The 57,671-nt window shown below is 61.1% G+C and carries 48 protein-coding genes and 3 pseudogenes (2 of these 51 running past the window's edge); 25 read left to right on the top strand and 26 right to left on the bottom strand.

Annotated features, from left to right (window positions below; translation table 11 throughout):
- On the top strand, positions 1–752 hold the 3' portion of the coding sequence (locus tag M1R55_RS25290; RefSeq protein WP_249396064.1) for a LamB/YcsF family protein. It extends 28 nt beyond the left edge of the window; 752 of the gene's 780 nt are visible here — the last part of the coding sequence; its start codon lies off the left edge, out of view; its stop codon occupies positions 750–752.
- Between the two features lie 28 nt (positions 753–780).
- Positions 781–2,352 carry a 5-oxoprolinase subunit PxpB gene (gene pxpB, locus M1R55_RS25295; RefSeq protein WP_249396065.1) on the top strand — a complete coding sequence of 524 codons (1,572 nt, stop codon included), beginning with the start codon at positions 781–783 and terminating at the stop codon, positions 2,350–2,352.
- A gap of 78 nt (positions 2,353–2,430) precedes the next feature.
- Here the strand turns inward: pxpB and M1R55_RS25300 are convergent, their stop codons facing one another.
- Positions 2,431–3,276 carry a hypothetical protein gene (locus tag M1R55_RS25300; RefSeq protein ID WP_249396066.1) on the bottom strand — a complete coding sequence of 282 codons (846 nt, stop codon included), beginning with the start codon at positions 3,274–3,276 and terminating at the stop codon, positions 2,431–2,433.
- 422 nt (positions 3,277–3,698) lie between these two features.
- On the opposite strand from M1R55_RS25300, the gene M1R55_RS25305 reads away from it, so the two are divergent.
- Positions 3,699–4,994 (top strand): hemolysin family protein, encoded by a 1,296-nt coding sequence (locus tag M1R55_RS25305; protein WP_249396067.1) that lies wholly within the window; start codon positions 3,699–3,701, stop codon positions 4,992–4,994.
- Positions 4,994–6,292, top strand: coding sequence for a hemolysin family protein (locus tag M1R55_RS25310; protein ID WP_249396068.1), 1,299 nt, complete (start codon positions 4,994–4,996; stop codon positions 6,290–6,292). The genes M1R55_RS25305 and M1R55_RS25310 overlap by 1 nt, the downstream gene beginning before the upstream one ends.
- Positions 6,293–6,387: 95 nt before the next feature.
- Here the strand turns inward: M1R55_RS25310 and dbpA are convergent, their stop codons facing one another.
- Positions 6,388–7,797: an ATP-dependent RNA helicase DbpA gene (gene dbpA / locus M1R55_RS25315; RefSeq protein WP_249396069.1), complete on the bottom strand. Its 1,410-nt coding sequence runs from the start codon at positions 7,795–7,797 to the stop codon at positions 6,388–6,390.
- Positions 7,798–8,801: 1,004 nt separating this feature from the next.
- Here dbpA and M1R55_RS25320 point away from each other — a divergent pair.
- Positions 8,802–9,527 carry an alpha/beta hydrolase gene (locus M1R55_RS25320; protein WP_249396070.1) on the top strand — a complete coding sequence of 242 codons (726 nt, stop codon included), beginning with the start codon at positions 8,802–8,804 and terminating at the stop codon, positions 9,525–9,527.
- Positions 9,528–9,793: 266 nt separating this feature from the next.
- The gene (locus tag M1R55_RS25325) at positions 9,794–10,375 is read left to right on the top strand and encodes a hypothetical protein (protein ID WP_249396071.1); all 582 of its coding nucleotides are present in this window, start codon (positions 9,794–9,796) and stop codon (positions 10,373–10,375) included.
- Here M1R55_RS25325 and recQ read toward each other — a convergent pair.
- The gene (gene recQ / locus M1R55_RS25330; protein ID WP_249396072.1) at positions 10,321–12,900 is read right to left on the bottom strand and encodes a DNA helicase RecQ; all 2,580 of its coding nucleotides are present in this window, start codon (positions 12,898–12,900) and stop codon (positions 10,321–10,323) included. The two genes, M1R55_RS25325 and recQ, sit on opposite strands and share 55 nt — an antisense overlap.
- Positions 12,901–13,010: 110 nt before the next feature.
- Here recQ and M1R55_RS32460 point away from each other — a divergent pair, with 110 nt between their 5' ends.
- Positions 13,011–13,832: a transposase gene (locus M1R55_RS32460; protein WP_371827321.1), complete on the top strand. Its 822-nt coding sequence runs from the start codon at positions 13,011–13,013 to the stop codon at positions 13,830–13,832.
- 221 nt (positions 13,833–14,053) lie between these two features.
- Here M1R55_RS32460 and M1R55_RS32465 read toward each other — a convergent pair whose 3' ends face one another.
- Positions 14,054–14,317, bottom strand: coding sequence for a transposase (locus tag M1R55_RS32465; RefSeq protein ID WP_371827322.1), 264 nt, complete (start codon positions 14,315–14,317; stop codon positions 14,054–14,056).
- 295 nt (positions 14,318–14,612) lie between these two features.
- Between M1R55_RS32465 and M1R55_RS25335 the strand changes: the two genes are divergently transcribed.
- Together M1R55_RS25335 and M1R55_RS25340 are read left to right on the top strand one after the other, a co-directional pair.
- Positions 14,613–15,035, top strand: a complete 423-nt coding sequence (locus M1R55_RS25335) for a transposase family protein (RefSeq protein ID WP_249396073.1) — start codon at positions 14,613–14,615, stop codon at positions 15,033–15,035.
- A gap of 206 nt (positions 15,036–15,241) precedes the next feature.
- A complete protein-coding gene (locus tag M1R55_RS25340) occupies positions 15,242–16,417 on the top strand; it encodes an HD domain-containing phosphohydrolase (RefSeq protein ID WP_249396074.1) in 1,176 nt (391 codons plus the stop codon).
- Positions 16,418–17,676: 1,259 nt separating this feature from the next.
- Here M1R55_RS25340 and M1R55_RS25350 read toward each other — a convergent pair.
- Both M1R55_RS25350 and M1R55_RS25355 read right to left on the bottom strand, forming a co-directional pair.
- Entirely contained in the window at positions 17,677–20,520 is a 2,844-nt protein-coding gene (locus M1R55_RS25350) for a PAS domain-containing protein (protein WP_249396075.1), read from the bottom strand.
- A 259-nt stretch (positions 20,521–20,779) separates the two neighbouring features.
- Positions 20,780–21,037, bottom strand: a complete 258-nt coding sequence (locus tag M1R55_RS25355) for a response regulator (protein ID WP_249396076.1) — start codon at positions 21,035–21,037, stop codon at positions 20,780–20,782.
- Here M1R55_RS25355 and M1R55_RS25360 point away from each other — a divergent pair.
- Positions 21,036–21,353: an extracellular solute-binding protein gene (locus M1R55_RS25360; protein ID WP_249396077.1), complete on the top strand. Its 318-nt coding sequence runs from the start codon at positions 21,036–21,038 to the stop codon at positions 21,351–21,353. The two genes, M1R55_RS25355 and M1R55_RS25360, sit on opposite strands and share 2 nt — an antisense overlap.
- On the opposite strand, the pseudogene M1R55_RS25365 reads toward M1R55_RS25360, so the two are convergent.
- The 4 genes and pseudogenes from M1R55_RS25365 to M1R55_RS25380 all read right to left on the bottom strand — a co-directional run.
- Positions 21,314–22,024 (bottom strand): annotated as a pseudogene (locus M1R55_RS25365) (IS6 family transposase); the annotation flags it as partial. The gene M1R55_RS25360 and the pseudogene M1R55_RS25365 overlap by 40 nt on opposite strands.
- 867 nt (positions 22,025–22,891) lie before the next feature.
- The gene (locus M1R55_RS25375; RefSeq protein WP_249396078.1) at positions 22,892–23,566 is read right to left on the bottom strand and encodes a YqhA family protein; all 675 of its coding nucleotides are present in this window, start codon (positions 23,564–23,566) and stop codon (positions 22,892–22,894) included.
- Between the two features lie 204 nt (positions 23,567–23,770).
- A pseudogene (locus M1R55_RS32470) lies at positions 23,771–24,205 on the bottom strand (recombinase family protein).
- 361 nt (positions 24,206–24,566) lie between these two features.
- Positions 24,567–25,322, bottom strand: coding sequence for an SDR family NAD(P)-dependent oxidoreductase (locus M1R55_RS25380; RefSeq protein ID WP_249396079.1), 756 nt, complete (start codon positions 25,320–25,322; stop codon positions 24,567–24,569).
- A 301-nt stretch (positions 25,323–25,623) separates the two neighbouring features.
- On the opposite strand from M1R55_RS25380, the gene M1R55_RS25385 reads away from it, so the two are divergent.
- The gene (locus M1R55_RS25385; protein WP_249396080.1) at positions 25,624–26,520 is read left to right on the top strand and encodes an AraC family transcriptional regulator; all 897 of its coding nucleotides are present in this window, start codon (positions 25,624–25,626) and stop codon (positions 26,518–26,520) included.
- A gap of 75 nt (positions 26,521–26,595) precedes the next feature.
- Here the strand turns inward: M1R55_RS25385 and M1R55_RS25390 are convergent, their stop codons facing one another.
- The gene (locus M1R55_RS25390; protein ID WP_249396081.1) at positions 26,596–27,501 is read right to left on the bottom strand and encodes a LysR family transcriptional regulator; all 906 of its coding nucleotides are present in this window, start codon (positions 27,499–27,501) and stop codon (positions 26,596–26,598) included.
- A 110-nt stretch (positions 27,502–27,611) separates the two neighbouring features.
- Between M1R55_RS25390 and M1R55_RS25395 the strand changes: the two genes are divergently transcribed.
- From M1R55_RS25395 to M1R55_RS25410, 4 genes are all read left to right on the top strand, one after another.
- Positions 27,612–28,454 carry an inositol monophosphatase family protein gene (locus tag M1R55_RS25395; RefSeq protein ID WP_249396082.1) on the top strand — a complete coding sequence of 281 codons (843 nt, stop codon included), beginning with the start codon at positions 27,612–27,614 and terminating at the stop codon, positions 28,452–28,454.
- Between the two features lie 69 nt (positions 28,455–28,523).
- Positions 28,524–29,225: an NADPH-dependent F420 reductase gene (locus M1R55_RS25400; RefSeq protein WP_249396083.1), complete on the top strand. Its 702-nt coding sequence runs from the start codon at positions 28,524–28,526 to the stop codon at positions 29,223–29,225.
- 644 nt (positions 29,226–29,869) lie between these two features.
- On the top strand, positions 29,870–30,034 hold the full coding sequence (locus M1R55_RS25405; RefSeq protein ID WP_249396084.1) for an IS1 family transposase: 165 nt from the start codon (positions 29,870–29,872) through the stop codon (positions 30,032–30,034).
- Positions 30,035–30,218: 184 nt separating this feature from the next.
- Positions 30,219–30,683 (top strand): IS1 family transposase, encoded by a 465-nt coding sequence (locus tag M1R55_RS25410; RefSeq protein ID WP_249396085.1) that lies wholly within the window; start codon positions 30,219–30,221, stop codon positions 30,681–30,683.
- 4 nt (positions 30,684–30,687) lie between these two features.
- Here the strand turns inward: M1R55_RS25410 and M1R55_RS31900 are convergent, their stop codons facing one another.
- From M1R55_RS31900 to M1R55_RS25425, 4 genes are all read right to left on the bottom strand, one after another.
- Positions 30,688–30,813 (bottom strand): hypothetical protein, encoded by a 126-nt coding sequence (locus M1R55_RS31900; RefSeq protein WP_256566071.1) that lies wholly within the window; start codon positions 30,811–30,813, stop codon positions 30,688–30,690.
- Positions 30,814–30,870: 57 nt separating this feature from the next.
- On the bottom strand, positions 30,871–31,398 hold the full coding sequence (locus tag M1R55_RS25415; RefSeq protein ID WP_249396086.1) for a hypothetical protein: 528 nt from the start codon (positions 31,396–31,398) through the stop codon (positions 30,871–30,873).
- A 469-nt stretch (positions 31,399–31,867) separates the two neighbouring features.
- Positions 31,868–32,785, bottom strand: coding sequence for a DUF2382 domain-containing protein (locus tag M1R55_RS25420; protein ID WP_249396087.1), 918 nt, complete (start codon positions 32,783–32,785; stop codon positions 31,868–31,870).
- A 640-nt stretch (positions 32,786–33,425) separates the two neighbouring features.
- The gene (locus tag M1R55_RS25425; protein ID WP_249396088.1) at positions 33,426–33,869 is read right to left on the bottom strand and encodes a hypothetical protein; all 444 of its coding nucleotides are present in this window, start codon (positions 33,867–33,869) and stop codon (positions 33,426–33,428) included.
- Positions 33,870–34,657: 788 nt separating this feature from the next.
- Here M1R55_RS25425 and M1R55_RS25430 point away from each other — a divergent pair.
- The 5 genes from M1R55_RS25430 to M1R55_RS25450 all read left to right on the top strand — a co-directional run bounded on the left by M1R55_RS25430 (position 34,658) and on the right by M1R55_RS25450 (position 36,958).
- Positions 34,658–34,849 carry a hypothetical protein gene (locus tag M1R55_RS25430; protein ID WP_249396089.1) on the top strand — a complete coding sequence of 64 codons (192 nt, stop codon included), beginning with the start codon at positions 34,658–34,660 and terminating at the stop codon, positions 34,847–34,849.
- 205 nt (positions 34,850–35,054) lie between these two features.
- A complete protein-coding gene (locus tag M1R55_RS25435; protein WP_249396090.1) occupies positions 35,055–35,315 on the top strand; it encodes a hypothetical protein in 261 nt (86 codons plus the stop codon).
- A 252-nt stretch (positions 35,316–35,567) separates the two neighbouring features.
- Positions 35,568–35,729 (top strand): hypothetical protein, encoded by a 162-nt coding sequence (locus tag M1R55_RS25440; RefSeq protein WP_249396091.1) that lies wholly within the window; start codon positions 35,568–35,570, stop codon positions 35,727–35,729.
- A 277-nt stretch (positions 35,730–36,006) separates the two neighbouring features.
- Positions 36,007–36,255 (top strand): hypothetical protein, encoded by a 249-nt coding sequence (locus M1R55_RS25445; RefSeq protein WP_249396092.1) that lies wholly within the window; start codon positions 36,007–36,009, stop codon positions 36,253–36,255.
- 268 nt (positions 36,256–36,523) lie between these two features.
- Entirely contained in the window at positions 36,524–36,958 is a 435-nt protein-coding gene (locus M1R55_RS25450) for a response regulator (protein ID WP_249396093.1), read from the top strand.
- 987 nt (positions 36,959–37,945) lie between these two features.
- Here M1R55_RS25450 and M1R55_RS25455 read toward each other — a convergent pair.
- From M1R55_RS25455 to M1R55_RS25470, 4 genes are all read right to left on the bottom strand, one after another.
- Complete coding sequence (locus tag M1R55_RS25455; RefSeq protein ID WP_249396094.1) at positions 37,946–38,104, bottom strand: hypothetical protein; 159 nt, start codon at positions 38,102–38,104, stop codon at positions 37,946–37,948.
- 452 nt (positions 38,105–38,556) lie between these two features.
- Positions 38,557–41,373, bottom strand: a complete 2,817-nt coding sequence (locus M1R55_RS25460) for an EAL domain-containing protein (protein ID WP_249396095.1) — start codon at positions 41,371–41,373, stop codon at positions 38,557–38,559.
- A gap of 566 nt (positions 41,374–41,939) precedes the next feature.
- A complete protein-coding gene (locus M1R55_RS25465) occupies positions 41,940–44,039 on the bottom strand; it encodes a bifunctional diguanylate cyclase/phosphodiesterase (RefSeq protein WP_249396096.1) in 2,100 nt (699 codons plus the stop codon).
- A gap of 535 nt (positions 44,040–44,574) precedes the next feature.
- Positions 44,575–44,727, bottom strand: coding sequence for a hypothetical protein (locus M1R55_RS25470; protein WP_249396097.1), 153 nt, complete (start codon positions 44,725–44,727; stop codon positions 44,575–44,577).
- 164 nt (positions 44,728–44,891) lie between these two features.
- Here M1R55_RS25470 and uvrA point away from each other — a divergent pair, with 164 nt between their 5' ends.
- Both uvrA and M1R55_RS25480 read left to right on the top strand, forming a co-directional pair.
- Entirely contained in the window at positions 44,892–47,435 is a 2,544-nt protein-coding gene (gene uvrA / locus M1R55_RS25475; RefSeq protein ID WP_249396098.1) for an excinuclease ABC subunit UvrA, read from the top strand.
- A 161-nt stretch (positions 47,436–47,596) separates the two neighbouring features.
- Positions 47,597–48,865, top strand: a complete 1,269-nt coding sequence (locus tag M1R55_RS25480; protein ID WP_249396099.1) for an MFS transporter — start codon at positions 47,597–47,599, stop codon at positions 48,863–48,865.
- A 172-nt stretch (positions 48,866–49,037) separates the two neighbouring features.
- Here M1R55_RS25480 and M1R55_RS25485 read toward each other — a convergent pair whose 3' ends face one another.
- Entirely contained in the window at positions 49,038–49,211 is a 174-nt protein-coding gene (locus M1R55_RS25485) for a WGxxGxxG family protein (RefSeq protein WP_249396100.1), read from the bottom strand.
- Between the two features lie 404 nt (positions 49,212–49,615).
- Here M1R55_RS25485 and M1R55_RS25490 point away from each other — a divergent pair, with 404 nt between their 5' ends.
- Both M1R55_RS25490 and M1R55_RS25495 read left to right on the top strand, forming a co-directional pair.
- Entirely contained in the window at positions 49,616–50,095 is a 480-nt protein-coding gene (locus M1R55_RS25490; protein ID WP_249396101.1) for a hypothetical protein, read from the top strand.
- Between the two features lie 72 nt (positions 50,096–50,167).
- The gene (locus tag M1R55_RS25495) at positions 50,168–50,722 is read left to right on the top strand and encodes a hypothetical protein (protein ID WP_249396102.1); all 555 of its coding nucleotides are present in this window, start codon (positions 50,168–50,170) and stop codon (positions 50,720–50,722) included.
- Between the two features lie 383 nt (positions 50,723–51,105).
- Here the strand turns inward: M1R55_RS25495 and M1R55_RS25500 are convergent, their stop codons facing one another.
- From M1R55_RS25500 to M1R55_RS25520, 5 genes are all read right to left on the bottom strand, one after another.
- Positions 51,106–51,630 (bottom strand): SRPBCC domain-containing protein, encoded by a 525-nt coding sequence (locus tag M1R55_RS25500; RefSeq protein WP_249396103.1) that lies wholly within the window; start codon positions 51,628–51,630, stop codon positions 51,106–51,108.
- 32 nt (positions 51,631–51,662) lie between these two features.
- On the bottom strand, positions 51,663–52,028 hold the full coding sequence (locus M1R55_RS25505; RefSeq protein WP_249396104.1) for a helix-turn-helix transcriptional regulator: 366 nt from the start codon (positions 52,026–52,028) through the stop codon (positions 51,663–51,665).
- Between the two features lie 385 nt (positions 52,029–52,413).
- Positions 52,414–52,602 (bottom strand): hypothetical protein, encoded by a 189-nt coding sequence (locus tag M1R55_RS25510; protein WP_249396105.1) that lies wholly within the window; start codon positions 52,600–52,602, stop codon positions 52,414–52,416.
- 361 nt (positions 52,603–52,963) lie between these two features.
- Positions 52,964–53,701 (bottom strand): DUF72 domain-containing protein, encoded by a 738-nt coding sequence (locus tag M1R55_RS25515; RefSeq protein ID WP_249396106.1) that lies wholly within the window; start codon positions 53,699–53,701, stop codon positions 52,964–52,966.
- A 313-nt stretch (positions 53,702–54,014) separates the two neighbouring features.
- Entirely contained in the window at positions 54,015–55,760 is a 1,746-nt protein-coding gene (locus M1R55_RS25520; protein ID WP_249396107.1) for an ATP-binding protein, read from the bottom strand.
- Between the two features lie 572 nt (positions 55,761–56,332).
- Here M1R55_RS25520 and M1R55_RS25525 point away from each other — a divergent pair.
- Positions 56,333–56,533 (top strand): annotated as a pseudogene (locus tag M1R55_RS25525) (IS3 family transposase); the annotation flags it as partial.
- Between the two features lie 121 nt (positions 56,534–56,654).
- Here the strand turns inward: M1R55_RS25525 and M1R55_RS25530 are convergent.
- Positions 56,655–57,671, bottom strand: the end of a protein-coding gene (locus M1R55_RS25530; protein ID WP_249396108.1) for a beta-galactosidase. It continues 1,053 nt past the right edge of the window; the window shows 1,017 of its 2,070 coding nt (coding positions 1,054–2,070); its start codon lies beyond the right edge, outside the window; the stop codon is at positions 56,655–56,657.

Below are 57,671 nucleotides of genomic sequence, written 5' to 3' on the forward strand. Positions count from 1 at the left end.
ACGCAGGCGAATCGTTTGGCGCGTGGCAACTGGGCGACGACGAGGCGCTGTTTCCCTTCCTCAGCAGCGTCAATATCGCCTGCGGCTTTCATGCCGGAGACCCGCTGACCATGCAGGCGGCGATTGCGCGGGCGGGGCGCTATGGCCTCGGCATAGGCGCACATCCGGGGTATCCCGACCTGCCGGGTTTCGGGCGGCGTGTGCTGGAGGCCACTCCAGATCAGGTGTACGCGGACGTGCTGTACCAGATTTCAGCGTTGGGCGGCATGTGCCGGGCAGCAGGCGTACCGCTCCGCCACGTCAAAGCTCACGGCGCACTCTCGACCCGCGCCTGGACACATGCCCCCACAGCAGCGGCGATTGCTCAGGCCACCCGTGACACCGACCCCACGCTGCCGCTGCTGGTGCTGCCCGCCACTCTGCTGGAAACCGAAGCCCGCGTCCTGGGCCTGCCCGTAGTACTGGAAACCTTTCCCGAACGCGCCTACCTGCAAGACGGCCGCCTCGCGCCGCGCGCTCTGCCGGGTTCCAGCATTCATGACCCGCAGGAGGCCGCCCGCCGCGCCGTGATGATGGTCAGGGAAGGCCGAATAGAGGCGCTGGACGGCGGATTTTTTGAGTTTAGGGCCGACAGCCTGTGCATTCACGGCGACAACCCGGCAGCCGTGCAGATTGCTAGAGCCGTCCGGACTGCACTGGAAGAAGAAGGCATTGCGGTGCGGGCCTTTGCCGTGCCGGAAGCGCAGGCATGAGCCGCAGTTCGCTGGGAGGCTGAGGGTGATGCAGCGGCTAGAAGGCCTGTATGTTCAATTCTGTACCGAGCTGGACAGACAGCAAAATATCCGCCTGCATGCCCTGCACCGCCGCTTGCAGGGAGATTTGCTGAACGGCGTCACCGACCTGTATCCGGGGTACGTGAACTTGTACATCGAGTTTGACGCTGCCGTACTTCACCGCGGTAGGGTGCGCGGCTGGGTCACCGAACACCTGAGGGCCGTGCCGGAGCAGGAGCTTGCTGCCGGTGCAGCAGGCCGCCGCATAGACATTCCCGTGCGCTACGACGGCGAGGATCTGGAAGACGTGGCCGCCCAAACCGGGCTGAGTCCTGCTGAAGTCGTGCGTCAGCATTCGGCTCAGGCCTATCACGTGTACGCGGTGGGGTTTACGCCCGGCTTTCCGTTTCTGGGCGAGTTGCCGCCCAGGTTGCGCCTGCCCCGCCGCAGTACGCCGCGTGCCGCCGTGCCGTTTAATGCGGTAGCCATCGCTGCTGCCCAGAGCTGCGTGTACGTGCTGCCTTCGCCGGGCGGCTGGCACCTGCTGGGCACGGCCCTGACCACCATCTATGACCCCAACCGCCCGCAGCCGTTCCTGATCTCACCAGGCGATTCGGTGCGCTTTGTGGCTGCTCCGGGCGACACTCCGCCGTTGCCCAGCGTGCGTCCGCTGTGGCCTGCCGCTCCCCAATTTCCCGCCCTGCACGTGATCAAACCCGGTTTGCTGGACATGCTGGTCGACGCGGGGCGGTTCCGGCAGGCGCACTACGGCCTGGCCCGCAGCGGCCCACTCGATCAGCACTCGGCTGACCTTGCCAACCGCTTGGCTGGAAACTCGCCTGGTACGCCGCTGCTGGAACTGACGTTGCTTGGCCCTAAACTCACCGCCCTGCAAGACGTGACACTGGCGGTGGCTGGCCTCGGCATGATCCCGCAAATCGGTGGGCAAGCGGTGGCAGCCCAGACCCCTTTTCTGTTGCGGGCGGGTCAAATGCTGGATTTTAAGCCCACCGATCAGGGCGCTCGCAGTTACCTCGCGGTGGCGGGCGGGCTAGAAACTCAGCCGTTTCTGGGCAGCAGCAGCGTAGACCGTACCGGGCGAATCGGGCGGCCCCTGCAAGCGGGCGACGTGTTGGGCTTGGGCAGCTTGGGGCGTCCCCTGACGGATCTGACCGACGCCGTGTTTGCACCACTTCCCCCCCTGCTTGCTGAAGTCACGCTGCGCTTGTTGCCTGGCCCTCAGGCCAGTTTTGAGGCGCTGGTCGCCCTCGCCAGCGCCCCCTTCCGGGTGGCGAGCGGCGACCGCATGGGCATTCGGCTGTCGGGGCCAGACGTGCCGGGTGGGCAAGTCATCAGTGAGGCGACCCCGCAAGGCGCGGTACAGGTCACACCTGCTGGACAGCCTATTTTGTTGCTGGCCGACCGGGGGCGGATCGGGGGCTACCATAAACCCGCTGTCATTCATCCGGATGACCTGCCATTGGCGGCCCAGTTGCGGCCCAACCAATTGGTACATCTGCGCCCCTATGTGTCTGGCCCTCCCGACACTTGGGCGCGGCACTGGTTCATGCCCGCCTGACTGGTTTTTTATCTGGGAATAACAAAGAGATAAACAGGAATGATGTACGACTGTCGCTCCCCTTCATTCGCTTTTTGTTTATTCCTCTGCTGCACTCAGGGCTTTCACCAAGGCGCGAGCATCGTCAAAGGCCCGGTCGTCAATAAACCCGGCTTGAATAGGCGTCAGGTGCTGCCCATTGGCATGAAGGCCGGCCAAGCGCAACGTCGCCGGTGGTACCAATTCTGTATTCGCATCCTTGCTGGCCTGCCACAAGGCCTGTCTAAACGCTTGATCGTTGGCATAGGGAAAGACTTTTCCGGCGGCGTAGAGCGGCCCACCCTGAGGCTCAGCCAAGCGGTCGAGGGCTTGCCGGACGAGCTCGGGCAGGGGAGAGGCGGTTCGGCGGCGCAGCAGTTGATTGCGGGGAAAATCGACGTGTTCCCACTGGAGTGCTATCAGTTCACCTGTGGTAAACGCCAGATGGTGAATCAACATCAGTGCTCCGTGTAGCGCAGGATCAGGCTGAGTCTGCAGGTGCAGGCGGTGCAAGGTGTCCGGATGCGGTAACCGCTTGGTCGGTACAACGGTGGGCCGTGGAAGCCCTAACAGCGGTTGTTGCTGAATTAAACCTTCTTCCTGCAGTAGGCGGTACAGCCGGGTCAGCAGCGTGGCGCGCGCATGTACTGTATTGGGCTGGGCCTGTTTCTCTGGCGTGCGGGTGCGCCTGAGTGGTTCCTGCAACCAGGTATGAAAATCGGCGGGGGGGTGCAGCAAATCAAGTTTGTCTTTCTGGGCCTGTTCAAAGACGAACTTGAGATGTGCCCGTAGCACATGCTTTGGCTGACTCGGAGAAAGATCAGGCAGAAGGGCGATCAGGTGATCCAGATCGTATTTCCGCAGCGCGAGCGTCAATTTTTGGGCATGTTCGTCGGCTGGATGCATAGGAACACTGTAACTTATGCAGGAGTAATTGTTCTAATACTCAAGAAAAGGGCAAGGGTAGCCTCAGCCCAAGCCCAAGCACCGCTTCTGCTGGTTTCGGTTGCCAGTCTCAGCTGTTGGGCTGTGTACCGGAGCAGACCTGTAGGACTGGTAAATAGAGTGCGTAGGGAAGAAAATGGGTTACGCGGTCTGGAAGTTCAGTGACGTTACGAGACGAGGGCAACTGGCGTATTTGGATTCCTCTAATGTTATTCCATGATAAATCGAACAGAGGAGATCCTCCCCAAAGAGATTGAGACAAGACCTCCGGTCAATGCCCCATACTGAGCAGCCATGACGTTGCCCGCCTGCGACAGCGCCGAACCTCCCAGTTCGTCTCCGCCCCTCTTTCTCCAGAGTTTTCGTGGTGGGGGTGAAGGCGCGTGACGGTCTTGGTTCCCCTCTTCCTTATCTTGCTGATGGTGATGGTCAACGCCCTCTACGTGGCCGCCGAATTCGCTACAGTTGGCTCCCGCCGCTCCCGCGTGCAGGAGAGTGCAGAAGGGGGCAACCGTTCGGCGGCCACCCTGCTCAAGATTTTGCAGGACCCCAAACGGCTCGATACCTATGTGGCCGCCTGCCAAGTCGGTATCACGCTCAGCAGTCTGGTGGCGGGCGCCTATGGTCAGTCCCAACTGACGCCGCTGCTGACGCCTGTATTAGGGGCTGTTGGCGGCGCAGTGGCAGCCACCATTTTTGTCCTCGTCTTCATCACCGCTTTCCAAGTTATCTTGGGCGAGTTGCTGCCCAAAACAGTGGCGCTGCGTTATCCCGAACGGCTGGCAATGGCGACCCTCGTGCCCATGCAGTTTAGTCTGGTGCTGTTTCGGCCCCTGATTTTCATCTTTAACGGCACGGCCTTTGCCTTGATGCGGGCCTGGAAGTTAAACGTCGACCACAGCCATTCGCATGTGCATTCGCCTGAAGAACTGCAGGGCCTGTACAGCGAAAGTGCAGCAGGCGGCCTGATCGATTCTGCCGAGCGCGACATGGTGGCGGGCGTGCTGAATATCGAAGACCGGGTGGTGCGCGAGATCATGACGCCCCGCACCCGCCTGATCACTGCTGCGGCCAACCTCAGTGTGCAGGACGCGCTGGTACAGCTGGCCGGAAGCGCCTATTCCCGTTTTCCAGTGACGGGCGAGCACAGTGAGGACGTGGTCGGCGTCGTTCATCTGCGCCGCTTGTTCCTGGCTGCCGAGCGAACTCCCCACCGCCCGGTGGCCGAGGTCATGACCGAACCGCTGATCATTTCGGACGCCATGCCAGTGCCCCAGTTGTGGCGGCGCCTCCGGGAAGCGGGACGGCACAGCGCCGTGGTCGTAGACGAATACGGCAACGTGGCCGGAATGGTCACCTTAGAGGACGCCCTCGAAGAAATCTTTGGAGAAGTGCAGGATGAATTCGATCAGGAAGACGAGCCGATCAGCGTGCTGGGCCGCCGCGTGACGGTGCGCGGGGACGTCCTGGTGGATATTCTCAATGCCCGCCTTGACCTCGACCTCCCCACCGACGAGGTGGATACCATGAGCGGCCTGGTCTGGCAGGAGTTGGGCCGACTGCCGCAGGTCGGAGATGAGATGCGGGTGGGCCACGGTGACCTGATCCTCCGGGTCGACGCGATGGACCGCCGCGCCGTGCGCCGAGTCAGTTTGACCCTGCCGGAAGAGGAAGGCTGATGCTCGAAGTCTTGACGCCCATGGCCGTGATCCTGGCGTTGGTCACCCTCAACGGGTTGTTCGTGGCCGCCGAGTTCTCGCTGATCGCGTCTCGTCGCAGCCGCCTGCACACCTTAGCCGAGGGCGGTAACGGCGCGGCCCGCTGGCTGCTGGGCGTGTTCGACCGGCCCACCGGCAAAGACCGCTACATCGCCATTGCCCAGCTCGGCATTACGCTGGCCAGCATTGGACTGGGCATGTACGGCGAGCCGCAAATTGCAAAGTGGTTGTACGGCCCCTTTGAAGACTGGGGTCTGTCCTACGCCGCCGCGCATACCGCCGGATTTGTGGTGGCCCTGAGCCTGATCACCTTTATGCATGTGGTCTTTGGGGAGATGATTCCCAAGGCGCTGGCCCTGCAAACCCCCGAAGCAGTCAGCCTTCAGGTCAACCCCCTGATGCGCATGTTTGGCCTGGTCTTCCGGCCCCTGATTTCAGTGCTGAACGCCGTGGCGCTGGGACTGATGCGCCTCCTGCGCATCAAAGACCCCGGCAAAGACAGTTTGCTGTACACCAGCAAAGAACTCTCGATCCTCACCGATGAAACGGCCCTGAGCGGGCAAATCGGAGAGGTGCAGCGCGACCTGATTCACAACATTTTTGCGCTGGAAGAACGCACAGCCCAGGATCTGATGACCACGCGCCCGCGCCTCGAAGCCCTGAGCGTGCAGGCCAGCACTGCAGAAGTCACGGCCCGGATCGCCGCTTCACCGCGCAGCCGGTATCCGGTGTTCGAGGACAGCCTCGATCAAATTATTGGCGTCTTACATGTCAAGGACTTTATCCGGGCACGGGCGTCCGGGCGCTCGGCCCACCTGGGGCGTTTGGTGCGTCCCTTGCCCCATGTGGCCGCGACAGCCACCGCTGAAGACCTGCTGGCCCAGTTCAAGCGCGAACGCATTCACGCGGCCCTCGTGGTCGATGAATTTGGCGGCACCCTCGGCTTCGTCACCATGGACGACCTGATCGAAGACGTGATGGAAGAGGAAGACGTGGGGGCGTCCCACGGGGTGCAGGCCAACTCTGACGGGTCGTGGACGCTGGACGGCGAAGTGACATTGAGCGAACTGAACGAACACGGCCTGACGTTGCGCAGCGAGGACGTGAATACGGTGGCGGGCCTGCTGCTGGCCGACCACGGCACTGTGCCCGCCGTCGGCACCACCGTTCATGTACAGGGCCACGACCTGACGGCAGAGGAAGTACAGGGCCTCAAAATCACGCGGGTAAGGGTCAGGAAGGTCGTGTCAGACGCCTGATTCAGTGTTCAGATGCCCGTGTTGGGAAGGCAGTATGCAGAGGCCCGTATTGATCAGCAGGCCCGACTCGGCACGGGCATCCCACGCAGGCCGTGTCAGGCCTCCACAAAGCGCATTCTGAAGCTGCGGCCCTTGATGGTGCCGACGCCCTGCCCCAGTTGTTTGCCCGCGCTCAAGCGCCCAAAGGCGTGGTCGGCCACCTGACGGTCAATCGCCACATAGGTCATGAACTCGAACACATTGATTTTGCCCACCTGCTCCTTGCTGAGGCCGCCGTCGCCCGTCAGTGCGCCCAGCACGTCGCCGGGGCGCAGTTTGTCTTTTTTGCCGCCCATGATGCACAGCGTGACCATTGGTGCAGGCGCGGCTCCGGCGTGGTCGGTGCCCAGTTCGCTCAGCGGATACCACTGCACGGGCGTTTGCTGGTAGTCCTCGATCAGGCGCACCCACTTTTTTTCGTAGGGCGTACACAGCGTCAGGGCTAATCCCGTTTCTCCAGCCCGTCCGGTGCGGCCCACCCGGTGAATATGCACTTCCGTCTCCCGCGAGACGTCGGCCACGATCACCGCCCCCAGCCCGGCGATGTCCAGCCCGCGTGCAGCCACGTCCGTTGCCACCAGCACCGAGCAACTGCGGTTAGAAAACAGCACCAGAATTTCGTCGCGCTCACGCTGCTCAAGGTCGCCGTGCAGGGCCAGCGCCGAAAAGCCTTGGGCACGCAGTTCCTCTGCCAGTGCGCGGCAATGCACCTTGGTGTTGCAAAAAGCCAGCGCCGACACGGGCCTAAAGTGCTTGAGCAGATGGCCCACGGCGGCGTCACGCTCCTCCGCCTCTACCTCATAAAACCGCTGCTTGATCTGATCCGCCGTATGCTGCACTTCTACGGTCACTTCTACCGGAGAGTTCAGGAAGGCGGCGGTGGCGCGGCGAATATCGTCCGGGTAGGTGGCCGAGAACAGCAAGGTCTGACGCGGCTGGGGGCAGGCAGCGACAATGCCCGCAATCTCCTCATAAAAGCCCATGTCGGTCATTCTGTCGGCTTCATCCAGCACCAGCGTTTGCAGCTGCGCCAGATCAAGTGTGCCGCGCTCCAGATGATCGCGGACGCGGCCCGGCGTGCCCACCACGATATGTGCGCCGTGTTCAAGTGAAATGGTCTGTGGTCGCCGCGACACGCCGCCGGTCAGCGTCAGCACTTTGATGTTGCCTTCGCCGCGTGCCAGACGCCTGATCTCGTTGGCAACCTGATCGGCCAATTCGCGGGTCGGACACAGCACCAGGCCCTGCACAGCCAGCCACGCCGGATTCAGGCGGTGCAGCAGGCCGATGCCGAACGCCGCTGTTTTGCCACTGCCCGTTTTGGCCTGCGCGATCAGGTCGCGGCCCGCCAGCACAGGCGGCAAGCTCTGGGCCTGAATCGGCGTCATGTGGTGGTACTCCAGGGTGTCAAGGTTGGCCAGCAAGCGGGGGCTGAGGGGCAGGGTGGAAAACGGGACAGGCATCATAGCCAGAAGTATGGTCTGTCGCGCAAGCGCCTTGCTCCCAATCAATCGGTTTGGGCCGCCGGCTTATTCCGTGTGTATGGTGGTGACGGATCGGTTGGGAGTCCGTTGACTTGCCTTGGTGCTTCCAAACACGTCGTTTTTCGCAGCTTAGGTCAATCGACCCCAGCGATGAACACGGCCTCTGGCTCGTTCATTAAGCTCAGTCAACGGACTCTCACCCTTGGTCGTCCGTTGAGTTGCTCCACCACCGCCAGAAACACCTTGTTTTTTGCAGCTTGAATGAGTTGACCTCAGTGATGAACCCAGTCTCCAACTCGTCTACCGGACGCCGTCAACAGCCGATCACTAGTCGGGAAAAGAAGACGAATGTCAACTCGCTCTGGGGAACAGATCGTTTCGAGTGAGGGGGCGGCGGTGGATCGACTGGGGAGTTGATCTGCCCTCCAGGATGTCAAAAGTTGCCCCGGCTGGATTTGCATCCAGCCGGGGTGCTGTTTTTCCCGGAATGCTTACTCCTTAACCGTGTTGCAATTGCAACACGGCGCTCGCTTTTGATGCAAGTGAGCCGAATGTGGTGTTATGAAGGTCTTGTCAGGTTAATTCGGGGCTATGTCAAAAACAAGTCCGGTGTGTAAAGAAGAGCCGAGGAGAGAGAAGAAATTTTGTGACTACTCAGTGGGGACTTGGACTTGGCTGAGCAGGTAGAGTAGAGGTATCTCCGAGGACACCTGCCCGAACTGCGAAAAACTGGAAGCTCAGCTGGCCAAAGTGCTCGCTGAACTTCAAGACGTCAAGGTACGTCTCGCCCTGAACAGCACGACCTCCCATCAACCTCCGAGCTAGGACAAGCCCTAGATCCCGAAGAGTGGGCGCCACCCAGGCAGGACGTTGAAGATGTTCGAGCATCAAAACTTAACTTCAAAGAAACACTTTGAACCCGGCCGCCACCGCTTCTCAAGTATCATCCAGGATGCGGTTTCAGCCTCGCCGCTCCTGGAGGGAGTATGAGCTCGCTGCTGTTCCTACTGTTCCTGTCTCTGAGTGCCTCCCAAGCTGCGCCCATCCAACTCCGCGCTTCCGACGGCCTGACCCTATACGGCGAGTACACCACCCCGGCGCAGCCCAAGGGGGCGGTGCTTCTCCTGCACGCCGCTGGCCAAAACCTGCATGAATTCGATGCCATTGCCCACCGCCTGACGCTTGAGGGGTATGCCTCACTCGCACTCGATCAGCGCTTCGGGGGGGAATATGATGGGTACCGCAACCGGACAGTTCAGCACTTGGGGAACCGGGTTCTCAGTGAGGCAGATGCCCTCACAGACTTGGACTTGGCGTTGACCTGGCTCAGGCGCCAGCACCCGAGGACGCGGCTTTTCGCGATGGGCAGCGGGAGCAGCGGGACGTTGTTATTCCCGTTTGCCCTCCGGCAACCCGATCTTGCGGGGCTTCTCGCCTTTAGTCCTGTCCAGAGCGACCTGGTCGAGATCGATATGCTGGCTGTGGCGCGGCAGGTGCGGGTGCCTGTCTTCGTTACCAGCAGCAATGACCCGTTTGAGATTCAGGCCGCTCAGGAGGTGTTCTGTGCTGTCGGCGCTTCCCGCAGAACCCTGTTTGTGCCGCCGGGTTTCGGCCTCCGTGGAGTTGTGAACCTCAACCCCGCGAAAACGACGGAGGTGGCGGTGACTGAAGCATACTGGGCCGCTGTTTTGAAGTTCTTTGAAACCCCCTAGGATGACCCTCCTGGTCGTCCGTTGAGGTGCTCCACCGCCGCCAGAAACACGTTGTTTTCTGCAGCTCGGATGAGTTGACCTCAGTGATGAACACCGTCTCCGACTTATGTGCCGGACGCAGTCAACGGACGACTAGGAGGGTCATGCGAAATGGCCCGATCAGGGATCTTGATCAACGCCTGATTCAACCGCTCCGGATCTCGTCTATGTTGAATGTTGAAGGCACGGGAAGACAGCGCTGCTTCTCTCAGACCACTGGAGAGCCCATGCTGGAGTCCAAAACCAAGTTGCACGACGCACTCTACATCCCCCTCAAATTTCCCCGACAGTCCAGGTATCGGCTGGCCAGCGCCCCAGGCGACACCATAGAGATTCCTCTGCTGATGGTGCTGGATCTGCGAGACAGCTTAATTCCAGAAGCCCAACATCGGCGGGTCTTGGAACTCTGCGACCAAGGCTGCATGGGGGTTCGCCTGCTCGTGATCAGTCCCGAACCGTGCTGCGCGGACGTCCAGATCCACCCCGAGACCTTGGACGTCGCCGTTCAGTACATCGGGGTGATGCTGCACGATCCGCACTGGCGGGCGGACCAGTGGCGAGCGTTGTTGTTACCGGGAGCAGCCGGGCGTCTGTTGGCGCTGCTGCACTGCCTGCAGCAGCTGAGCGAAGACCATCTGGCCCAAGTGTTGCAAGTGGTCCCCAAGCCCCTCTTGCCGGGCGCCGAGTGGGTCAGCGTGCTGAAGCTCAACGCCACCCTCGAACCCTTGAGTGCGCCCCAGCACCGCAACTCGACTCACTTCTCCCGCTTCAAGCGAAGCACGAGGGTCGTGACGCCGTCCTTGTCCTGAGCCTGGTACCCATCAAAGTCAGTGGCCGTGCCCTTGGGGAACACTTCGTGCCAGACCGTCTCCAGGGAGAGGGGGGCAAATTGAGCGCGGCCACTTCGGAGTTCCATCGCCACCCGTTCGAGGAGCGTCGCGACGTTCTGAAGTCCAGTTGTCTCTGGAAGTCGAGGGTCTTGGACGGCTTGTTCCCCTTCTCTTGGGGCGTGCGGTTCTGCGGCCAGTGCGCTCGCGATCGCATCCAGAATCCGATCGCCGTACGCTTCAATCCGCTTCGGCCCCAAACCGGGCAAGCCCACCAACTCCGCCATCGTCCGTGGCTGACGTGTCGCCAACGCCGTCAAGGTCGCGTTCGGGAAAATCAAGTACGCCGCATACCCAGTCTCCCGCGCTAAGGCCCGCCTGGTCTCCCCCAACGCCACGGTTACCGCCGCATCCGGCGTAAGAACAGGCTTCTCCGGCACGTCGCGCGTCACCGCTGAGCCTGAACCTGCCACGACCTCCAGTGGCCTGGGCAGTTCTGGAAGCACAGCCGTCACCGCAGAGGATGGGGCTGCCAGCATTCCTGAACCACGTACGGCAAGCGTCGGGCTGGGGTGCTCCATCCCCATCGGAGGCGTCAGCGACCTTGCGGGAGACCCCACAGACGCCCAGGGTACTTCCGGCACAAGACCCAGCTCGTGCGCCTGGACGGTGCCCCGAGGGCGGGCCTGCTCCCCGTGCACTCCCAGTCGTACCAACCGCAGTACCTCCGAACCGTACTCCGCGAGCCGCCGCTCCCCAATCCCACTCACCGTGCCCAACGTCTTCAAGCTCCCCGGCCGCACTTCAGCAATCGCCTTCAAGGTCGCGTCACTGAAAATCACGTACGGCGGCACCTTCAATTGCGCCGCTCGCTCAGCCCGCCAGGCGCGCAAGGCGAGGAACAGGGGTTTGTCATGCGCACCGATCGCCACGCGACTCGCCTGAGCCTTCTCCCGAGTGCGCTTCGCTTGCCGAGGCAACAAGGTGTCCTCCCGGAGCAGCAACGGCGTCTGACCCTTGAGAACCGTTTTCGCCTGTGGCGTGACGGTCAAGCCGTGATACGGCCCCGCCGTGAGGTACCCCAAACTCACCAGCTGCCGCAACACACTCCGCCAGACCTTGCCGTCATGCTCCTTCCCAATCCCGTAGGTCGGTAGGGTACGGTGCCGTCTGTTCTTATCATTGTCCTTGCCCAGCAAAATATCGGTCAGGTAGGCCGCACCGAACCGGTTGCCGGTGCGAATGGCTGCAGACAGAGCCATCTGCGCTTCTCGCGTCATGTCCCGGACACTCGGCGGGTTCAGGCACACGTCGCAATTTCCACAGGCGGCGGCGTACGGTTCCCCGAAATACCCCAATAACACCTGACGACGGCACGACGCCGTCTCGCAGTACGTCAGCAGGGCGTCCAGCTTGCCGGACTCAATCCGCTTGACATCTTCTGGGGCGTCGCTGTCCGCAAGCATCCGGCGCACGTTCACCACGTCGCTCAGGCCGTACACCATCCAGGCGGTACTGGGCAAACCATCGCGGCCCGCCCGCCCCGTTTCCTGATAGTAGCCCTCCAGACTTTTTGGCAGGTCGAGGTGAGCGACAAAGCGCACGTTGGGCTTGTCGATACCCATGCCGAACGCCACGGTCGCCACTACGATCACGCCCTCCTCGTTCAGAAAGCGCTCCTGCGCCCGGTTGCGCTCCTGCGGAGCCAAGCCCGCGTGGTAGGCCACCACGGGAAGGCCGTGCTCCTGAAGCCAAGCCGCCGTCTCCTCAACGCTCCGCCGCGACAGGCAGTACACGACGCCGGCATCCCCGGGGTGTTCCGTCTGAATAAACTCCAGGAGTTGGTCTCGGGGTTTTTCTTTGTTGGCGATCCGGTACTGGATATTCGGGCGGTCGAAGCTGGAGATGAATTCCGGCGCGTTGGTCAAACCCAAGACGCGGCGGATATCTGCGCGTGTGCGGTCATCGGCGGTCGCAGTCAAGGCTAGGCGGGGCACCTGGGGAAAGTGCTGTTCAAGCACGCTAAGTTGTTGGTATTCCGGGCGGAAGTCATGGCCCCATTGAGACACGCAGTGCGCTTCGTCAATCGCGAAGAGGGCAATCTGCGCCTGGTGGAGCAAGTCCAGCGTCCGGGGCAGCAGGAGGCGCTCAGGAGCGACGTAGAGCAAGTCCAGGCCGCCGGTCAGGACAGCGTGTTCAACGGCGCGAGCGGCGGAGGCCGAGAGGGTCGAATTCAGGTAAGCGGCGCGCACGCCCAACTGCCGGAGCGTATCGACCTGATCTTTCATCAACGCAATCAGGGGGGAGACGACGACGCCGACGCCGGGCCGTAACAGACTGGGCAACTGGTAGCACAGGCTTTTGCCACCACCAGTCGGCATGAGAACGAGGGCATGACCGCCCTCAGCCACCGTCTGCACGATTCGTGCCTGAACGCCCCGAAACTGGTTGTACCCCCAGATGCGCTGCAAGATCGCCAGCGCTCGAGGCAACACCTCGCCTGTCATCGCGCTCAGTCTACTGCATTCTGTTGAGGACAGAATTCGTGAGTGGAGCAACCAAGTCAAGTGACGACGACTCAACGCCATCAAGACCAGATCAGTCACCAGAACACCCTGTGGGAGGTCTCGGACGACCTCTGGAGCCGTCTCGTCCCTGTCCTGGTGATCGACAAGCCCAGGAAATAAGAGTAGGCGTCCCGCGTGGGACGCCCACTCCCATCTTCGACGGACTGATCTGGCTGGCCCGAACCGGCCGTCAGTGGAGCCAACTGCCCCGCCGATACGGCCCGAAATCGACCGTCCACGAGCGGTTGTGTGCCTGGGTGGAACACGGATGCTTCTGTGCGGCGTGGGCGATCGTGCTCGAAGAGTACGATCAGGCAGTCGGGATCAACTGGGCATGGCAAGCCGCCGACGCAAGCATGGTGAAAGCCCCCCTGGGGAAAAGGAGGGCGCTGGTGCGCCGGAAGCCACGGGCAGCAACCCCACCGACCGAGGGAAAGCCGGAGGTCAACGCACGCTGCTCACCGATGCCAAAGGCCTTCCGCTCTCGGTGGTGCGGTGTGGGGCAAATCGCTATGACAGCAAGATGCTCATGGATGTCTTGGATGCCGTCGTTGTCGCTGTTCGATCGTGGGTACGACACGCCCGCGTGTCGTCAACTGGCCGTGGATGAAGGCCTGGTCGCGCATATCCCCAAGAAAGCGACGGAAGAACAGCCCCTTCCTGCCCCTAGCGATCCGGAACGCCACCCAGCCCGGCGGTGGGTCGCCCTCGGTGGGCCACAGGTGGTTCAATTGCTTCCGCCGGATCCAGACTCGCTGGGAGAAGCGTCAAGACCTGTCTCTAGGGTGTGTCGAGTTGACTGCGTGCCTCATCATCTGGCGCAAACTTGCACCGGTCGCCCGACTCCGAGAACCTTCCGGATAGGCTTTTAGCACAGAAGGTGGCGTAAAAGAACATCTCTCAAAATGAGAATCTCGATAAATAGAGTTTCATCGGGACGACTTACCGCGAATAGATAGCGTAGTTTTTGGACGTTGTCTACAGTGGTCGCCCGTTCGCCGGATCACGCCACACGTGGTGCTACGCTGGTTTCACGTCTGTTTCGCCCAATGGCTGCCCTGATCTCACGACGACCAATCCTGTCCGCAACAATTTAGTGACCAAGCGCGATCAACGCCACCTCGGCAGGCTTTCCATGGGCTCGTAAACGACAATAGAAGTCACCCAGATGCCCTTTGTTTCGCGTGACACTCCAGGCCGCAAGACACGCCGAACGCCTCAGGTGAGCATTCCCTGTCTTTGAAATGCGCCCTCGGCCATGGACACTCGTGCCCGACTGAAACGGCGCTGGAGCAATGCCAGCGTGAGCTGCTCTTTGCTTGCCGGTCTCCAGCACGGCACACCCATCTGTTGCCACCAGTACAGACGCCGCAGTGAGCAAGCCGAACCCGGGAACGCTGGTCAGTCACTCACACGGCTCGCGCCACATGTCATCGGCCGCCCAGCCGCGCTGAGTGTGGCTGAACAACTCCTGATAACCCTGGACTTCTGGCGTGAGTCCCGAACCGTTGCACATCTGGGTGACGACTGGGGCGGCCATGAGCCTAGCGTGCAACGCGTGGAAGCGGCCTTGATCACTCGGGCGCAGTTCCAGATGCCCAGAAAACGCGTGTTTCAGAAAGCGCCACTCGTCTACAGCATCGCCCGCGTCGATGCTTCTGAAGTGCCGTGCGAACGCACCAAAAAAGCAGCGCCGCTGGTACAGCGACAAGAAAAAGCGGCATACCCTGAGGTTCCAGCTGCTGATCTACACGGTGACGCAGCGCATCCTGGGCACGGCCACGGGTGCTGGGGCGGTTCATAATCCCAAGCGTTTCCGTCCATCTGGCGTGCGGTTGCCCCACGACACGGCCCTGATCGGGGACGCGGGGGCTCAGGGCCTGTGGAGTACCCTCGGGCACGCCATCACCACGCATCCGGCGACGCGAGCGTCGCCCCTCTGTGCCGAACAGTGTCAAGAGAACCGCGTGCGGGCACACACCCGACAAGGCGGAGAACACGTCATCCGCCGGATGAAAGTCTTTCGTGTGCTCAAGGGTGTCTATCGGCGGCGGCGGTTCGCCCTCCGGGTTTAACTCATCGCGGCGCTCTGCAATCTGACCCGGACTTGCCCGTCATGACGTTCGCAAGAGGTCTATTCCATTCAACTCACTTTTAAATAGCGTCAAGTGTTCATATAGATCTCCATCAAGAGCGTGATATCCCGGTCAGAAGTGAACTGGTACGCTAGACCCATGTCCCCTCAACCAGGCTGGACGCCCTGCTGGTCCGCCAGGGCGACATGACCCCTCTTCCAATCCGGCTCCACGATCCACTCGCCAGCCAGCGCCAGAAGGAACTGCGCAATCTGACTTTTTTGGCACATTCTGAGATCGATGCCATTCGCCGGCAGCGACATCAGGAACTCGAAGCCCTGACGCAGATTGCCCTTGCGCTGCGCGACGCACCGAGTGCCCAGGCCATCACCGCCTCCCTGGCCGGGATGACTCACCGCCTCCTGAATGCCAGCGGCGTGGTCTACCTGGCGTATGACTCCGAGACCGATACCCTGTCCTCGCAGGCTGTCCTGGGCATGTCGGAAGAGCTAGGCGCGGTAGTCCTGCCGCGGGGGCAGGGCCTCTCCTGGGCGGCCATAGAGTCCCAGGACGTCCTCTACATCTCCGACGTCATGAACGACCTCAGGGTCTACCGGCCCGGTTTCCTGGACTCGGGCGCCATGCTCATCGCTCCCCTGATCGGCCGCACGCAGGTCTACGGGGTTCTGGTCACTGTGCGTGACGCCCCCTTCGACGAAGACGATGCGCACCTCGCCCGCACGTTCGCTGCCCACACGGTCACCGCGCTGGACCGGGAAGCGCACATTCAGGCCCTGGAAGAAGCACGGTCAGGAACCTTGCTCGCGCTAGGCCTGACGCTAGAAGCCCGCGACCTCGATACTCATGGGCACACTGAACGCGTGGCCGAGCTGAGCGACAATCTCGCTCAGGCACTCGGCCTGAACCCAGTGGAGCGCATCATCCTGCGCGAGGGCGCGTACCTGCACGACATCGGCAAACTCCAGATCCCGGACGCGATTCTGCTCAAGCCCGGTTCCCTGACCGCGCAGGAATGGACTCTCATGCAGGAACACGTGGTGAGAGGGGAGGCCCTGGCCCGGAAAATTCCCGGCGTCGCGCCCGGCGCACTGAGGGTCGTGCGGTCCCATCACGAGCGGTGGGACGGCTCAGGGTACCCGGACGCCCTGGTTGGCGAAGCGATCCCACTCCTGGCCCGCCTGTTCGCCATCTGTGATGTGTTTGACGCGCTCACCAACGAACGACCATACAAAACTGTCTGGACCGTGGAGGCCGCCCTGCACGAGATTCAGAACCAGTCTGGACGACACTTCGACCCAGTCATGGTGGGTGTCTTCCTCCGCATGCGCCCGAACGCTCTGCAACCCAGTCAACTGTGGTGATACCTCTCTCGCGATGACGCTGCTGGCCAGCGCCGCCCAGGAGCGCTTTGAAAGGTACTCTCAAGTGTGGGGATGCCCTGAGGGCAACTGCGCTGTAGAGCCTCTCCCGTAAGGCGACCCTCCTGTCTCGGCTCATACCATCAGCTCGCACTGAATTCGCATTGGTTGAACACTCAGAACAGCCTGGGCTGAGTGGTTATTTTCTCCATGATCGGGAGGGCACCGGACATATGGTAAGTGGGCGAATGACCGACTGAAAGACCATATGCGCGGCAGTTGAAGCTTCTTCGGTCATTCACAACAAGGTGTTGACGACTTGCGTCATCACCTCCGTACCGGTGCTCCCACCGAGACTTAAGGAATCAATCAGGAACAAGTGTTGCAGTCCCTGTCCTCGAACAGTTGAGGATCCTCGCCCAAGCCGATCAGGTGTGCCTGACGATGGGCACGATCGCACGCGGCCTGAAGGTGCATGGTTTCAGTGGCAAGGTGCCTCCCGCACTCAACTTTTATCTCGATCACCGGTTTCAACGCCACTCAGGCGGCTCCGTCTGGATCGCCATCGAAACCGGGCACCCCCTGTATGTCGATGATTACCTCGCCTCAGACGCACCGTCACCCCCCCCGAGGACGGGGATGCCAGAAGCGGCGGCCCACGTGCCGTTCGGTCGCCTTGACGGAGAGGTGGGCGTCCTCACGGCGTTCCGAACCGAGGGGGGCCGGGTGTGGTCCACGCGAGAACGCGGGCTCCTCGAATTTACGGCCCAGTCGATCGGCCACCTGATCCAGCGAAGCCAGCGGTATCTGGAGTTGAGTCGGATGGCCACCTACAAAGACGCGATCTCTCAGGTCAATCAGCTGACTGAACAATCGCTTCCACTGTACGAAACGGCTGTTCAGGCATTGAGACTGATCGCTGAGCCCAGCGACGTGGATCTCGGCGTCCTCGTTCGGGTGGAAGGGGACGTGATCGTCAATCAGGTGCAGTATCAGAGTGAGCGCGTGACGCCCGCCCTCCTGCACCTTATCGAACAGAGCCTGTCTCTCCAGCAGGATGGGGAATGGAAGGATTTGCGGCCCAACGAACCGCTGTTTACCGATATGTTCGCGGATTCAGCTGAAAAGTTTCAGCGGTTCGCGGCCGCGGGCTTCACATCCTGTACCGTAGCCGAGTCTCTACTCGAAGTCGTCCAAACATTGGGGCCAGCCCAGGGTCAACTCTGCTGCTCCCCCACGCTGCCAGTTGACCCCACATTTGCTCAGCCCCTAGGCAGCGTAAAGAAGAAAGTAGAGCCCTGGCCAGGTGTACTCTCCAACCAGAGCTGCCCCCCGTGGCGTTCCACAATTTTCTTGCACACCGCTAGCCCAATTCCCGTCCCTTGATATGTCTCCCGGCCATGCAACCGCTGAAAGATCTCAAAGATGCGCTCAAAATATTGAGACTCAATGCCGATGCCATTGTCTTGTACTGCGAAGCGCCACCCTGATCCGGCCTGCTCGGCAGACACCTGAACCTGAGGTTCGGTTCCTTCACGCCGGTACTTCAGCCCATTGGAGATGAGGTTTTGCAGCAGCTGATCCAACTGGTGTGGGTCTGCCAGAACCCGCGGCAAGGGATCCCGAGTCAGGTTCGCCTCGGGGAACTCGGTCTGAAGGCGGGAAACCACTTGGTCAAAGACCGTGTTGGCGTCCGTGGCTTGTGGTTCACGCCGCTCCGTATGAACCCGGGAGAACGCCAACAAGTCGTCGACCAGCCGCTTCATGTGTTCCCCACTCTCGATGATCTGCTGCAGGTACAGTTGGCCCCGGTCATCGAGCGCACTGCCATACTTCCGGTCAATAATGCCCGCGAAACTGGCCACAGCCCGGATCGGGGCCTGTAAGTCATGCGAGGCGATGTATGCGAACTGCTCCAGCTCCGCATTGCTGCGCCGCAGCTCTTCATTGCTGTGCTGCACGGCTGCTTCTGCCTGTCGCCGGTGGGTGATATCTCGGAAGGCCAGCACCGCACCCTCCACCTTGCCGGTTTCGCTGCGGATGGGGGTGCTGGTGTACTCCACCGGAAAACTGGTGCCATCTTTCCGCCAAAACACATCGCCCTGCACGGTTTGGGCCTGGCCTTGTTTGAATGCGGCATACACCGGGCATGCTTCCCGCGAATAAGCGGTGCCATCAGCGTGGGTGTGGTGGATCAGAGGATGTTGCGGCTGACCAACGAATTCGGTCTCCGTGTACCCCAAGAGCTTGAGGGCTGCGGGGTTGGCGAACGTCGTACGGCCTTGCAAATCCACCCCCGTCAATCCCTCACCGACATTGCTCAGGATCAATTCGTTAAACCGGGAGGCGCGGGCCAAGTCCTGGATGCCCTGCGCCCGCTCCAGAGCGAGCCCCAGACTGCGCACGACGGTCTCCATCACGGCTTTGTCGATCGGTGTCCAGGGGTGAGAGGGAAACACCGCGAACACCAGAATGCCGAGCGTGCGGCCGTGCACCCTCACCGGCAGGCTGGCCACCGTGTTGACATGCTCAACCAGATCGGCGTACACGTCGCCCTGTCGGTTGTACTGATCCTGGTAGTAGGGCCGTCCTGTCTCCCACGGCTCTGTCAGGGTCTCTGGCATCTCGTACGGAAAGCCTGCCTCTATGGTGGCCTGAAGAGCAGCAGTGTGGTCGGACGGAGTACCGAGGATCCCAGTCTGAACCCGGTTGCGCCACAACCCCTCTGCCCGCTCGTAATACAGGGCGTAGCCGTCCGGTAGCAGGGACATCACCGCCTCCTGGGCGCACCGGATCAGGCTGTAGGCGTCCGTTTCGAGGGCGAGGTCTTGAATCAACGCTGCAAAGCCCTCAAAAGCTCGTGTGCGGGCGTCCAGGAGGGCATGTTGAACCTTCAATTCCTCAGCGTGTTGGGCCCGTTCCAAGGCGAGATCCAACCCGTGGCCAACCGCCCGGAGAATTGCCTGCTCGCGTTCCGTCCAGGCATGTGCATGATCGGTGCCGACCGTCAGGAGGGCCGTGACCTGAGTCCCGATGCGGGTGGGCAGCAGCGCGACGGCGCCGTAGTGAGCGGCGCTAGAGAGGTGTTCGCGCCCCGCATCCCAGCCATTAACCAACACCACCTCTTTGGACTGGGCCGCCGCCGCAAAATTGGGGGCGTCCTTCGGCACGCCGCCCCGCAGCTGTGTGACAATGTCTGGAGCGATATCCTCCGACCAGAGCTGAGCTTTCCACCACTCGCCTTCCAGCTCGTAATACGCGCTACTGACCCGCACCAGGCTGGTGCGCAGCACCTGCATGGCCAGGCCGATGAGTGTGAGCCGGTCGGTCTCGGTGCCTACGGCCTTAGTGAAGGACACGAACGCGTCCAGTGCGGTGAGGGCATCCTGGGCAGTCCTGCGGGACGTGATGTCGCGGGAAACTGCGCTGAGCTGATGAAGGCGGCCCCGCGCGTCATATAGGGGAGCCACACTGACTTCCCACCATTTGAGGGTGCCTTTGAAGGTCGCCGTCCGGGCCTCGAAGGTGGTGCGCTGGCCTTGCCTTGCCCGGTCAAGGGCCTCTTCTACCTGAGTGCGGGCCTCGCCCTCCCAGAAGGTGGGCCACAGCAGATACTGGCAGACCGCAAAGTTGTCAATCTCCATGGTGGCCTGCCCCCCTGCATTCATCGACAGCAGGCGAGCGTCGAGATCCAGAACCTTAATACAGTTTGGACTGGCATCAACCAGATCCTGCAGGAGTTTGCGCTGATGTTGTTCTTCTTTGAGGTCATGGATGTTGATGCCGGTGATGACCCACGTGACTGATGTATTCGGCACCGCGACCTGCCGTTGACCAGAAAGGCGAAACCACTGGTATTGGCCTGCAGCGTTGCGCAGCGGCAGATCCAGCTCGAACGTGGGGTGCGGCGAAGCCCACAGGGCCGTGATATGGGCAAGGTCGTCGGGCAAAACGAGCTCGGCCAAGTGGGCGACCGAACGAGTAGAGGTCTGAGCGTGCCACGCCCGGTTGCCCCAGAGGGTCTGTCCCTGCGAGTCTGCGGTACACCACAGGTGAGGAACAGTGTCCGTGAGAGAGCGCAGCTCACTGGAGGGAAAAGGGAGCATACCGCAGACTACCGCCTGGATCCGGGGCTGGCTGGAGAGCAGGCCTGGGTTGAACAGCTGAACCGCTCACCTATGAAGCTCTTCTTAAATATCTCCGGAGCCGGGCGGAAATCGGTGGTATAGCCCTTGAGTGGACGACCACAGGCATGTCTACATTTATGCTCGCGCTGTCTTTGTCAGCTGCTGACAAGGCGCTCAGTCCGCCCGGCATAATCGGGGGTTGACCTGTAATTTGCCCGGCTCGCGCCTTGACTCTGACTTAAGATTGGGGGAGGCGCAGGGCCGCCACCAAGGTTCTCACCGCCTCCTGACTCTTCACCAGGTAGGCATGCACCCCCAATGCGGCGGCTTGCGCCTCACTGGCTTCGTTGTCCTGACCGCTCAGAATCACCACCGGCGTGGGCTCGACCAGGGTCAGTACCCGGTGTACCAGCGGCATTCCAAATCCATGCGGAAGATCCAGATCCGGCTCTTTGCGGCTGATCGCGCAGCCTACTGGGGCAGGCAATCCTCCCATGGACGCCCTGATCGCCGCCTTCCAGAAAACGTATCCGAACATCAAAATGACAGCCGAATACTTTCCCATCGGCACCGCTTACCCTCAGGTTCTCCGCACCCAGCTGCAAAGTGGCAACGGCGCCGACCTCTTCTACGTCATGGCCAGTGCAGGTAGCCAAGTTTCCGTGCTGCCACTCTATGACGCCGGATTCGTCGCCCCTCTCACGGGTCGCCCTTGGGAGTTCTGGCAAGTTCATCAGGGAAGGGCCGAGGGAGGTCGGTGGCCATCTGAAGTTCAGACGGCCACTTCAACTGCAGCTCGCCACGCCCAATGAGCATGGTCTTGGTTTGATCTTCGAAGGTCGGCGCGAACAGTGGTTCGGATGTGCTGGTGGAGGTTCAAGACATGGGCGTGAAGGGCTAAGAATTCCTGTGCTCGCCTTGAATTCTTGAAGCCGATCTGGCTTCGTTCCTGTTGTCGGGTCGGGCGATGGGATTGCATGGTCCGATTGTTGCCGCGCGCCGTCGAGATGACTTGGACGTGCTCCACGCTGTGGAGCACCGGGAGTTCTTTGAGTGCCGCTCCGGAGCTCCAGAGCTTGACGGTGTGGATCACGTCTGGCACGTCGTCATTTATCAAAAGTCTGCAGAGAAAGGTCTTTGCTGCTTGGGTATCTCGCCGAGCTTGTATAAGGAGGTCGAGGACGACGCCGGATTCGTCGCTGGCCCGCCACAACAGTGTTTCCTGCCACCGATCTCGATGCATACTTTGTCCAAGAACCACTGGGAACCCCGGCGGGGTTCCCAGTGACGCAGGACTTCAATCAGGAGCGGTGCGAACGGGATGCTCCACTGGCGCAGGGTTTCGTGACTGATCAGGGTGCCGCGTTCCTGAAGCAATTCTTGAACGTCACGTTGGCTCAACGAGACGCGGTGAGAGAGCCAGAGGGCGTACTGGATGATGCTCAGGGGATAAACGGTGGCGGTAGGGCTTGCGATCAGATACAGACGATCAGCCTACCGCACTTAACTAGCCAGAACCGCCCAGTGTCACAACATCGCCCTGTAATCTCGCCGTCCCACACGACGTCAACAAGGCAGCAACTTGGATTTAGGCGGCGGAAACGAGCGCAGGCATTTCTGAGCCTGCAGGCCCGATTTGAGAATCTCCATCGTCACATCCGAACAGGCGTTACCGCGACAACCAGACGAAGCAAACAGAGAAAAGCGTTCCAGACGCGGTCAACGGTCGCCGCAAGAGTGGCCTGGACTTCAGGCCACTCTTACCCTCTGTCTGCCATAGAACCAGTTAAGGCAACAGAACCCCTTGAAGCTGCCCCCAGAGCCTCCGTCTGTCCCTGTGTCTGCGAGGAAACGTGGATCTAGCACCTGAACCGCTCCCCTCAATTCTCCCAAGCGGCTGGACAGAGCCCGTGCTGGTCTGCTCTCCGAACGGGCAGGAGACGGTGGCCGGCATCATTTGCCCTCAGGACGGCGTCCATCTGTCCAGAGGGGTGTGGTTCCAACTTGAGGGTGATCCAGTTCAGGTATGGCCCGCCTTAAAGGACGAAGCCGCCTTGATCTTTTCACGGCACTCCGCCGTGTTCATTGCTGCCCGAGTGAACGAGATCAAATTGCACGATCACCCTTAGAATTTCGGCCTCAGCATCCTCGGCCAGATTCCAGCTTGAACGCGCGTCCCAGTGGGCCTCTGGTGACGCCGGGCAGTTCTTCGACGGGCGGCGGAAAAGATGCACAAAGGGACAGCCCAATGTTGAGAAAACCCGTCCCAACAGCCCCGGCCACGGTCAACCCTTGACGATACAGTTTCCAACATTACAGGCATCTGAGCGCGTCGAGGGGGGAGCCGTCCTTATTCGCTGCCTTGATCAGCATCGACTTTACCTTCGACTTTGGCTTGGGTGGCCGCTTCGGCCCGCTGCACATCGCGTTCTTTGATCTCGCGCTGCTCGGTGTCGTGTTCAAACAGTTCCCGTCGGGCTCGCAGCTTGGCTTCGGGTTGCTGTAGGTCACTGCCGCCCCCTTGGTGCACCCGCTGAAAGAACACCAGTGCGCCGCCTGCTAAGGCCAAGGCGCCTGCAAAGTACAGGGTTTCGAGAGGTTTTTCCCAACGAATAAAGTGTTCGAGAAAGGTCACGCCCAAAATCACGATGATCACGGAGACCACTTTTTGCTCTAAGTCTGAAAGGCTCTCGACGCCCAAAGCACTGGTCAGGTTGAGCGGTTTGATGAACAACGAGTACAGCCCGACCCCGATCAGGTAGAACACCACGGCCTTGAGCATTGTGCCCACCACTTCGAGGAACTCGACGGCCAGGGTGCCGGATTGACTGGCAATGCCCTTGGTGAACATTTCATGCCAGGTGTCATAGATGGTGTAAAGCGCCAAGATGGTGCCCTGCAGGAACAGGCTGAACGACACCAGCAGCACGGCAATGACAGCGATGAGCACGACAAAGCGGCTGCGACCGATCAGATCGCTAAACCATTCACGTTTGGACTGCTCGTGAGGTGGGGGAGTGGACATGGGGCCCATGATGGCGGGCCAGAAGGACAGGGCACGCGAGGTTCAAGGAAGAGTGGAGATCAGCCATGCAGGACACAGGAGCACTGCGCAGCAGGCAGCTCAGGGTGGCGCTGTCCAATCGAAACAGCCGGGCTACGTCGGCAGCTTTGAGTTCTTTGCCAATCACCCGGCGGACAATGTCTACGTCTACTCGTTGCGCCGCAGTCAATTTCTTGGGCCATCCGAACTTGACCCTTTTGTTTTGGCCGCCTGGACTCCCACTTTGGTGCGCTCTTTTAAGTTGGCCTGCCCCATTTCCGTGAAGACCCCGACCATCTGCATCATGGCTTTCCCGAACGCTGTCGTCGTATTGATGGGCTCGGTTAGAGATTCTAGGGTCGCCCTCTGCTGGTCAAGCAGCTCCATGATGCGAACCAAGTCGGATAAAGAACGGCTGAGGCGGTCTATTTTCCAGACCAAAACCGTGTCGCCTGCCCGGAGGTCGGTTCACATCGCGTGTAACTCGGGGCGATCCCAGCGGCCTCCACTCGCCTGCTCTGCAAAGATCTGCACCGCCTCAGCTTTGTTCAAAGCATCCAGCTGAAGGTTCGTGGTCTGATCATCCGTGGAGACGCGCGTAGGCAACGAGAGTCCTTGCAAAACCCTATGGCAAAAAGAAGCACAAAAGCGACAGGCTTTTGCAACAGGAAAAGGCTGTATTCATCACAGCCCCTTCCACTTTGCAAAAGGCTTCCCTTTTCCATGATGCGAGTAGCCGCATCCAACATCTCTCATGTGGTTATAAATTTTGGCCTGCGCCAGGGTTGTCGGTCGAGCAGGTTCAGTAACTTCAAGACCGCGTACAGAGCGGTGAACCCAAAGCGTCTCTCGTCCGTGAACTGGGCATCAGTGATGTTTGCTGTCGCTGGTTGACCGCGAACTCTCCCTCCTCGTCATGGAGACAGCTAGGCTCTGCCCCAGACAAGGTTCTTGGATGACCAGGCGCGGGCCACTCTCCCGATCAGATGCCCTGTCCGCCAGACACTTCAATTCGCTGTGCATTGACCCAGCGATTGTTCTCGGACAGCAGCGAGGCTATCATCGGCCCGATGTCGTCGGGCAGGCCCGCGCGTCCGAGCGCCGTCATCTCCGCGAAGATCCTGTTGACGTCCGGGTTGTCGCGGACGGCACCGCCACCGAAATCTGTCTCAATTGCGCCCGGCGCGACCGTATTGACCGCGATCCCACGGCTCCCCAGCTCCTTGGCCATATATACGGTGAGCACCTCGACGGCGCCCTTGACCGCCGCATAGGCGGAGTAGCCGGGATAGGACACCCGGGTCAGACCAGAGGAGAGGTTCACGATGCGGCCGCCGTCTGTGATCAGCGGCAAGAGTGCCTGGGTGAGGAAGAACACGCCCTTGAAATGCACATTGACGAGGCTGTCGAACTGCGCTTCGGTCGTCTGCTCGATCAGCGCATAGTCACCGTGTCCAGCATTATTCACCAGGGAGTCGAACGTCTCGCACTGCCAGGTCTCGCGCAGCGCCGTCTGGACCTGATCGGCGAACGGCGCGAAGCCGGTGACATTGCCGGTGTCGAGTTGGAAGGCAACGGCCTTGCGGCCCATCGCGGCGATCTCGGCGACCACAGCCTGCGCTTCTTGACCCCGGCTCTGGTAGGTGAGCATGACGTCACCGCCGTGGCGGGCGATGCTGAGTGCGGTGTTGCGGCCGAGCCCACGGCTGGCTCCGGTCACGAGAGCGATGTTGGTCATGGGAGAACTCCTCTGAGGTATAAAGCGGCGAATGGATGGGACGGACAGGTTCAGGGCAGTGAGGGGACACTGTCCATGAACACCAGGCTCCTCCCTCTTTGGGGGAGGTGGAGGGGCACAGACGCGCGAGGCGCCCAGTGCAACGTTTTCTGGTTCTTCGGCAGCAAAGACCTGGAAGCGGTCTGCTGTATGGATGATAGGAGCCGAGAGGCCGGACAGCATTGCCGAAACCTCGCTGTTTTTTGCCTATTTCTCTGAGGCAACCTAGGAACAGCTCCCCTGAAGAGGTTAGGATCACGCCATGTCTGACCCGCTGCTCGACACTGTTCGCCGGTACGTGGAGACCTGTGCCGACCCGGCTGGTCTGGCGCAGACGCCCATTCCTGGCCTGACGATCATCCGGCAGGTGGTGCCCAGCGGCCTGGTCCACGCGATCTCCAGGCCGCTCGTCTGTCTCGTCTTGCAGGGCAGCAAACAGGTGGCGATGGGAACCCAGACCTTCGCGTTCGGCGCGGGTGATTCGCTGCTCATCACGGCGGATGTGCCGACCGTGAGCCAGATTACGTGCGCGAGCGTCGCCGCGCCTTACCTCTCGCTGGTCTTGAACCTCGACCCGGCGGTGATTGCCGACCTGACGATGCAGATGAGGGCCGTGTCGGTGGCCGAGGGTGCGCCGCCTGTGCGGGTCCAGCCGACCGATACCGAGGTCGCTGACGCAGCGCTGCGGCTGATGCGTCTGCTGGAGCACCCGGCGGCGGTGCCGGTGCTGCATGCGCAGCTGATGCGCGAACTGCACTACTGGCTCTTGGCTGGTCGGCACGGGGCGGCGATTCATCGACTGGGCTGGCCGGAGAGCCATGCCCAGCGGGTGGGGCGTGCGGTCGCTGTTCTGCGGGCCGAGTTCACGCGGCCGCTGCGGGTCGACCGACTGGCCAAGGCGGCCAGCATGAGTCCGTCGTCGTTCCACCACCACTTCCGTGCCGTAACGTCGCTCTCGCCGCTGCAATTTCAGAAGCAGTTGCGTCTGATTGAGGCGCGCCGGTTGATGACGGCAGAAGGCTGGTCGGCGAGCCGGGCTGCGTTTGCGGTGGGGTATGAGAGCGTGTCGCAGTTCACGCGGGAGTATGGCCGGATGTTTGGTCTGCCGCCCGTCAAAGACACGGCGGCCATGAGGAGTGGGGCAGAAGCGGCGGCGTAGCTTGATCAGGCAAGCCGAGGGTCACCACCGACCATTCAGTCCCACCCGCACCCTCCGCTGACCAGGTTCGGCCACTCATCCGAGGGTCATCACCTCCTGTATCAGTGCCCGAACCTGCCCACGCAGCCAGAGGTGAGCCGGGTCATTGTCGTAGCGTCCGTGCCAGACTTGCACGAGTGCGAGGGGCGTCAGGGTCAATGGCATCGGCGCTGTGTGGAGGCCCAGAGTCCTAATCACCGACGCGCATAGGTCGCCTGGAACCATCACCAACAGGTCGCTCAACCCGATGAAGTGCAGTGCGGCAGTCGTGGTGGGCACCACGCCCAGCACCCGGCGCTCTACACCGTGCTCTTCTAATGCCTCGTCGATGGGATCGCGCAGGCGGCCCCGCCGCGAGATGATCAGGTGCGGCGCGCTGACAAACGCTTCCAGAGTCGGCTCACTCTGGAGATACGGATGGCCTGGGCGGCAGACCACCACCAGTTGGCCGGTGCCCAGCGTTTCAAAGCGCAGATCAGGCAAGACGGGTGGAGTGGACCCCAATTCGAGATCCACCCGGCCCTGGCGCAATTCAGCGGTGTCCGTGCGGCTCTCCGCCAAAAAGCGCAGCTTGACCCGGGGGGCCAGGGCCTGAACCGCCGCGAGCAACCGTGGGCCGACCGCAGTCGTGACGGCCTCGTTGCACTGCAAGGTAAACACACGCTCCAAGCCTGCCAAATCCAGCACGCGGTTGGGCGTGAGCACCGCGCGTGCTTGCTGCACCAAGGCATGCACCTCGGCCTGAACGGAGAGGGCATACGGGGTGGGCGTCATCCCACGCCCAGTCCGCACCAGAATCTGGTCGCCGGTGGTGCGGCGGATGCGGCCGAGCGTGCGGCTCATCGCTGGCTGCGAGAGGTACAGCCGCTCGGCAGCGGCTGCCACGCTGCCCTCTTCCAGTAGGGCGTCCAGGGCAGTCAGCAGATTCAAGTCAAGATGCATCAGAGTAATATTACAACTGCAAATAATGTATTTGACGACAAGGGTCATGGTCTCTAAGGTAAGAGGCACTGAGGTCGAGATGACTTCACCTATTCGAGGAGAACACTGTTATGACGCACACCACTCTGATTTCAGCCTTTGATCAACCCAACGCCTCTCTGGCCGAAGATCAAGCATTGCTGCCTACCGTTGTGGCTGGCGTTGAAGCCACCGGCCAACTCCTGCTCCAGCGATTCGAGAACCGGCCTGAGTTCAAAACCCGTGATGACGTCGTTGCCGCCATCGACGCGAATGACGACGCAGCGCTGACCCTTCTGCGTCCCGCACTCCTGCAGGCCCGGCCTCAAGCCGGTTGGGTGGAAGACGAGCTGGAAAGCGGCCTGCTGCCCGGTGGCGAGTGGTGGATCACCGATCCGGTCGAGGGCAACGTCAACCATATTCACGGCATGACGGACTGGGGTGTGACTGCCACTCTGGTGCGCGACAACGTGCCAGTCCTGACGGTGGTGCATCTTCCCTTGCTTGGCACCACCTACACCGCCGTGCAGGGTGGCGGGGCCTTTCAGGACGGTGTGGCGCTGCGGGCCTCAGCGAAGGATGATCTGGACGGTGCTTTGGTCGGCACCGGTCAAGCCCGGCCCGGCGAAAGCAGCGACACCTTCCGGCGCATCGGCCTGTCCGTGACCGCCATGTTAGGCAGTGCGCTGGTGCTCAAAGTCGCTGTGCCTGCCACCCTCCAGCTGATCCACGTAGCTGCTGGGCGGATGGACGTCTTCTGGCAATTCAGCGCGGTTCGCAGCGGTCTGCTCGCTGGAGCGTTGCTGACCGCCGAGGCCGGGGGCACCGTGACCGACACACGTGGACAGCCCTGGACGCTGGACAGTGGGGATTTTCTGGCCAGTGCCCCCGGCCTCCATAGCGCTGCCATCAACGTGCTGTTGACCGTGCGGTGAATCCAGGAGCTGCCCATTTGCCCAACCACAGACGCCTACAGCGTCCATCTCATTCCCAAGGAGTTGACCATGACCCCATCCTCACCTGCTGGCTCTCTACCAAACAGCCCCGAATTGACCTTCTCGACCCCCATCACCATCGCTATTCTCGGCGGCACCGGCCGCGTCGGCTCGGGGCTGGCCACCAAGCTCGCGAGTCAGGGTCACCGCCTCCTGTTGGGCACGCTGAATCCCGACGACGCGGCGGCCAACTGGAGCGGCCCCGCCGTAACCTTTACCGACACGGCAGCGGCGGCCCGGGACGGCCAAATCGTTATCAACGCCACGCCGGGTGACACCAGTTTGGAGCGCCTGAGCGCCCTGCGTTCAGAACTTAGCGGCAAAATCTTGGTCGACGTCACCAACGCGACCCAGCGCAACGCCACCTCTCCCCTCGGTGACCTGTGTTATCCGGGCAGCAGTTTGGCAGAGAAGCTACAGGCGGCCCTGCCGCACACCCGGGTGGTGAAAACGCTCAACACCATGATGTTCAAAGTGATGACCAACCCACAGGGCCTGAGCAGTCCCCCGACCGCGTTTCTCTCTGGCAACGATGCAGGGGCCAAAACTACAGTACGGGCCTTGCTGGCCGAACTCGGCTGGCAAAACGAGCAGCTAATGGATCTAGGCGATGTAACCACGGCACGCGGCACTGAAGAACTCTTTTTGTTCGTGCCCTACCTGGTCAAAACCCTCGGTTTCGTGCCTTTCGCTGTGACAGTCGCTCACTGATCTTACGGCGCGGACGCTTGGACATGCCGCACACTTTCACAGACAACCGTGAGATGGCGAGAGCCTTGGTCACGCTGGCCAACGAAGGGCGGGCATGGCACGTGCCGTCCCCGCCAGCCGTCACCATCCGTGACTTCGCGGGACGTTACGCCGCCGCTGGGGGCAAGCCGCCGACCAAACTGGTTCAGATGCCATGTTTCGCCATGCCCTTGGTCGGGATGATTGTGCCGATAGCCCACGAAGTTGCGGAGTTGGACTACGGTACGCGCCATTCCACTTGGATGTGGCCGAGACGGCCCGCACCTTCAGCCTAGCGGTCACCGACCTCGACACGGCCCTCCATGACCAGGGCGGCAAGGTCAGAGAATAAACGCGCCGCTCAGAGCGCTTCACGGAATAGACTGCTGCAAAAGCCTTCCCCTTGCACGCCCGTTTCACCTCAGTGCCAGGAGCAACTCAAAGAAGAGCGAGACAGGGGAAGCCCTAAGGCTCTGTAATGAAGCACAGATGGCTCGTGCAAACAAGAAAGGCGACCCGTGGGGGATCGCCTTTGATTCTCCCAATATAGTGCGGTATACAGGGGAAGTCAAACTATGCAGACGGGTGGTCGTGGCTTCTTAGGAATGATTGCAGTTTAATGGAGCATGAACGGTTTGACGTGTCCAGCGTGTGAGGGCGTCTACATCGTCAAAAACGGTCACGCCCACACCGGCAAACAGCGGTATCTCTGCCGGGTTTGTCGGCATCAGTTCACCTTGAATCACACCCGAACGCCGATTTCGCCCGAAACCGTGACCTTGGTGGATTGATTGCTCTCCGAACGGTTGTCCCACCGGGGCATTTGCCGCGTTGTTGGGGTCAGTCGGAGTTGGTTCCGTCGACACTCGCAATCTCTAATGAAGACCGTACCACACGCCATCGAGCCTGAATCTTCTGCAGCAAAAAAAGCGTGAACACTCCAGCACCAGCCCCGCTGGTGCTGGAGTGTGACGAGTGAGCACTTTTGTGGCGCAGCAGACAAAGAACATCTGGATCTGGCTCGCCATGAACCGCGCCACCCGCCAGATCGTGGGCTGTTTCATCGGACACCGAGATGCTGCTAGAGCCTCCCTGCTGTGGCAAAGCCTTCCCACTCCCTACCGAGATGCCGTGTGTCATACCGACGGTCTCAGCGCCTATAAAGGCGTGGTATTTGGTGCGCTGCACGTGATTGGCGGCACACAACACATCGAACGGCTTAACGCCACGTTGCGGCTCCGAATCGCTCATTGGTACGCAAAAGTTTGTCCTTCAGCCGCAAATCAGAGCATCTCGAACTCCTTGTCTGGATGTTCATTCATCGCTACAATGCGTCATTACGTTGAAGCCACGACCGGAAGCGGCTGCGACCAGCGAGTTTTTGCACTGGGTGGCAAATTCATGCACTGGGAGAGATCAAGAGATCAGCAGGGGGCTTGACACCTCACCAAAAATGAAGCGGAATCACGTCCACATAATCGAGACCGAATACCAGGGCGACCAAGGCCAAAAGAATCAGAATCAGCCGCAACCAAGGAATACCACCTGCCGCGCCTTTAAGCCGAGTCATCCGCTCCTCTCTTCGAAGGACAGAGCGCAAACGATTCGAATCGGCACAGTGCTGGGTTCAACGAGGCTCATTGTGGCCGTCCAAGCGATCTATTCCCTCGCTTTTGAGTTCATCCCTTCCGTCTTTCAAGCCATCGGCAGTTTTCTGACCTGCGCGGCGCAGTTCACCGCTCACTCGGTCAGCGGCGCCACTGGGATACCGGCCATCCCGAAGGTCATCTACGGCCTCTTCTGCAGCCTGGCCGGCTCGCTTGAGATTGCCCTTTACGCCTAGATCCGCCTGACCCAAAAGATCGTTGACCCGGCCTTGCACTGCTGGGCTAAAACGGTACAAGGCATACACTCCCGCAGCCAACATCAACAGGCTCCAAGGAAAACCATTCCCAGAACGGGCCTGCCCCCAGCGGGTAACGTCTTGCCGGAGAGCTTTCAGTTCTGTCTGTTGTTCGGTCAGCAGATCCAGCAATTGGGCTTGACCTCTCACAGCCGCTTTCACGGCCTGTAGGGACGCCTCATGCTCCACTTGGGCACGGGTTTCTTTCGCTTTCTCTTTAATTTGTTCAAGACGTTCATTGATGGGGATCATCTGTAAGTTCTCCTTTGGCTGGAGCTGCGGGTCACGACGATTTTTCGGGGGCCAGTTTCAACGGTTGACGGAATTTCTAAGCGTGTCAGTCTTCGTACACCACGATCTGGTGGGTCACCATCACCTGTTTGCTGAGGTCAGCTATGGCTTGGTTTGAGGATGACTTTCCAGCGTTCGCTAGACCTGAGGGGGAGGCCGCCGAGCAAGACAGTAGGGCCGCTACGTTGTGCGGTTATCACCAGCACTTTAATAACCACTCCCACTGGAATGATTTCTCCACGTGACTAACATTCCCAGCGCATTTCGACGCGGGCCCCCGTTCGCAACGTTTTCGACCACCACTTCTTCGCGCGGGTCAATCAGGTCAAGGGGCGCCCGGTTGGCCAGGGGGTCGTTAACACGGAGTTCTTTACTCATGCTGACCTCTGCACCAAGGGTGGCAGAAACCACTTACGGGAGTCATATGGCCTCAGTGGCGGTCGATCTTGCCGTCAAGGGGGTCTACAGCGTCTTTGACTGCGTCGTCCACCTTCTGCACAGCCGTGCGTCCGTCGGCGGTGGTGACGTTCATACCACCTGTGTTCACCGAGACCTCGCCGGTCTTGACGACGTCCAAGACCTCGCGGTTCACCGTTTCACTGAAGGTTTGCTGCTCGGTCACGGTGCGCTTGCCGACTTCCACCTCTTCGGTGACGTAGGCCTGCTTGCTCACTTTGGCTGCCTCGGCTTCCAGATCCACCCGGATAGTCTCTGAGGCGGCACCGAGCGTGACGTTGCCTTCCACGAGACGAGGCTCGGTGACTGCACGGCGCTCAATGGTGATTTCCTCGTGCTCAAGCGACACGTTGACCTGCTCTTGACGGGTCTCGACCCGTTTGCCCACTTCCACGCTGCCTGCAGCGACCCGGCTCTTGTTGACCTGGAGCCGTTCTTCCAAGAGTTGCAATTTCTGGGGCGTGCGAAACAGGGTATCAGTGTCGTCGTCGCGGTAGTTGAAATCCAGGCCAGTGACGGGGGGTACGGCCGAACCTGTCCCGCGCAAGACGCGCTCGTCGGCGGCTTGGGTATCAGAAGTGTACTCTTGGCCTTCGGTGTAAGGAGCGAGGTCTGCGACCTGCTCACGGGTCAGGCTGTCGATGTACACGCCGTCATCCTCGACACGGGCCAACCCCACCGGCACCACCACCTGCTTGCTGGTCATCCACCGGCCCACATCAACCATCAGGTAGCGGATCTTACCGTCGTCATCGGTCAGAGCACCTTTAACGGTGCCAACTTTATCGCTGTTCATTGCGTAAGCAGGCAAATTGGTGGGGTCAAACGCATCCGCACCAAGGTCATAGGCATGGTCTTTCACCAGTTGATTTAGGGGGGTCAGTCTCGCCATCCGAGGTCTCCTTTATCGCTTTGGGCAGTGGAGCTGCCCCAACACCTCAAGTCTGACTGGCGGCTGACCAGTCTTCCCGCCAAACCCGTGAAGATCCTCACCTGAGCCCTTAAAAATGAAGACAGGGGCAAGGAGCACCATACGAGGGGTGAAGAATCCATGCCGAACCCGTGCCCACCTGAGGTCTGGATCTATGGTCTGCTGGAGATGAACCCCTACAGGGATTGCCATCCAATCCCTGTAGGGTTCGTTTGTGTTCCAACACGACCAACACCCGGCGATAATTGAGGAGAAGCCCTGAGAAGAAGTGCGTGGTGCTGGACAATGAAGAACGCGGTAGTTAGTGAAGGCTGGGCGCGCTTCTCCGGGCGTCACAGTGGATGTGGCGAATTCGGAGGGTCTGTCGTTCCCCGCAGGCGACCCGTGCTGGAGCGACAGAAACAGCGGTTAGAGGATGCCCTCCACTCGCCACCCATCACAACATCTGTGCGTGTCCAGACGCCCGGGAAGAGTTCAACAGCCTCTGCCTCCCCCGTCAGAGGCGGTCTGCTGGCGCTCGGTCTCGGTCAAGGAGCGCAGAGCATCGCTGAACGAGCGGCCTTTGTCCCCTCTGCACTCCCAAATTTTCCAGCAATGCCGCTTATTTTCCTGCACCTGTGCCCGCTATCGCCAGCGTCATGCGGCTGCCCTCGCGCACCAACAGGTAAGAAAAGACCCGCTTGGTTTTCTTGTTCACAAAATTCAGCAGCCTAGGAGCGTCTCTGTCGCTGCCCACATCAGACGTGCTGAAGTACACGTAACCCTTGGTGGTCAGTGTCGACGTCATTTTTTGTAGGGCCGCGCTGAAGCGTTGGTTGTCGGTGGCAGTGGTCATCGGCAGGCTATACATTTCGGCCCAGCCGCCTTTCAGGGTGCCGCCCGACAAGAGGCTTTTGCTGAACGCTTGGTAGTTGGGGCCGCATTCTGCCCGCATGCCGGCGATGGCCGGCATGAGGCCATTACCCAACGTGCCTTGTTGGGCGGGGCAGGCCAGCGCTGCAGAAGTTAAAGTGAGGGTGGCGAGGGTCATCAGGCAAGTCTTCATGGGTGCTCCACAGGTGAAGGACAGCGTTGACGGGATGGGAACCGAGCTGTAATGTAGCCAATCCTGCGTTAGATTGCCGCTCCTATGTGCCCATGGATTACACCGCAGGTTCATCCGATCCTTGTCTTCCCGTTGCCACTGGACGGCGTTCAGTTGAGCTTCTGTCTGCACCACTTGACGACTGATTTCGGCGCGCAGCTCCTGAAGGTGTCCCGGCTCGGTGGGCAAGCTGTTGAGCCAGCTGCGCCATCCACTCTCCCTCACCGCGCAGTGGGAGTGGGGGAGAGACCGAGGGCTGGACAACAGTTCACGCGTTCCACCCTGGGGGAGGTCACCTGACGGGAAATGCAGGAACACAAACGCGAGCTTGAACGATCTGGAGGGCCGGCACGTTTTCTGGTTCAGCTCGCGAACCATTCAGTCTGGGCCGGTGCCTTAAGGCACGCCAAGGGCTTCCACGTTCCCCCTGCGTTACGGCCTCTGGTAGGGTCAACGCGTTGCGAACAGCGCTTCTGGGAGGGAGTTCAAATTGTCCTAGGATTCATCCAGGTCTCCAGCTGCTCGGCAGACAGGCTTGCTCCCGCGCAGGCAGAGACGTGTGGGTCACAGGTCAACAGCTCAGAAGGTCTACTGTTGGAGGGCGGGCAGGTGCCCTGCCGCTTCAGTTCACCGGGAAGCTTCCGTCATGAGTTGACCTCAAACATGAACAGATCGTCCCACTGGGTGGAGCCGGCTCCACCCACCTCTGTGTGAAGGTAAGTGCCGAGCAACCTGTTCACACTACAGGCATGAACTTGCTTCTCCAGGTGCTCATGGGTGGCGCCGGCGCATTGAGCGTGGTGACGTTGCTGCTGTTGTTTACAGGTGACCTCCAGGCGATGACCGTCAGCGTACTCATCGCCCTGCTGCTGGCGGCCGTGGCGATGGCTCCACTGGTGTACCAAGAAGCGCAGAAGCAGGCCAGTGCGGGCGACCGCTAGACCTGCTGCACGAAGCCCCGCCCCTCCTTCATTGGCGGAGCGGGGCTTTTTTGCTGTCCATAACAACCCGTTCACTGCAGGACGGGGCGCTGTGGCTGATCGAGGTGGCCTTCAAGCGTCTCTTCCCCGGCCGCTGATCCTGGACAACCCGGGCAAAAGGTTTCTTTCCCCTGTTGGGCTCCCACAGTCAGCCTACCCTCTGGACATGGAATATGCTGAAGATCAAGTGCTGGTGCGGGAGCTGTGGCTGGGTGCAAGGGCTGCACGGGTGTTTATCAAGGACTGCCCTAAACATCCTCAATATGGTGAAGTGGTGGATTTAGGGCAGGCCGGCAAAATGCAGATCACCGCCTACCACTACCATGCGCATCTCAACGGCGCCGAAGTCTTGGTGCAAGATGCTGGCTACCGAATGAGACAGCCTGAGAGCCTTGTGGAGGACTACCAAGCGATTGAAGGCAATTAGAAACTTCTCACATGCTCCCGCCCCAGCTTCGGCTGGCAGGCGGGGATGCTTTTTGCGTGGGCTTAAGCCGAGCGTCCCTGCATGGCGGAGAGGAGGGCGCTCGCGGTGGCCTGTGCACCGTTGCCGTGCCCCTGCGAGGCGATCCAGGCCTTGATCGTAGACAATGAGGGGCGGCCCGTTGTCGCTGACTGGCTGGAATTGGTGCGGGGGTTTGATCGCGCATTAATACTTTGTGGAGTTTCGCGCCTGGAGATGCAAAGCACCCTCAGTCTGTGGCAGCAACTCAAAGCGGGCGGCCACCTGGAAGCGGTGCGGGTGGTGATCAGCAAAGCGCCTCCAATCGGGCGGGTAAGCCATGAAGCACGGGACGCCCTGAGAGCGGCGGGTGTGGCCTGCCCCTCAATACGGTGGTAAGGCGCTTATACGACACACGAAAGAGCAGCGGAAGCGGGTAGCCTAGTACGTGGGATAGGGATAAGCGGGCAAGCGAAGCAGGGGCAGACCTACAGGCTGTGGCCGCTGAAGTGCAGGCATGACCCGCAAAAAGGGCAGTCGCTTCGACTAGGCCAAACCACTGCAGGATGCCTAGCCCAGCGAAACCCCCGCACAGCCCGACGCCCTATGGCCTGAGATGCAAGCAGGCGAGAGACAGCCGGAAAGGCAAGCACTGCTAGCAATTCCGGAAGTTACAGTGAAAGCGGCCACAGGCAACGCGGCCCTACAGAACCCTTCCGCCTTTGCCCTGCCTGCCCAGCGGAAGAGCAAGCGTGGGGATGACGGCACACTGAAACGTACAGACGTACCCCGCGAGCAATTGAATGTGCGGATCAGGCCGGAACTGAAACGGGCCGTGGCGGGCTTTGCTGGACTGCAAGGCATGACAGACGTGGTAGAGGCTACCCTCATTGACTACCTAGAGCGGGCGAAGTCTGCCGAGTAGGTCGGGGGTGCTCGCAATTCCGGCAAATGCTTCTTAACGGGAATAAGTCAATGCCAAGAATCGCTCACCCACTTGGGCACTAGAGACAAACCCTCTAATCTGAATGAAGCCTTGTTTCAAGAGTGAATGGTAGAGCTTGACGTGCACCTTTGAAGATTTGTGTTTCCACTGGCTGTTGTCTCTTAGCCGTGTCTTTTCTCCTATACTTAAACTATGAATAATACGCTGTCTGGTCTAGCTCAGCAGTTCATCTGGGGCTGATGAGCTTATGGGGCAGTCTTTAAGAGTATTGCTCATTGATGACGATCCAGCAGACAGCGTATTGATTCAAGAAGCATTCTCTTTGCTTGAGCAGCCCTGTACCCTGATGGTCTTGAACAGTGGCGCGGCTGGCTTGGCCCACTTGATCTCACTCGAACACCTCGCGCCTGATGTGGTATTGCTCGACCTGAAGATGCCTGAGCCGGACGGTTTCATGGTGCTGGCTGCCCTCAAGGCCCACCCTCAGCTTCAGGCACTGCCCATTGTAGTATTTACAATTTCGACCTCGGATGAAGATATGCGGCGAGCGTATGCCCTGCGTGCCAATGCTTACGTCGTGAAAGACCTGGCGTTTGAAACGCTATGTCAGCAAGTCCGCAGCCTGGTGAAGTTCTGGAGCCTCGCCCGCACTGTACCCTGCCCCTCTCAGTCGCCTCATTGAAGCCTAAACCAGCTCAACCTATCGTTCAGGAGAAGCGTTCACCTTGTCAGTCTCTTCTAGACCTCCCTGTGGCTGTGCGGGTGTTCCAGTTGGAAGGTCAACACCTCAGCAGCGTTATTTATCGTTCGGGGTAGAGAGGTGCTGACCGAGTGAGTGAACCTGAATACCCTCCGCCTGACAGACGCTATTCACCTCTTTTTTGGTGGGTAGTTGCCCGGGAATCCCTGAACGTTTCAGGAACTGAAACCGCCCTCAAGGGACGCGGCCTTTTTAGGTAGGGACAACCGGGGAATAAATCTCAAGTGTTATGGGGTTCCCCATGACTGATCCTGCAAGGGTGTTAAGGATTGCAACACCCCATGACGAATCCACACAGGAGCAAATGTTACCCAGCGTCACTCAGGCCGGGGCGCTGGGCACTGTGAGTCATACTCACGGCAGCCCCTCAGGGTTACGGATTGCTCATGACTTCGACGCCTGCCCGCCGTTGGGAATGCAAACGGCGACGCCCAGCGCGGCTAGGTTGTCTGCATTCCTGACCACCTCTCAGAATGTGGCAAAACGTCACGACCTGGAGCGGGCGAGCTTGTAGCAGAGTGTTACAACTTCCGGCAAACAGACGGCAACAGAGCGGCAAACAAAAGGCGCGTTCATGGGAGGTTGACTGCTGATTGTCCGGGTGCGCCGTTCATGCTGTGCGGCTTCCTCTTCATCGAACACTTCCGCCATAGGCCGGAACCGCTCGCCCACCTCAGGGCGGCGTAACGTTTCTCCCTATACGCTGACCCATGCGGCCACTGATTCACGTACTAACAATTCGAGCTGTCCATACGCAGCGTCCGTCATACAGCGCATGACGGCGGAAGCATTCAGGGCAGAGATGGAACGGGGCATAAGGCGGATACGAAGTGCAGCACGGCGTGAGGCGCTTCGCAGTTGAAGCACTCGCCAGTCAGGGGAGGGGCAGCGGGGGTGAGCGTGTGCGGTTCAGTCATGGGCGGGCCTCCAGAGTCGGGCGAGGGGCAAGCAGTCGATCAGGCCGGAACAAATACCGCAGAGGGCTGCAAGGCCGTCATAGGGCGCGGGAAGGTGGGCAGTCAGGGCAAGGTAGGCGAAGTACAGGAACAGATAACCGGGTTTGAACATGTCGGGCCTCTCTCTCCCAGGTATGCCGGAAGTGTCGGGACTGCTAGCACTTCCGGCACAGTCTCCGTTACGGAGAAACGTTCAGGAACTAAAACCGAGTGGGGGCACATGGCCCCCATCTGTCTCAGGCGGCGTGTGTCTGCTGCAGGAACTTCCACACGGCGCGGGATCCGGTTTAGAGCAGCCCACCCCTACCGCCTGTAGGGAGTGGTCTGCAGGCTAGTTTCGGAGCGCGTTCGGGTGGCGTGAGCTGTGATCACAGCTGCGGCTCGCCGCGCTTGGGTGAGGTGAGCCTGATGGACAGTCTGGTGGCGCTCCGTGAACCCTCATAGAATGTTGCCGCTGCTTGCTCTCCTACACCCCGACTCACCCTCTGCGGTGCAGGCTTCCTGCCGTTCCCTGCATTCCACAACAGCGCCCCTGACTCATCTTGGGCAGCGACCGCGTAGGGGTCAGGAGCTGGTCGGGAGCCGGGCGGCCAACTGACCCGTCACCTGCTGAGCGGCCTGGGGCCGACCCGTGAAGTAGCCTTGAATGTATTCACCGCCGAGGCGGCGAACGGTGTCCAGTTGTTCCCGCGTTTCCACGCCCTCCACCGTCACTTCCAGATTCAACGCATGGGCCAATTGAATAATGGCCTGCATCAATGCCTCGGCCTGCGGTGCAGACGCTTGATTTCCTCCCACGCCGGCCGTAAATGAACGATCTATTTTCAGGCTGTCTATCGGGTACTGTTTCAAGTACGCCAGATTGGAGTAGCCGGTGCCAAAGTCGTCCACCGCCACCCGCACCCCCAACGCCTTGAGCCGCCCCAAAGTTTCCCGCGCCTCCACCACCTGCATCAACATGCTTTCGGTGAGTTCGAGTTCCAAGTGGTGGGGGGGGAGACCGGACGTCTCCAGCGCCCAGGTCACGGTGTCGATGAGGTCGGGTTGCTGAAACTGACGTGCGGAAAGGTTCACCGCCATACGCAAGTCTGGCGCGGCGTCCAGCCAGGCCGCGGCCTGAACACAGGCCTGCTGGAGCACCCACGCGCCGATCGGCACGATCAGCCCCGTCACTTCCGCCAGCGGAATAAATTGATCTGGCGGCACCAAGCCCAGTTCAGGATGCTGCCAGCGCAGCAGGGCCTCGACCCCACTTAACTCCCCACTCTGGGCCTGCCACTGCGGCTGATACTGCAAGACAAATTCCTGGCGCTCCAGCGCCCGGTGCAGCGCACTTTCTAGGGTTATGGCGGCCAACGGTTCCTGGCCCTGGGCGGCGTAGAGCGCGTAGCCGCCTCCACGCCGCTTGGCCTGATACATCGCGCTATCGGCTTGCTGCACCAACTGCTCGACCCTGCTACCGGCGTGTGGAAAGACGCTGAAGCCGAGACTGGGCCGCATAAAAACCTCGCGTTCCGCCAAGAGGAAGGGCTCACGAAAGGCTTCCATCAGGTGCTCAGCGGTCGCGGAGATGGGGCTGACGTCGCCTTCGCCGGCCCACCAGAACAGGAACTCGTCGCCGCCCAGCCGGGCCAGGTGGCGGTGCGGCCCCAACACGCCGCGCAGCCGGAGGGCGACCTGTTGCAGCAAGGCGTCCCCGACACTGTGTCCGAGAGTGTCATTGATGAGCTTGAAGCGGTCGAGATCCATCAACCCCACGGTCACGGCCTCTCCGCTGCGTTGCGCATGTTGTAGGGCCGCTCCCAGTTGCCGTTCGAAGAAGGTGCGGTTCGGCAGTCCGGTGAGGGCGTCATACAGCGCCTGATATTCCAGGGCGGCTTGGGCGTCATAGCGGTCGATCACCAACGCGGCCAGCTGGGCGGCGGCGGCCAACTGGACGCGCTCGTCGACATTGGGCAGGTGGGCCCCGGAGCCCTGCACCACCAAGAGGCCTGTCCCTCCGGTGTGCGGTCTCCCAAACGGCTGACGCCAGGCCGCAGGATTCAGGTCAGCCGCTCGGGTCTCTCCGGCCAGCCACAGGCGTTGATCCTGGGCCTGTGCTTCACCCTGAACGGTGAACACTTGCGGCGGCTTTCCGGGCAGCACGAGGGCGGCGCGGCGGCCGGCAAACTGGCGCTCGACCGTGCCCAACAGCCGCGCCAACACCTCTGAGGGGGGGCGGTTGCGGGCGGCGAGTTCCAACACCTGAGCCCGCTCCCGGTCAAGGTGCTCGGCGAATTGCTTGCGTTCGGTGATATCGCGCTGAATCGAAATCCAGTGGGTGTAGTGGCCGGTTGCATCGGCCACTGGCGCAATCGAGAGTTCCACCCAGAACTCGCTGCCGTCTTTGCGGGCATTGACCAACTCGACTTCGATGCTTTGCCAGTGGGTCAGGGCGTAGCGAATCCTGTCCAGCACCTGACGGTCGGTGCGCGAGCTTTGTAATATCCGGGGCGTCTGACCCAGCACGTCTTCCAGGGTGTACCCGGTGGTCTGGATAAAGGCGGCGTTGGCGTACACGATGCGCGGCCCGGGCTGGTCGATCGGCTCAGCCTCCGTGATCAGCACCGAGTCATTGGCGTGGGCCAGCACCGATTCGAGCAGGGCCAACTGCTGGCGGGTGTAGAGGGCCTGCACTTCTTCAACAGACAGGCGCTGCGCGGTGCCCACCAAACCGCCGGGCACCGGCGCGGCTCTCAAGGTCACCGCCAGCGCTTCTCTCTCAGCGCCGGTGAGGTGCGGCTGCTGCGGCGCCATGGGAGAGTGGCTACGGGCCGCGCTGCGCCGCAGCGAGGCGAAGGCCGCACTGAGCAGGCCATCATCAAGCCTCCGTCCCATGGTCTGCGCCTGAGAAACGCTGAACGTGTCTTCGGCGGCCCGGTTCCACTGTTTGACCCAGCCTTCGAGGGTCAGGGCGTACACGGCCAAGGGAGCGGCCTGCACCACCGCACCGAGTTGATCGTGGGCTTGGCGCAGGGTCAGGCGTTCGGCATGCCATGCCAATTGCTCAAGCAGGGCGGTCCACAGCTGTTGGGCGCGCCGCTCCAGGTCGGCCGCTGCGGGGGCCGCCGGCGAGAGAGCAAAATTCAGCGTGCCTGTACACCCGTTTTGACTGAACGCCACCGCCTGAAGAGCCGACGCAGCCTCAACGGGCACATCGGGATTTGCCCAGGTTCGATGCCACGTGATCTCAACGCCCGTTGCCGTGCTGGCCACCAAGCTCACGTGGAGCACGTGAGCGCCCATGAGCTGTCCGCCCATGCTTAGCAGCGTGTCCAAGGCTTCTGGGGGCAGCGCAGCGAGGACGACGGAAAGTTCAGAGCGGAGGGGTGGGGCAGTCATAACATACCGGCACGATCATCAAACAGCCAATGCAACCGACAGCTGCAGGGCAGGGAACAGAGCATCCTTACAGTTGACTCGATTCAAGGCCATGAGCTGTGCAGAAGTCGTACGTTGCCCCCAGTTCCTTAAGGTTGTTCAGTGAAGTCCCTGCACCAGGAACCGTGTTCGCAAGCGGGTGGTCTTCAGGTGCCGCCCCTGCTGGATGTTCGCCGCTGTCCCACTCCCACGACGGTTCAGCGTTCCAGCAGTGATCTTCTACAGGAATAATAGGGGTGAAAGGCGCATTCCGGCACCCGCGCGAACCAACAGACACCCGTCAACCGTGCCCCATTGCAGAGCACCCTGAGGCCGAACAAGTCGTTGACCACGACCCCGTAACACTGCTGGACAACATGCGGATGGATCAAGCTGTTCGAAGGCTGGACAAGAGAACCCGTCCTCTCACTCCAGCCCCTGCCCTCTACCAGCCACCCGCAACCGAGAGAGGGCAGGGGCGGCGGTCCGGCTTGGCGTCGTTCACGGGCAGTCAGCCTCCCCCAACCCCGTTCAGGCCACATCACCTCTCAGGCCGGCGGGGAGGGCGCCAATTGAGGAAACGTTTCCATCAACACAGCTGCCTTTTGGGGCGGCCCAAGCAAAAACCCCTGTACGGCATCGCAATTGTGACGGCGCAAAAACTCCAGTTGCTCCGGCCGCTCAACGCCTTCTGCGGTCACCGCCAAATCCAGCGCGTAGGCCAGATTCATGACCGCTTTGACCAGCACTTCATCCCGCATGGATGAGACCGCGTGGCCGCCCACCTCTGCGATGAAGGTGGCGTTGATTTTCAGCGCGTCCACAGAGTAGTGCTTGAGGTAAGACAGATTGGAATACCCGGTGCCGAAATCATCGATCACAATGCGCACCCCCAATCTTTTCAGCGCCTGCAAGGTCGCTTCGGCATCCTGTACCTGTACCAGCATACTTTCGGTCAGTTCAAGTTCGAGGTGCCATGGGGCCAGCCCAGCGGACTCCAGCGCCCACATGACGGTCTCCATCAGGTCAGGTTGCTGGAACTGCCGGGCCGAAAGATTGACGGCCAGGCGCAACTGCGGCATGCGGATGACCCACTGCGCTGCCTGTTCACACGCTTGGCGCAGCACCCACGCACCGATGGGCACGATGAGTCCCGTCACTTCTGCGAGAGGAATAAACTCTCCGGGCAAGATGAGGCCCAGTTCGGGGTGCTGCCAGCGCAGCAACGCTTCCACGCCCACCAGCTGACCTGTCCGGGTATCCAGTTGCGGCTGATACTGAATGGTGAATTCTTGGCGCTCCAGGGCGCGGTGCAGCCCACTTTCCAGCGTCATGGCCAGGAGTGGCTCCTCGCTGTCTGGACGGTACAGGGCGTAGCCGCCGCCCTGACGCTTGGCCTGATACATCGCGGTGTCGGCGCGCTGCATGAGCAGTTCAGCGCGGGCGCCGTGGCGGGGCAAGATGCTGAAGCCCAGACTCAGCTGCATAAAAATCTCACGCCCCGCCAAGAGAAACGGTTGACTGAACGTATGGAGGAGCCGTTCGGCGACCTGCTGAACCGCTTGGGGGGTGGCCGCTTGATCCAGCAACAACAAAAACTCGTCGCCCCCCATGCGCGCCAGGAGCTCGTCCCGTCTCAGCGCTCCCCGAAGTCGAATCGCTACTTGTTGCAGCAGGGCGTCCCCAACGCTGTGGCCGAGCGTGTCATTGATCAGCTTGAAACGGTCGAGATCCATCAGACCCACTGCAATCAGTTGGTCAGGGTCGCCGTGGGCCAGCAGGCGCTCGAGTTCTCGTTCGAACAGCACCCGGTTGGGCAGGCTGGTCAGGGCGTCATGCAGGCTCCGCCGTTCCAACTCTGCTTGCGACGCCCAACTCTGCATGACCAAGGCCGCCAGTCCTGCGGCGGCCTCCAGCCCGGCGCGTTCGTCGGCGTCCGGGAGCCGGTCTTCTTGAGACTGGATCTGAAGTCTGCCGAGGAGGGCGCCGCTCCTGTCGGTGATGGCCTGATCCCAAGGGGACAGCTGTGCGTGGGGACCTGGGGGCACCTCACTCCCTTTCGGCTCGGCCGCCACCGTCAAGCTGTGTTGATGTTGACCCGGCAGCACGATGACGGCGCGCGCTCCCCCGAACTGCTGCTCTACCGTGGTCAGCAGCTTGGCCAGCACGTCCTCGAGGGGGGCATGGTTGATGGCCAACTCCCAGACCTGTGCCTGCGCGGTCTGGAGGTTTGCCGTGAACTGCCGGCGGGCCGTCACCTCCCGCTGCACGGCAACCCAGTGGGTCAGGGCGCCGCCTTCATCGGTCACGGGAGACAGCGTCAGGTCTGCCCAGTACACGCTCCCGTCTTTACGTCTGTTCAGCAGGTTGGCCTGCACGCCGGCGCCTTGGCGCAGACTGTTGCTCAGGCGGTCGAGGGTGGTACGGGTGTTGCCCGGCCCCTGCAAGACGCGTAGCGGCTGTCCCAGGAGGTCAGCGAGCGTGTAGCCCGTCAGGCGGGTGAACGCCGCATTGACGTACACGATGCGCGGCTCCGGCATCCCTTTTTCCTGCGCACTGTCTCCTCCAGCGTCAGTCAGCAGCACCGCGTCTTGGCTCTGGTCAAGCGCGGCCGCGAGCACGAGTGCACCTGCCAGAGGCTGCGTCACGCGCCCGAAACTCTGGCAGGATCGCCCCAACTCCCGTCTTGCCCGTGGCCGCCGCCTGCGGACCACATCTGATCTGCTCGAATGGTCTGATCCGGCGTTGCTTGGTTTCCAAGGGGTTGTCTCGGTGCAGTCACCTTTCCCCCAAAATTCTCGGAAGCTCCATGACACCAGACAAGTCTGGTGTCAGCCAGAAGAAGCAGACAGGTGGACGCATCAAGGGGTGGGACTGAACCGGACAAATCAACCTCTAGGAATGAAATCAAACGATGGAGACCCAGTCTTCTCTTCAACGCTGGAGCGGCGGAACAGAGCCAAAGCCGCCAGCCCTCCTCTTTGTCTGTTGTCAAGGACAACCGGGCCACAATCAGCCCTCTAGACCCTGACAAATTCTTCCAGAAGCAGTGATACCTGGCTTGCCTCTGCGCTCACCTCAACAGCGGGGAGACTATGAATTGAGCGTCGATTGCATGGCACAGACCTTATCAGCAGGCGAAAGTCCTTCGCTTGAGCAATCATTCAGCTGACGGGCCAACAATCACACGCTTCGGTGATCTTGGCCTGCACGCAGCGCCTTCAGCGTGAGATGCAGGGCCGCTTGGCCGCAAGGATCCATGTCCAGCAGCAGGCGGCCCAGCCGGGTGGCCTCGTCCGGATTCCCCGCGAGCAGCGCCCCCGCCCGCTCATACAAGGCACGCGACAGGGCGTACCGCAGCCGTCATCGCGTGGCTGGGTGTCTACCTTTGGTTCAGAGCCAAGCCGCCCGAGCGATGGGCCCGTGCTGCCCTGCCACTCGTTCCCGGATCTTCAGGCTCTCTCAAAGTTCAGCCCGACTGGGCTACCGATAATGCGCCCATGAAACGCGTTCCACAGGCCTCCTCTTCAATACGCAGCGGCTTCGTTCAAGTGCGTGGAGCGCGCGAACACAACCTCAAAAACGTGGATGTCGAGTTACCGCGTGACGCTCTGGTGGTGTTTACCGGCGTTTCTGGGTCAGGCAAATCGTCACTGGCCTTTGGCACGCTCTATGCCGAGGCGCAGCGGCGCTATCTGGAATCGGTATCCCCGTATGCACGGCGGCTGTTTCATCAGGTGGGGGCGCCGGATGTCGACGCCATAGAGGGGCTGCCGCCCGCGGTGTCGCTGCAGCAGCAGCGCGGCTCACCCACGACGCGCTCGTCGGTGGGCAGCGTCAGCACCCTGTCCAACCTGTTGCGGATGCTGTATTCGCGGGCGGGTGACTACCCAGCCGGGCAAGGGCTCATTTATGCCGAAGGGTTCTCGCCCAATACGCCAGAGGGCGCCTGCCCGAGCTGTCACGGACTGGGCCGAATCTATGACGTGACCGAGGCATCTATGGTGCCCGACGACTCGCTGACCATCCGGCAACGGGCCATCGCGGCTTGGCCGACGGCCTGGGGCGGCCAAAACCAGCGCGATATTCTGATAGCCCTGGGCTACGACGTCGACCGACCCTGGCGCGAGCTCCCGCAGGCAGACCGCAACTGGATTTTGTTTACCGACGAGCAACCTGTGGTTCCCGTCTATCCAGGCTTGACGCCGGAAGAAACCAAACGCGCCCTGAAACGCAAATCGGAACCCAGTTATATGGGTACGTTCACCAGTGCCCGCAGGCATGTGCTCCATACCTTTGCGACCACCCAGAGCGCCGCCATGAAAAAGCGGGCGGCCCAGTTCATGCTTAGCCGGGAGTGTCCCGCTTGCCACGGCAAGCGGCTGCGGCCAGAAGTCCTGAGCGTCACATTCGCGGGGCTGGACATCGCTGACTTGTCACGCTTGCCCCTCCAGCGCGTCTCGGAACTGCTCACGCCGTTTGCGCGGGGCACGGCCAGCGGGCAGGCCCAGCGGGAAGCGGCACACCCCGAGCAAGTGATGGCCCTTCAGCGCATGGCTGAAGATCTGGTGGCGCGGCTGGACGTCTTGCTGGATTTGGGCCTCGACTACCTGACCTTGGAGCGCAGCACACCCACCCTCTCGCCCGGCGAATTGCAGCGGCTCCGCCTGGCAACCCAGCTGTATTCCAATCTGTTCGGCGTTGTGTATGTGCTCGATGAGCCCTCTGCCGGGCTGCATCCCGCCGATACCGAGGCGCTCCTGGCCGCGCTTGACCGCCTGAAGGCCGGGGGCAATTCCCTGTTTGTGGTCGAACATGATCTGGAGGTGGTGCGCCGGGCCGACTGGCTGATTGACGTGGGGCCAGCGGCAGGCGAGCAGGGCGGCCAAATCCTGTACAGCGGCCCCCCGGCGGGCCTGGCCGACGTGGCACAGTCGCAGACTGGACGCTATCTGTTCGGCCAGGTCACTGCGCCGCCGCGCCCTGCCAGGTCTCCCAGCGGTTGGTTGCACCTCAGCGGCGCCGCCCGCAACAACCTGAACGGAGTGGATGCGGCCTTTCCACTGGGGGTCTTGACCAGCGTCACCGGGGTATCCGGGTCAGGCAAATCCAGCCTGGTCAGCGGCGTGCTGGTGGAGGTACTGGCCGCCCACCTACATCAGGATGTGCCTGCCCCGGAAGACGCCGAGCTGGATGACGGGGCCCCGACCACGCTCGGCGGCACGCTGACCGGCGACCTGACCCAGGTTCGGCGGCTGGTGCAAGTGAACCAGAAGCCGATCGGCCGCACCCCAAGGTCGAATATGGCGACGTACACCGGGCTGTTCGACCACGTCCGCAAACTGTTTGCCGCCACGCCGCTGGGCCGCGCTCGCGGCTACGATGCGGGCCGCTTTTCTTTCAACGTCAAGGGAGGGCGCTGCGAGCACTGTCAGGGTGAAGGCTTTGTGATGGTGGAATTGCTGTTCTTGCCCAGCGTGTACGCGCCTTGTCCGGTCTGTCAGGGCACGCGCTACAGCGCCGAAACCCTGGAAGTGCAGTACCGGGGCCACAGTGTGGCAGGCGTCCTGCAAATGACCGTCGATGAGGCTGGGCATTTTTTTACGCAGGAAGCGCCGATTTTCCGCTCGCTGGAGGTCTTGCGGGAAGTGGGCCTGGGCTATTTGCGGCTGGGCCAACCTGCCACTGAGCTATCGGGCGGCGAGGCGCAGCGCATCAAATTGGCCACCGAACTGCAGCGGGCCGGGCGCGGCAATACCCTGTACGTACTCGACGAGCCGACCACTGGGCTGCATCCTGCCGATGTCGACCGCCTGACCAGGCAGCTGGACGGATTGGTGGCGGCAGGAAACACTGTCATCGTGGTCGAACATGACCTCCAGGTCATTGCCAGCAGCGACTGGGTCATCGACCTTGGCCCTGGGGCAGGCGATGGCGGCGGGCAAGTGGTGGCCGTGGGCACACCAGCCGAGGTCGCCCAAGCTGCCCACAGCCGGACGGCTCCTTATCTGGCCCGGTACTTGGCGCTGGAACAGCAGAAGTAGGCAGGGATCACCGGCGACCCCTCCGCACTGGACACCGTGTTGAACCACAGCCCCATCGGGGGCGTTCCTCTAACAGAAACAAGAATGAAGGCGGCTTGCTCTGAGGTGTTGCCCGCTTGCCGTGTAGATAGGGATAGGGTAGGAGCGCGGAGATCTCCCTGTTGCCTGTTCAGACTCGCCCCGATCCCTATGCCGCCCTGCGGTTTGCTGACTTCCGTGCCCTGTTGGTTGCCAGTGTGGGGTCGTCGTTGGCAAGCCGCATGATGGCGGTGGCTATTGGCTATCAGGTGTATGCGCTGACACGCGACCCGTTGGCACTGGGGTGGTTGGGCCTGGTTGAGGCTGTTCCGGCGCTGGGGTTGGCCCTGTTGGGCGGCCACTACGCCGACCGGCTGGATCGCCGCAGCATTTTGCTGATCACGCGGGCGGTCTTTACCCTCTGCGCCGCGCTGCTGTCGGTGGTGTCCTACCGGGAAGGGCCAGAAACGTTGATCTTGCTCTACAGCTTGGTGTTTATGGCAGGTGTAGCTCGGGGGTTTGGCGATCCAGCGGCGTCTGCTTTTGAAACCCGGATCGTACCTGCCACCGCGTTTCTGAACGCTTCGTCTTGGCTGGGCAGTGTGGGACAGGCCAGTTCAATCATCGGGCCAACGCTGGGCGGCTTGTTGCTGGCCTCCTGGAGCGCCGCCGGAACCTACGCACTGGTCGCGGCATTGGCGCTGGCCTCTTGGGTGGGCCTGTGGCGCATCAGCCCAAGACCGCAGCCTGCGCCGCCCGAACAAGAAAGCATGCGCAGCAGTATCCTCAGCGGGCTGAAGTTCGTACGCCGCGACCCTGTGATCTTGGGATCCATGGCCCTTGACCTGTTTGCCGTGCTGTTTGGAGGCGTAGTGGCGCTGCTCCCTATTTTCGCCACCGATATCCTGAAGGTGGGACCGAGTGGCCTGGGCCTGATGCTGGCCGCCCCCGCCGCCGGAGCCTTGCTGGTCATGCTGTGGGCCGCCCGCTTTCCACCCGTGCGCAACAGTGGACGGATATTGCTGCTGGGCGTTGCGGGATTCGGTGTCAGCATCATCGTGTTCGCGCTGTCACAGACCTTGTTCCTATCGCTGGTGGCGCTGTTCTTTACTGGAGTCTTTGACGGCGTGAATATGGTGATTCGCAAGGCCATCTTGCGCCTGAGAACGCCTGACCATATGCGGGGAAGGGTGGCCGCCGTCAGCCTGTTGTTTATTGGGTCGAGCAATGAACTGGGCGCACTGGAAAGTGGTGTGGCCGCCAGCGCCTTCGGGACAGTACGTTCTGTGTGGCTGGGCGGCGTCGTTACCCTTGTGGTGGTCGGTGCGGTGGCCCTACGCGTGCCCAGTCTCCGCAGGCTGCACCTGGACGCCCCCGAAGCTGAACCGGAACGCCCGTTGCCTGCTGACTGAAACGCGCCTGCTGTGCCACCCCAATTGTCTTGCCCTGCAACGCGCCAACCAAGGTGCCCTGGTCGGGACAGCACAAGGTCAGCGGCTGCCCTGCCTGGTCAACGCGGTTCCAGACGGCACCTGAACCCCGCAGAACTGCCTCATGGAAGTGCTGGCCAGCGTTGGGGGGGAGTCAAGGTGTGACGCGCTCCGGCTCCCGCCGTAAGCCTGCCAGACCCGCCAAGCCCAACACGCCCAGCCAGCTCCAGTCAAATCCGTCATCGTTGTTATTGGTGGTGGTGTCGGTCGTGGGCGTGTCAGTGGTGTCCGTGATGTCTGGCGCGAACGCGGGCGTGGCCGGGGTCAAGGTTGGAGTGCCCACAAAAACTGGACGGCGTGAAGTAGAGACCAAGGCTCGCCTGAGCCGAGGCTCTCCTCGAAGTTGTCCAAACATTGGGGCCAGCCCAACCGTATGAGCGCAGATATCACTGCACAGGGAAGTGGAGTGAACATATCGTGCAGATACACAGGCGCGGATGTGTGCCGGGGTGGGCGGATTCCGTCTTACAGTGCAGTGAGGCAACATCACCCTTTGTGGTGATGCCCGGATGCGGTAGGTCACCTATTCTGGCCATCATGCCGCTGAAATCACTGTCTAACCGTCTGGGCCACTCTTGATCTGCTGGCAACGGTGACGCGCTGATCAGCCCTCTCCTCTCATCCTCCTCAATCCACGTTCTGTCTGCGTTTTGTGGTTCTCAAGGAGACCTGATGATTCGTTTGACGATGCTCACCGCCATGCTCATTCTCTGCTCCACCGCTAGAGCGGCTGCGACCACTCAGGCCGCCATTTTGACGGCAGTTCAGTCCAGTGGATCGATCTCCAAGACGCTGACGCTCGACTTTATAGAGCTTTACCGGGACAGCCCCACAGACATTGCGCGTGCCATCCGGGCGCGGCGCGTGGTCTCTCAACAAGAGTTCTGGCTTAAAGCGCCCGGCGGATTGATGACCTTCAATACAAACCCTCAACTGCGTAAGTTGAAGACCACTCCTCGAACAACTTATGAGTTGCAATGTTTGAATACCCAGCAGAGTATCCGCCCACTACGCGTTTCTGAGGCGACCTTTTTCCGTGCCTGGCAAGGCAGCACCACCTGCTGGCCACTGGAGGTCGCCAACAGAATGGTCGTGGAATTGACTGTTGAAGGCGCTGCCATCGTCAAGATCACGCAGGTCTATCTCCCATAAGTCCCCTTGTGCTGGCGATCCGTATAACCGATTGACTCGGCAACACCAACGACTGTTCCAAAGGAGCACGCCTTGAAACGAACCCTCATGACCCTCTTGCTCGTCGCCACCAGCTTCGCCGGCGCAGCAGCCACCCCTTTCGACCGTCTGTTCCCCAGTGTGCGTGTCATCACCCGGGCAGGTGACTTCCGAGCAGGGGAAGCTTACGGCGCGTACCAGTACCGCCTCACCCCCAGTACCACGTTCGACGTCTCTTACCAGCTGCGCCTCACCACCGCACAGCAGGTCGCCCGCATCCAAACGGTGACGTTCTCTGTGCTCCCACAAGGGCCAGACGTGTCTGCCCTCAAGGCCGCGCCGCGCCGGGTCACGGCGCAGCTGTTCGCGACGGTGGCACAGCAATGTTTCGGGATGCGCTCTGAGCGCGTCCCCGCTCTTCAAGCCTGGGTTCAGCGCACCGCTACCAGCGGTGACATGGCCAGCAACAGTGTTCAGTTTGGCCCCGTCAAGCTGGCCTTCGAGCGCACGCAGAGTTCTGGGGCAGGCTACTACGACCTCAGCTACACCTTCGGGCGAGACGGCAGCCCCGGCAGTGCTTCCTGGGCCGCGTACTGCACCTTTTTCTGAGCACGAAGAGCCTCTGGAGGCGTGACCTGCCTGCACGGATGTTGCTAGGCGGGTGAGCAGTGTCTCAGGCTGGAAGAGCGACGCGAGCACCGGCACTTCCCCTGTTTCCCATCTAGGGGTACGCTGGGCTGTTCCTCCACTACACGTTCGGATTCTCCCCTCACAGTCAGAAAGTGCCGACTCGGCGCATTCTCAGCACTTGTCTAGGGAAGCTCCAGGCAACAGTACTGGGCCATCGAAGAAGGTGTCTTCCCGGCTGGCGCCGGTCAAGGCCCAGCGCGGGGAGGACTGGGGGATTGAGCGTTTCCCGGTCTAGCTCGGGAAAGCCTTCACTTTGCGCTTCGTAGCACCCTTAAACCACCCCCTTGATGCCTGCAGCAGGCTCAGGGAGTTTGCGCTTCCAAGTATTCGGCCAAGCGATCCCACGTTTGGGTGATGCCGTGCAACATCCCCATGTCCATCACGGTCTGTAAGGCTGCAGCAGTCGCGTAGGAGCCGCGGTTGGTGACTTTGGTGCCGCCTTCAACCTCCTCAAAAGTCAGCGTTGAGAGGGTGGGCGGCAACTCCGCGTTGATCTGACCTTCAGCATCGGAAAAGTAGTCGGTGTATACGATGCGGGCCGGAGCTTCGATGTCCTGATAGATACCCAGTCCCCATGACTCCATACCGTAAAACTCTCCCTGAGTTTCGTCCACGCATTTCATGCAGTAATGCCAGCGTCCACCCGGACGAAAATCAACGGTGCAGACGGGCAATTCCCAGCCTCTGGGTCCCCACCACTGACTCAACTGCTCTGGCGTTGAAAACGCAGCAAAGACCAGTGGGCGGGGCGCCCTAAACACACGCTCAAGAATGAGGTCGGTTCCGGCTTCAACTCTGGACGTCATGGCAGTGGCGGGACGGGTCATAAGAACCTCCGAAATGGGGAAAGTTACTGTGGTTACGGGTCAGTAGGCAGGGCGAGCGGTGGAGGAGCGTCAGGGCTGTTGGGCTGCTGGAGCCGCTGTAAATGGGTGTCAAGTTGGTCGAAGCGATCTGCCCAGAGGGATCGGTAGGAACCGATCCAATCGTCCAAGTCCTGAAAAGGCTGGACGCGTAACCGATAGATGCGCCGGTTGGCGATGGCTTCGGCTTCGACCAGACCCGCGTCACTGAGGACGCGAAGGTGCTTAGACGCTTGGGGCTGGCGAATCTGAAGACGCAGAGCAATTTCACCGACCGTGAAGGGCCCCTGGCGCAACAGTTCAATGATGTGAAGCCGGGTTGGTTCGGCCAGCGCGCTCAGGGTCGCGGAATCCACGGTCATGCTTCCTCCTTTCCCTCAAGAGGGTAGGTTGAACTGCCATCAATATACCATACTGGGAATATTCCCGCAAGAGGACATACGCTTCCTCGGTGATCGTTCGATCCGGTCAGGTGATGCCTGTGCCAAGCCCAAGTTGCCATGGTGTGGCTACCCTCAGCGCGGCGTGTTTGGGCCGCCAATCTTCTCCAGCGCCAGGGCGCGCGAGGGCGGCCTCGCCAAAAGCCGCTTGGCCTGTGGAGGTGAGGCTTCAAGGGTCGCACGAGAGCGGGAACTTCTGTTCCCGCTCAGAGGAATTCCCTTAGCGAACGCTGAAATGTTGGCCAAATCCTATGAGTACTCTCGCTCAGCGAAACAACTCGCGCAGCGTTCAAGTGGACGTCTTGATCTACAGGGGCACGGCATCCGAGGGCCAGTACAGGCCACTGAGGTGTTCGCGGTCACCTGTCCGGAGCTTAAAGAGGGCGGCGACGGTTTGACCGTTAGCCGGCTGAAGACCTTCGAGTTTCAAGGCGTCAATGATGGCGAGGTCTGAGGGATAGGTTTGTTGGTAGGTGGGGATTCTATCTTTAGGCATGACGGGACTCTTCCGCCGGCTCTAGCGCGGGCCCAGGCGGGCACACAGTATCCCTCAGTGGAGAGGGGGCCGAACGTGGGCTGGAGAGAGTGCGGGCTCATCACGCTGAAGCACTTGGTGTTCGGCCAGCCGCGGGCGAAACCATCCTGGTCTCAAACAGCAGCTTGAGCCTCCGCTGTTCCCCACACCAGCCTTCCGATGCAGTTGGCGAATGGCTCAGCCGCTGACCCTGGGTGATGTTCCTTGATCCGAGGGCCGTTCACGAGTGCGGCGGCGCCCACGGCTCGTCCCTCACGCCTTTGGCTCAGGTGCTTCCAAGCCGGACGTGTCCCGAAGGACCGAGGTTTAGGGCCGTGAACGTTTACTCGGGCCGTGCAGCCACCAGGCGCTGGAGCGTCAGGGCATTGTCCACTGCAGCGCCCGACGCCGTGTTGTCAAAGACCACCCACACCCGATCCGCCGCGTGTCCATGAAGCGTGCGGGTCAGGCCCAGAAGGGTCTCCTCGGCGTAGCTGGAGGCGTAGATTCTCGGCGAGCCGTGCCACCGGTAGTAAGTGGTCTCCCCGAACCCACCCGGCACGGCCGCCCCGGGCGTCACCAACGGATCAGCCGCCACGCGCCCAATGCTGAACGTGGCCAACAGCTCGTCCGCTTCGGGCGTGAACCAGGACGGATGCCGGGGTTCGCACACCACCGGCACGGGCGTGATCCGCCGGAGGGCCTGAAAGAACGTGCGGGCCAGCTCAGAAGCAAACACCAGGCTGGGGGGCAACTGGACGAGGAGGCACCCCAGCTTGTGCCCCAGGCCACCCGCCTCACTGAGGAAGACCGACAGCAGGGGCTCACACCCGTGTAACCGTGCGTCATGGGTGATGGTTCTGGGGAGCTTGACACTGAACCTGAAGGCGTCTGGAACCGTGTCGGCCCAGCGTTGGTAGGTGCTCTGGCGATGGGGGCGGTAGAACGAGGAGTTGATCTCGACCGCGTTCAGGCGGGTGGCATACCGCTGCAGCACGCTCTCGCCCGGACCGAAGAGGGAACGCTGGCCACTGGCGATGTTCCAACCGGCACAGCCGAGGTACAGGGAGGAGTCCGGCATGTCCAATGGTGACATGTGGCGTTGGGTAGCGCTCACCGCGTGGTGTGGCATTGATGAGAGGCAAGACGACATCCCCCTCGGGCGGCCATGTTGACCGTTCATTCCCTACCGGTCGTGACGCTGGGCCTGGTAATGCTGGCCGTCGCGGGTGATCGGGGCACGATTTTCTCCCCATGCACCTGTGTCCCTGCCTGCTTCGCCCTGATGGCCACAGGCCTAGTCCCGTGGCCTACTCCACCCATCGTTTCACCCACCCTCGGCAGAATGGTCGCGGGCGCATTCGCTCTGCCGGCTCTGCAAAGGGAGAGCCGTCTTAAGGAAGCTTGGGCAAGGTAAAGCAAAACGTCGCGCCCTGACTCACTTGACCCTCGGCGGCCACCTGACCCCCATGCCGCAAGACAATCCGCCGCACCGTCGCCAAGCCCACCCCCGTGCCCTCAAACTCCTCCTGACGGTGCAGCCGCTGGAATACCCCAAATAACTTGTCTTTGTACCGGTTGTCAAAACCTGTCCCATTGTCGTGCACATGGATCATCCACTTATGCGTATGCTCTTCAGCCCAGACCTCAATCCGCGCCTGCGCGGCATGACGGCTGTACTTCAGGGCATTCGACAGCAGATTCAGCATCACCTGCCGCAACAATTGCGGGTCACCCATCACGATCGGCAGGGCCCGCACTTGCCACTCCACCTGGCGTCCTCGTTCCTCATACGCCAACTCCGCCTGGAGCCCAGTCACCAACGCCCCCAGATCCACCAAGCGCATCTGGAGGGGTTGTCTGGCCGTGCGAGAGAGATCGAGCATGGCATCAATGAGGGCATTCATCCGCTGGGCGGAGTCCTCAATGATCTTCAGGGAGCGCGCTGAGGCGGGATCCAACCGCTCACTCAGCGACTTGCGCAGCAAGCTACTAAACCCATTGATATGCCGTACCGGAGTCCGTAAGTCATGTGAGACGCTGTAGGTAAAGGCCTCCAGCTCATCATTGGTGGCCTGGAGTTTCTGACGTTCTGCCAGGACTTGGGCCACCCCCTCAGCTCGTTCCAGGGCCGAGGTGAGATTGTGAAGGGCAGCCTCCAGCACAACGTGATCAACAGCGGTCCAAGAGCGTTGTTCAAATAACGCCACACAAAACACCCCAACCGGCTTGCCGTGAATCAGCACGGGCAAAGACACCGCCGTGTTGACATGCCCGATCACCTCCGCAGGGGTATCTGTGCCGTGCGCATAGTGGTCCTGATACCAGGGCTGGAGGCTGGTGAACGGCTTCAGAACCCCCTGTGCTTCATAGCGCAGCCCTGCGTCCACGACCGCCTGCAACGCTTCACTCCCCAGACTGCCCACTTGCGACTTGACGCGCCAGCGGGGCTGCGGCCCATCTTGCAGCTCGTAGTACACCGCGTACCCCAGGGGCAACAAGCCCAACACAATCTCTTGAGCCCGCCGGATCAGGGGGAAGCGGTCTGTCTCCAAGCTCAGGTCACGCGTGAGTTGAGCAAAGGCTTCGAGCGCCTGATTGCGTACGTCGACTTCCTGGGTGCGCTGTTGCAATTGATGCTCGGCCAGCACGCGGTGAGTCGTTTCGGAGACTGTGACCAAGATGCCGGCGACGCTGGACTGCTCGTCATACACCGGGCTGTAACTCAGGGTGAAGTAGCCATCTTCCTGTCCTCCGTGGCGAGTCAGGGACAGCGGTTGATCCACAAACTGCAAGGAGACGCCCTGAGTCAGCACCTGGTGATAGATGGGCGCGTTGAAACTCCACACCTCGGGCCAGCACTGTTGAGTGGGTTGGCCGAGACCCGCCGGATGTTTGCCGTCCATGACCTCCCGGTAGCCATCGTTATAGAGCTGGATCAACTCTTCGCCCCAGAGCAAGACCATAGGAGTGGCGGTGTTGAGCAGCAGATTAACGACGGTTCGTAAACTGTCTGGCCACAAGTCGGGCGATCCCAAGGGGGTCAGCGACCAGTCGAGGGCCTGCATGTCTTGCGCGAGGTCACTCTGCCCGAGGAAGAAGGCGGGAGGGACAGCACGAGGAGCAGCGGGGGGTGTCATGGAAAGCTGAGGATAGGTCAGTGCAAACAGACCTGGATAGCCGGAGTTTTATTCATCTATCAGTCGAGCGGCAAGCGCTGAAGAAGCTAAGGACAGCCGTGCTTCCAAGACCCAGAGCGTGTCCAGCCGAATTCACGCATCAGTGGCAGGCCGGCTGGGTCAACGTCAATGACGACGTACCTGCTGAGTGAGGGTAGGAAGGTGAGCGGTCTGCAATGCCATGAGGATCCGCCGCTCCATCCCTCCAGTGGCCTCCAGCACCCCCAGGGTCGGTGGCCTCTGGGTCAGCCGCTCGATCAAGTGCACGATCCCGGCAGCAAGGCGACATCCAGGCGGAACTTCGAAATGTCACTTCCAACGAAATATTCTTGGCTGGACATAACAGCCTCCTAAACAAGGGGATGGGGACGTGTTCCCGCCAAGCACGGGCTTGCAGAGACGAACTCTTCGGTTCAGGCACTTGTTCGGGCTTCAGGCGGGGACGGGGGAACGCGGCGATCCCAGCTCATGCGCGGTGCTCGCCACCTGTCGCCAGGACGATCTGCCGCGTCCAGTCCCACCCTCAACAGACAAGCCGCAAGGCGAACTGCTGGGACAACAGCGTTCTGGAGAGCTTTTTCAGCTCCCTGAACTAGGAGCTGCTGGACACGGCTCCCTTCGAGAGCCGGGCCGTTGCTCGCCAAGCGATCTTCGAATATATCGAGGTGTTCTCCAATCGACAACGCCGTCATTCGACACTGGACGACTTGACACCACACAAGTTCGAGCGCTAAGCAGGGGTGGCTTAACCCGACGTATGCAAGACCGACTCAAGCCTACTCCCGGGTTGCCAAAGGCATTGCGCCAACAGGCTGGGCACTCACTGAAGATGCAGAGCTCAAGCGTTTGGCGCGTTCAGGGGCTGGGTGCGTGGGCTGAGACTTCGTCCTGAACCTGGAGTTCATCCATACGCACGCTCCGGTGGTAACGCACCAGCGCGATTCCGTACGGCGCGAGCGTCATAACCTGCGGCAGATAGGTTCCATTTTCAAAGCAAAGCCCACCATCAGGAAGCCTGATCTGCAAGGGTTGAGTCGGATGAACGTTCAACAGATGCAGTACACAGGTCTCCCCCAGTTCAGAAAGGGTCACGTTGAGCCTTTCTGGGAGGCGGCACATGGGAACGTCAGCATGGAGCAACACCTGCGCCAGCAGATCAATCACGGCCTCTTCGGGAAAATCGCCGGCGAGGTAATACGCTTTCCCAGCACCAAAGTGGTGGGACGTCACCGCAGGTTGGCCGGCTATAAAGTCTTGCTGGAAGGTTGCCAACATTTCTGCGCCCGTGAGGTGGATAACTTCAGCCCAGTTGAAGACGTCGTAAGTCGTGCCACTGTTCAGCAGCTGAATTTGATTTTTCTCGTGAGGCTGCAAGACGACCCATTCTTCGACCCAGAGCCCCAGCACGTCACCTAGCAGGGCCGGGTATCCGCCGAGCTGGACATGCTCGTGCTCATCGACGATACCACTGAAAAAGCCGCTGACCAACGTGCCGCCTGATGCGACAAAGCGGCGGACATTCTGGGCGGCAGGATGAGACAGCAGGTACTGGTTGGGCAGGGCCACGACGTCGTAGGCACTGAGATCACCCTCAGGATGAACGAAATCGACGTTCTGCCCCAGTTGCTTGAGAGCGGCGTACCACTTTTGCACCAAGGGCATCAGCTTCAGAGCTGCAGGCTTACTGTCAATCTCCAAAGCCCACCAGTTGTTCCAATCAAACATTATGGCCACGCGGGCCGGCAGCCGCGCCTGGGTCAGTTCAGCGAGGGTCTTGAGTTCCTGTCCAAGAGCTTTCACTTCCTGCCAGACTCTAGACCGCTCTGGTCCCACATGCTGCACCATGCCACTGTGGTACTTCTCTGCGCCAGC

Origin of the sequence: Deinococcus sp. QL22, assembly GCF_023370075.1 — a bacterium.
Lineage (GTDB): Bacteria > Deinococcota > Deinococci > Deinococcales > Deinococcaceae > Deinococcus.

What these genes read in the sequence shown, in the direction of transcription:
- pxpB (WP_249396065.1), top strand. Translation starts at nt 781, where the DNA reads ATGCAGCGGCTAGAAGGCCTGTATGTTCAATTCTGTACCGAGCTGGAC.
- M1R55_RS25300 (WP_249396066.1), bottom strand. Translation starts at nt 3,276, where the DNA reads ATGCATCCAGCCGACGAACATGCCCAAAAATTGACGCTCGCGCTGCGG.
- M1R55_RS25310 (WP_249396068.1), top strand. Translation starts at nt 4,994, where the DNA reads ATGCTCGAAGTCTTGACGCCCATGGCCGTGATCCTGGCGTTGGTCACC.
- dbpA (WP_249396069.1), bottom strand. Translation starts at nt 7,797, where the DNA reads ATGATGCCTGTCCCGTTTTCCACCCTGCCCCTCAGCCCCCGCTTGCTG.
- M1R55_RS25320 (WP_249396070.1), top strand. Translation starts at nt 8,802, where the DNA reads ATGAGCTCGCTGCTGTTCCTACTGTTCCTGTCTCTGAGTGCCTCCCAA.
- M1R55_RS25325 (WP_249396071.1), top strand. Translation starts at nt 9,794, where the DNA reads ATGCTGGAGTCCAAAACCAAGTTGCACGACGCACTCTACATCCCCCTC.
- recQ (WP_249396072.1), bottom strand. Translation starts at nt 12,900, where the DNA reads ATGACAGGCGAGGTGTTGCCTCGAGCGCTGGCGATCTTGCAGCGCATC.
- M1R55_RS25335 (WP_249396073.1), top strand. Translation starts at nt 14,613, where the DNA reads ATGCTTCTGAAGTGCCGTGCGAACGCACCAAAAAAGCAGCGCCGCTGG.
- M1R55_RS25340 (WP_249396074.1), top strand. Translation starts at nt 15,242, where the DNA reads ATGACCCCTCTTCCAATCCGGCTCCACGATCCACTCGCCAGCCAGCGC.
- M1R55_RS25350 (WP_249396075.1), bottom strand. Translation starts at nt 20,520, where the DNA reads ATGCTCCCTTTTCCCTCCAGTGAGCTGCGCTCTCTCACGGACACTGTT.
- M1R55_RS25360 (WP_249396077.1), top strand. Translation starts at nt 21,036, where the DNA reads ATGGACGCCCTGATCGCCGCCTTCCAGAAAACGTATCCGAACATCAAA.
- M1R55_RS25355 (WP_249396076.1), bottom strand. Translation starts at nt 21,037, where the DNA reads ATGGGAGGATTGCCTGCCCCAGTAGGCTGCGCGATCAGCCGCAAAGAG.
- M1R55_RS25375 (WP_249396078.1), bottom strand. Translation starts at nt 23,566, where the DNA reads ATGTCCACTCCCCCACCTCACGAGCAGTCCAAACGTGAATGGTTTAGC.
- M1R55_RS25380 (WP_249396079.1), bottom strand. Translation starts at nt 25,322, where the DNA reads ATGACCAACATCGCTCTCGTGACCGGAGCCAGCCGTGGGCTCGGCCGC.
- M1R55_RS25385 (WP_249396080.1), top strand. Translation starts at nt 25,624, where the DNA reads ATGTCTGACCCGCTGCTCGACACTGTTCGCCGGTACGTGGAGACCTGT.
- M1R55_RS25390 (WP_249396081.1), bottom strand. Translation starts at nt 27,501, where the DNA reads ATGCATCTTGACTTGAATCTGCTGACTGCCCTGGACGCCCTACTGGAA.
- M1R55_RS25395 (WP_249396082.1), top strand. Translation starts at nt 27,612, where the DNA reads ATGACGCACACCACTCTGATTTCAGCCTTTGATCAACCCAACGCCTCT.
- M1R55_RS25400 (WP_249396083.1), top strand. Translation starts at nt 28,524, where the DNA reads ATGACCCCATCCTCACCTGCTGGCTCTCTACCAAACAGCCCCGAATTG.
- M1R55_RS25405 (WP_249396084.1), top strand. Translation starts at nt 29,870, where the DNA reads ATGAACGGTTTGACGTGTCCAGCGTGTGAGGGCGTCTACATCGTCAAA.
- M1R55_RS31900 (WP_256566071.1), bottom strand. Translation starts at nt 30,813, where the DNA reads ATGACTCGGCTTAAAGGCGCGGCAGGTGGTATTCCTTGGTTGCGGCTG.
- M1R55_RS25415 (WP_249396086.1), bottom strand. Translation starts at nt 31,398, where the DNA reads ATGATCCCCATCAATGAACGTCTTGAACAAATTAAAGAGAAAGCGAAA.
- M1R55_RS25420 (WP_249396087.1), bottom strand. Translation starts at nt 32,785, where the DNA reads ATGGCGAGACTGACCCCCCTAAATCAACTGGTGAAAGACCATGCCTAT.
- M1R55_RS25425 (WP_249396088.1), bottom strand. Translation starts at nt 33,869, where the DNA reads ATGAAGACTTGCCTGATGACCCTCGCCACCCTCACTTTAACTTCTGCA.
- M1R55_RS25430 (WP_249396089.1), top strand. Translation starts at nt 34,658, where the DNA reads ATGAACTTGCTTCTCCAGGTGCTCATGGGTGGCGCCGGCGCATTGAGC.
- M1R55_RS25435 (WP_249396090.1), top strand. Translation starts at nt 35,055, where the DNA reads ATGGAATATGCTGAAGATCAAGTGCTGGTGCGGGAGCTGTGGCTGGGT.
- M1R55_RS25440 (WP_249396091.1), top strand. Translation starts at nt 35,568, where the DNA reads ATGCAAAGCACCCTCAGTCTGTGGCAGCAACTCAAAGCGGGCGGCCAC.
- M1R55_RS25450 (WP_249396093.1), top strand. Translation starts at nt 36,524, where the DNA reads ATGGGGCAGTCTTTAAGAGTATTGCTCATTGATGACGATCCAGCAGAC.
- M1R55_RS25455 (WP_249396094.1), bottom strand. Translation starts at nt 38,104, where the DNA reads ATGTTCAAACCCGGTTATCTGTTCCTGTACTTCGCCTACCTTGCCCTG.
- M1R55_RS25460 (WP_249396095.1), bottom strand. Translation starts at nt 41,373, where the DNA reads ATGACTGCCCCACCCCTCCGCTCTGAACTTTCCGTCGTCCTCGCTGCG.
- uvrA (WP_249396098.1), top strand. Translation starts at nt 44,892, where the DNA reads ATGAAACGCGTTCCACAGGCCTCCTCTTCAATACGCAGCGGCTTCGTT.
- M1R55_RS25490 (WP_249396101.1), top strand. Translation starts at nt 49,616, where the DNA reads ATGATTCGTTTGACGATGCTCACCGCCATGCTCATTCTCTGCTCCACC.
- M1R55_RS25500 (WP_249396103.1), bottom strand. Translation starts at nt 51,630, where the DNA reads ATGACCCGTCCCGCCACTGCCATGACGTCCAGAGTTGAAGCCGGAACC.
- M1R55_RS25505 (WP_249396104.1), bottom strand. Translation starts at nt 52,028, where the DNA reads ATGACCGTGGATTCCGCGACCCTGAGCGCGCTGGCCGAACCAACCCGG.
- M1R55_RS25510 (WP_249396105.1), bottom strand. Translation starts at nt 52,602, where the DNA reads ATGCCTAAAGATAGAATCCCCACCTACCAACAAACCTATCCCTCAGAC.
- M1R55_RS25515 (WP_249396106.1), bottom strand. Translation starts at nt 53,701, where the DNA reads ATGCCGGACTCCTCCCTGTACCTCGGCTGTGCCGGTTGGAACATCGCC.
- M1R55_RS25520 (WP_249396107.1), bottom strand. Translation starts at nt 55,760, where the DNA reads ATGACACCCCCCGCTGCTCCTCGTGCTGTCCCTCCCGCCTTCTTCCTC.